The organism is Kutzneria sp. 744 (genome assembly GCF_000568255.1).
Lineage (GTDB): Bacteria > Actinomycetota > Actinomycetes > Mycobacteriales > Pseudonocardiaceae > Kutzneria.
This window is the reverse complement of sequence record NZ_KK037166.1, coordinates 2,580,479-2,623,954: the sequence shown is the minus strand read 5'-3', so window position 1 is coordinate 2,623,954 and position 43,476 is coordinate 2,580,479. Positions and strand designations below refer to the sequence as shown.

Annotated in this window: 44 protein-coding genes, 4 tRNA genes and 7 pseudogenes; 20 read left to right on the top strand and 35 right to left on the bottom strand. The window is 68.4% G+C overall.

Annotated features, from left to right (window positions below; all coding sequences use genetic code 11):
* The 3 genes and pseudogenes from KUTG_RS61070 to KUTG_RS11710 form a co-directional block, all read right to left on the bottom strand.
* Positions 1-1,210 (bottom strand): annotated as a pseudogene (locus KUTG_RS61070) (hypothetical protein); the annotation flags it as partial.
* A gap of 144 nt (positions 1,211-1,354) precedes the next feature.
* Positions 1,355-1,708 (bottom strand): pilin, encoded by a 354-nt coding sequence (locus KUTG_RS11715; protein ID WP_369794450.1) that lies wholly within the window; start codon positions 1,706-1,708, stop codon positions 1,355-1,357.
* A gap of 167 nt (positions 1,709-1,875) precedes the next feature.
* Positions 1,876-2,916: a hypothetical protein gene (locus KUTG_RS11710; RefSeq protein ID WP_043716775.1), complete on the bottom strand. Its 1,041-nt coding sequence runs from the start codon at positions 2,914-2,916 to the stop codon at positions 1,876-1,878.
* 563 nt (positions 2,917-3,479) lie between these two features.
* Here KUTG_RS11710 and KUTG_RS11705 point away from each other — a divergent pair.
* From KUTG_RS11705 to KUTG_RS11685, 6 genes are all read left to right on the top strand, one after another.
* A complete protein-coding gene (locus KUTG_RS11705; protein WP_232240759.1) occupies positions 3,480-4,532 on the top strand; it encodes a hypothetical protein in 1,053 nt (350 codons plus the stop codon).
* Positions 4,529-5,722, top strand: a complete 1,194-nt coding sequence (locus KUTG_RS11700) for a TRM11 family SAM-dependent methyltransferase (RefSeq protein ID WP_052394354.1) — start codon at positions 4,529-4,531, stop codon at positions 5,720-5,722. The genes KUTG_RS11705 and KUTG_RS11700 overlap by 4 nt, the downstream gene beginning before the upstream one ends.
* Positions 5,688-6,266 (top strand): DNA cytosine methyltransferase, encoded by a 579-nt coding sequence (locus KUTG_RS66115; protein WP_369794449.1) that lies wholly within the window; start codon positions 5,688-5,690, stop codon positions 6,264-6,266. The genes KUTG_RS11700 and KUTG_RS66115 overlap by 35 nt, the downstream gene beginning before the upstream one ends.
* Positions 6,263-7,009 carry a recombinase family protein gene (locus KUTG_RS11690; protein ID WP_043716773.1) on the top strand — a complete coding sequence of 249 codons (747 nt, stop codon included), beginning with the start codon at positions 6,263-6,265 and terminating at the stop codon, positions 7,007-7,009. The genes KUTG_RS66115 and KUTG_RS11690 overlap by 4 nt, the downstream gene beginning before the upstream one ends.
* Positions 7,009-7,656: a helix-turn-helix domain-containing protein gene (locus KUTG_RS66110; RefSeq protein ID WP_369794448.1), complete on the top strand. Its 648-nt coding sequence runs from the start codon at positions 7,009-7,011 to the stop codon at positions 7,654-7,656. The genes KUTG_RS11690 and KUTG_RS66110 overlap by 1 nt, the downstream gene beginning before the upstream one ends.
* A gap of 100 nt (positions 7,657-7,756) precedes the next feature.
* Complete coding sequence (locus KUTG_RS11685) at positions 7,757-8,902, top strand: tyrosine-type recombinase/integrase (RefSeq protein WP_052394353.1); 1,146 nt, start codon at positions 7,757-7,759, stop codon at positions 8,900-8,902.
* 117 nt (positions 8,903-9,019) lie between these two features.
* Here the strand turns inward: KUTG_RS11685 and KUTG_RS11680 are convergent.
* From KUTG_RS11680 to KUTG_RS11660, 5 genes are all read right to left on the bottom strand, one after another.
* Positions 9,020-9,091: transfer RNA gene (locus KUTG_RS11680), tRNA-Val, on the bottom strand.
* 49 nt (positions 9,092-9,140) lie between these two features.
* Positions 9,141-9,365 carry a hypothetical protein gene (locus KUTG_RS11675; RefSeq protein WP_157494469.1) on the bottom strand — a complete coding sequence of 75 codons (225 nt, stop codon included), beginning with the start codon at positions 9,363-9,365 and terminating at the stop codon, positions 9,141-9,143.
* 361 nt (positions 9,366-9,726) lie between these two features.
* On the bottom strand, positions 9,727-9,873 hold the full coding sequence (locus KUTG_RS61065; RefSeq protein WP_369794636.1) for a PGPGW domain-containing protein: 147 nt from the start codon (positions 9,871-9,873) through the stop codon (positions 9,727-9,729).
* Between the two features lie 29 nt (positions 9,874-9,902).
* Positions 9,903-10,694, bottom strand: coding sequence for an anti-sigma factor (locus KUTG_RS11665; protein WP_043716772.1), 792 nt, complete (start codon positions 10,692-10,694; stop codon positions 9,903-9,905).
* Positions 10,691-11,323: a sigma-70 family RNA polymerase sigma factor gene (locus KUTG_RS11660; RefSeq protein WP_043729018.1), complete on the bottom strand. Its 633-nt coding sequence runs from the start codon at positions 11,321-11,323 to the stop codon at positions 10,691-10,693. Before KUTG_RS11660 ends, KUTG_RS11665 begins: the two co-directional genes overlap by 4 nt.
* Before the next feature lie 243 nt (positions 11,324-11,566).
* Here KUTG_RS11660 and KUTG_RS11655 point away from each other — a divergent pair, with 243 nt between their 5' ends.
* The 5 genes and pseudogenes from KUTG_RS11655 to KUTG_RS58320 all read left to right on the top strand — a co-directional run bounded on the left by KUTG_RS11655 (position 11,567) and on the right by KUTG_RS58320 (position 14,019).
* On the top strand, positions 11,567-11,992 hold the full coding sequence (locus KUTG_RS11655; protein ID WP_043716771.1) for an SsgA family sporulation/cell division regulator: 426 nt from the start codon (positions 11,567-11,569) through the stop codon (positions 11,990-11,992).
* A gap of 163 nt (positions 11,993-12,155) precedes the next feature.
* Positions 12,156-12,228 (top strand) — tRNA-Gly (locus KUTG_RS11650).
* A 59-nt stretch (positions 12,229-12,287) separates the two neighbouring features.
* Positions 12,288-12,359, top strand: a tRNA-Cys gene (locus KUTG_RS11645).
* A 1-nt stretch (position 12,360) separates the two neighbouring features.
* Positions 12,361-12,435, top strand: a tRNA-Val gene (locus KUTG_RS11640).
* A gap of 413 nt (positions 12,436-12,848) precedes the next feature.
* A pseudogene (locus KUTG_RS58320) lies at positions 12,849-14,019 on the top strand (IS3 family transposase).
* 119 nt (positions 14,020-14,138) lie between these two features.
* Here the strand turns inward: KUTG_RS58320 and KUTG_RS11625 are convergent.
* From KUTG_RS11625 to KUTG_RS11610, 4 genes are all read right to left on the bottom strand, one after another.
* Complete coding sequence (locus KUTG_RS11625; RefSeq protein ID WP_043716769.1) at positions 14,139-14,738, bottom strand: cation diffusion facilitator family transporter; 600 nt, start codon at positions 14,736-14,738, stop codon at positions 14,139-14,141.
* A gap of 271 nt (positions 14,739-15,009) precedes the next feature.
* Positions 15,010-15,894: an N-acetylglucosamine-6-phosphate deacetylase gene (locus KUTG_RS11620; protein WP_052394350.1), complete on the bottom strand. Its 885-nt coding sequence runs from the start codon at positions 15,892-15,894 to the stop codon at positions 15,010-15,012.
* A gap of 197 nt (positions 15,895-16,091) precedes the next feature.
* Positions 16,092-16,322 (bottom strand): carboxymuconolactone decarboxylase family protein, encoded by a 231-nt coding sequence (locus KUTG_RS66105; protein WP_369794447.1) that lies wholly within the window; start codon positions 16,320-16,322, stop codon positions 16,092-16,094.
* A gap of 163 nt (positions 16,323-16,485) precedes the next feature.
* The gene (locus KUTG_RS11610; RefSeq protein ID WP_043729015.1) at positions 16,486-17,829 is read right to left on the bottom strand and encodes an MBL fold metallo-hydrolase; all 1,344 of its coding nucleotides are present in this window, start codon (positions 17,827-17,829) and stop codon (positions 16,486-16,488) included.
* A 220-nt stretch (positions 17,830-18,049) separates the two neighbouring features.
* On the opposite strand from KUTG_RS11610, the gene KUTG_RS11605 reads away from it, so the two are divergent.
* The gene (locus KUTG_RS11605; protein WP_232240757.1) at positions 18,050-19,744 is read left to right on the top strand and encodes an aminotransferase class V-fold PLP-dependent enzyme; all 1,695 of its coding nucleotides are present in this window, start codon (positions 18,050-18,052) and stop codon (positions 19,742-19,744) included.
* Here KUTG_RS11605 and KUTG_RS11600 read toward each other — a convergent pair.
* The 3 genes from KUTG_RS11600 to KUTG_RS58315 are packed head-to-tail and all read right to left on the bottom strand — an operon-like array spanning position 19,741 to position 20,415.
* Entirely contained in the window at positions 19,741-20,004 is a 264-nt protein-coding gene (locus tag KUTG_RS11600; protein WP_043716768.1) for a metal-sensitive transcriptional regulator, read from the bottom strand. The two genes, KUTG_RS11605 and KUTG_RS11600, sit on opposite strands and share 4 nt — an antisense overlap.
* Positions 20,005-20,017: 13 nt before the next feature.
* A complete protein-coding gene (locus KUTG_RS11595) occupies positions 20,018-20,203 on the bottom strand; it encodes a hypothetical protein (RefSeq protein ID WP_157494468.1) in 186 nt (61 codons plus the stop codon).
* A gap of 41 nt (positions 20,204-20,244) precedes the next feature.
* Positions 20,245-20,415, bottom strand: coding sequence for a hypothetical protein (locus tag KUTG_RS58315; RefSeq protein ID WP_157494467.1), 171 nt, complete (start codon positions 20,413-20,415; stop codon positions 20,245-20,247).
* 572 nt (positions 20,416-20,987) lie between these two features.
* On the opposite strand from KUTG_RS58315, the pseudogene KUTG_RS11590 reads away from it, so the two are divergent.
* The 3 genes and pseudogenes from KUTG_RS11590 (at position 20,988) to KUTG_RS11580 (ending at position 23,106) form a co-directional block, all read left to right on the top strand.
* Positions 20,988-21,712, top strand: a pseudogene (locus KUTG_RS11590) (VIT family protein).
* Positions 21,713-21,864: 152 nt separating this feature from the next.
* Entirely contained in the window at positions 21,865-22,764 is a 900-nt protein-coding gene (locus KUTG_RS11585) for a universal stress protein (RefSeq protein ID WP_043729010.1), read from the top strand.
* Positions 22,765-22,824: 60 nt separating this feature from the next.
* Positions 22,825-23,106 carry a hypothetical protein gene (locus tag KUTG_RS11580; protein WP_043716766.1) on the top strand — a complete coding sequence of 94 codons (282 nt, stop codon included), beginning with the start codon at positions 22,825-22,827 and terminating at the stop codon, positions 23,104-23,106.
* Here KUTG_RS11580 and KUTG_RS53270 read toward each other — a convergent pair.
* Both KUTG_RS53270 and KUTG_RS11570 read right to left on the bottom strand, forming a co-directional pair.
* The gene (locus KUTG_RS53270) at positions 23,103-23,729 is read right to left on the bottom strand and encodes a TetR/AcrR family transcriptional regulator (RefSeq protein WP_052394349.1); all 627 of its coding nucleotides are present in this window, start codon (positions 23,727-23,729) and stop codon (positions 23,103-23,105) included. The two genes, KUTG_RS11580 and KUTG_RS53270, sit on opposite strands and share 4 nt — an antisense overlap.
* 46 nt (positions 23,730-23,775) lie before the next feature.
* Complete coding sequence (locus KUTG_RS11570; RefSeq protein WP_052394348.1) at positions 23,776-24,612, bottom strand: tetratricopeptide repeat protein; 837 nt, start codon at positions 24,610-24,612, stop codon at positions 23,776-23,778.
* 124 nt (positions 24,613-24,736) lie between these two features.
* Between KUTG_RS11570 and KUTG_RS11565 the strand changes: the two genes are divergently transcribed.
* Positions 24,737-24,964, top strand: a complete 228-nt coding sequence (locus tag KUTG_RS11565) for a hypothetical protein (RefSeq protein WP_157494465.1) — start codon at positions 24,737-24,739, stop codon at positions 24,962-24,964.
* Between the two features lie 376 nt (positions 24,965-25,340).
* Here KUTG_RS11565 and KUTG_RS11560 read toward each other — a convergent pair whose 3' ends face one another.
* The 3 genes from KUTG_RS11560 to KUTG_RS11550 all read right to left on the bottom strand — a co-directional run bounded on the left by KUTG_RS11560 (position 25,341) and on the right by KUTG_RS11550 (position 27,791).
* Positions 25,341-26,240 (bottom strand): NADP-dependent oxidoreductase, encoded by a 900-nt coding sequence (locus KUTG_RS11560; protein ID WP_043729006.1) that lies wholly within the window; start codon positions 26,238-26,240, stop codon positions 25,341-25,343.
* Positions 26,241-26,294: 54 nt separating this feature from the next.
* Entirely contained in the window at positions 26,295-26,855 is a 561-nt protein-coding gene (locus KUTG_RS11555) for a TetR/AcrR family transcriptional regulator (RefSeq protein WP_255360867.1), read from the bottom strand.
* Positions 26,856-27,194: 339 nt separating this feature from the next.
* Entirely contained in the window at positions 27,195-27,791 is a 597-nt protein-coding gene (locus KUTG_RS11550) for a TetR/AcrR family transcriptional regulator (RefSeq protein ID WP_232240756.1), read from the bottom strand.
* A 26-nt stretch (positions 27,792-27,817) separates the two neighbouring features.
* Here KUTG_RS11550 and KUTG_RS11545 point away from each other — a divergent pair, with 26 nt between their 5' ends.
* Positions 27,818-28,558 (top strand): SDR family oxidoreductase, encoded by a 741-nt coding sequence (locus KUTG_RS11545; protein WP_043716760.1) that lies wholly within the window; start codon positions 27,818-27,820, stop codon positions 28,556-28,558.
* Positions 28,559-28,641: 83 nt separating this feature from the next.
* Here the strand turns inward: KUTG_RS11545 and KUTG_RS11540 are convergent, their stop codons facing one another.
* The 4 genes from KUTG_RS11540 to KUTG_RS11525 form a co-directional block, all read right to left on the bottom strand.
* Positions 28,642-29,088 carry a hypothetical protein gene (locus KUTG_RS11540; protein WP_232240755.1) on the bottom strand — a complete coding sequence of 149 codons (447 nt, stop codon included), beginning with the start codon at positions 29,086-29,088 and terminating at the stop codon, positions 28,642-28,644.
* 301 nt (positions 29,089-29,389) lie between these two features.
* Positions 29,390-29,881 (bottom strand): condensation domain-containing protein, encoded by a 492-nt coding sequence (locus KUTG_RS11535; protein WP_369794635.1) that lies wholly within the window; start codon positions 29,879-29,881, stop codon positions 29,390-29,392.
* 628 nt (positions 29,882-30,509) lie between these two features.
* Positions 30,510-30,911: a GntR family transcriptional regulator gene (locus tag KUTG_RS11530; protein ID WP_043716755.1), complete on the bottom strand. Its 402-nt coding sequence runs from the start codon at positions 30,909-30,911 to the stop codon at positions 30,510-30,512.
* The gene (locus KUTG_RS11525; RefSeq protein WP_043716754.1) at positions 30,904-31,665 is read right to left on the bottom strand and encodes a hypothetical protein; all 762 of its coding nucleotides are present in this window, start codon (positions 31,663-31,665) and stop codon (positions 30,904-30,906) included. The genes KUTG_RS11530 and KUTG_RS11525 overlap by 8 nt, the downstream gene beginning before the upstream one ends.
* 115 nt (positions 31,666-31,780) lie before the next feature.
* Here KUTG_RS11525 and KUTG_RS11520 point away from each other — a divergent pair, with 115 nt between their 5' ends.
* Entirely contained in the window at positions 31,781-33,082 is a 1,302-nt protein-coding gene (locus tag KUTG_RS11520; protein ID WP_043729001.1) for an IS256 family transposase, read from the top strand.
* Between the two features lie 239 nt (positions 33,083-33,321).
* On the opposite strand, the gene KUTG_RS11515 is transcribed toward KUTG_RS11520, so the two are convergent.
* From KUTG_RS11515 to KUTG_RS66100, 5 genes and pseudogenes are all read right to left on the bottom strand, one after another.
* Positions 33,322-33,669 carry a hypothetical protein gene (locus tag KUTG_RS11515; RefSeq protein WP_043716752.1) on the bottom strand — a complete coding sequence of 116 codons (348 nt, stop codon included), beginning with the start codon at positions 33,667-33,669 and terminating at the stop codon, positions 33,322-33,324.
* A gap of 82 nt (positions 33,670-33,751) precedes the next feature.
* Positions 33,752-33,934 (bottom strand): annotated as a pseudogene (locus KUTG_RS63400) (DDE-type integrase/transposase/recombinase); the annotation flags it as partial.
* A 119-nt stretch (positions 33,935-34,053) separates the two neighbouring features.
* Positions 34,054-34,191, bottom strand: a pseudogene (locus KUTG_RS63395) (hypothetical protein); the annotation flags it as partial.
* 2 nt (positions 34,192-34,193) lie between these two features.
* Positions 34,194-34,547 carry an alpha-amylase family protein gene (locus tag KUTG_RS53260; RefSeq protein WP_052394345.1) on the bottom strand — a complete coding sequence of 118 codons (354 nt, stop codon included), beginning with the start codon at positions 34,545-34,547 and terminating at the stop codon, positions 34,194-34,196.
* Positions 34,465-34,968: pseudogene (locus tag KUTG_RS66100) on the bottom strand (hypothetical protein); the annotation flags it as partial. The gene KUTG_RS53260 and the pseudogene KUTG_RS66100, both read right to left, overlap by 83 nt.
* A 1,197-nt stretch (positions 34,969-36,165) precedes the next feature.
* Between KUTG_RS66100 and KUTG_RS11505 the strand changes: the two are divergent.
* Positions 36,166-37,041, top strand: a complete 876-nt coding sequence (locus KUTG_RS11505; RefSeq protein ID WP_043716751.1) for an alkaline phosphatase family protein — start codon at positions 36,166-36,168, stop codon at positions 37,039-37,041.
* On the opposite strand, the gene KUTG_RS66095 is transcribed toward KUTG_RS11505, so the two are convergent.
* Positions 36,966-37,967, bottom strand: coding sequence for a helix-hairpin-helix domain-containing protein (locus KUTG_RS66095; protein ID WP_369794634.1), 1,002 nt, complete (start codon positions 37,965-37,967; stop codon positions 36,966-36,968). The two genes, KUTG_RS11505 and KUTG_RS66095, sit on opposite strands and share 76 nt — an antisense overlap.
* Before the next feature lie 48 nt (positions 37,968-38,015).
* Positions 38,016-38,558, bottom strand: coding sequence for an IS630 family transposase (locus KUTG_RS11500; RefSeq protein WP_369794618.1), 543 nt, complete (start codon positions 38,556-38,558; stop codon positions 38,016-38,018).
* 624 nt (positions 38,559-39,182) lie between these two features.
* On the opposite strand from KUTG_RS11500, the gene ltrA reads away from it, so the two are divergent.
* Complete coding sequence (gene ltrA / locus KUTG_RS11490; RefSeq protein ID WP_043714528.1) at positions 39,183-40,616, top strand: group II intron reverse transcriptase/maturase; 1,434 nt, start codon at positions 39,183-39,185, stop codon at positions 40,614-40,616.
* A gap of 118 nt (positions 40,617-40,734) precedes the next feature.
* On the opposite strand, the pseudogene KUTG_RS11485 reads toward ltrA, so the two are convergent.
* From KUTG_RS11485 to KUTG_RS11470, 4 genes and pseudogenes are all read right to left on the bottom strand, one after another.
* Positions 40,735-41,274: pseudogene (locus KUTG_RS11485) on the bottom strand (IS630 family transposase); the annotation flags it as partial.
* 58 nt (positions 41,275-41,332) lie between these two features.
* On the bottom strand, positions 41,333-41,872 hold the full coding sequence (locus tag KUTG_RS11480; protein WP_232240754.1) for a hypothetical protein: 540 nt from the start codon (positions 41,870-41,872) through the stop codon (positions 41,333-41,335).
* Positions 41,873-42,239: 367 nt separating this feature from the next.
* Positions 42,240-43,145, bottom strand: a complete 906-nt coding sequence (locus KUTG_RS11475; RefSeq protein ID WP_052394344.1) for a GNAT family N-acetyltransferase — start codon at positions 43,143-43,145, stop codon at positions 42,240-42,242.
* A gap of 100 nt (positions 43,146-43,245) precedes the next feature.
* Positions 43,246-43,476: TetR-like C-terminal domain-containing protein (locus KUTG_RS11470; RefSeq protein ID WP_198047107.1), on the bottom strand; the 231-nt coding region annotated here is incomplete at its 5' end.

The window sequence follows — 43,476 nt, the reverse complement described above, 5'->3', positions numbered from 1 at the left end:
TCTTGTACGCGAGGAACCCGCGCATCAACGAGCCGACCAGCGACCGGCCGCCGCCGCCGCGGGCGGCGCCCAGGATCCAGAACGGGATCTTGAACAAGATGAACATGACCGCCAGGCCGACCAGCAGGTTGGTCAGCTGTCCGGTGTTCGGCAAGAGCGGGGTGGAGCCCGGCGAGAGCATCAAGCGCACCGCGACGATGAACGCCAGCGACTGTCCGATCTGGATCGCCAGGCATCCGCCGAACAGCTTCCACCACGTGTAGGCGATGCCCTCGGTCTGCGGCAGCCCATGGCCCATCAACATCAGCGGGGCCCCGGCGAGCAACCCGATCGTCAGCGCGACGCGGACCACGTAGGTCACCAGCACGGCGACGACGCCGCCGATGAGCGCGACGTCCAGCACGAGGTCGAAGAAGCCGTCGCTGGCCAGCGACGCGAGGTAGCTGTTCTTCAGCGCGGCGGCGGCGCGGTCCGCGTCGACCCCGCCCCCCATCACCGCCGACGTGAGCGCGTTGGCCAGCGCGATGGCCTGGGTCCCCACGACCATGCTCAGCGCGCCGGCGATCATTCCGACGGCCAGCCGCGGGGCGATCTCTTTGATCGTGTACCGGGTCTGCAGCGTCTCGTAGGCCATCACCAGCACGCCGGCGATCAGCACGATCAGGCTGTAGCAGGCGAGCATGATCTGCCAGGAGGAGTTCCACAGATCGGTCAGGCCGGGGATCGAGTCCGGTGTCGGTGTGGCTAGCAGCGTGTGGGCGAGCAGATCCAACAGCGGGTTGAGCGCGTCGGCGACCACCGGGCGGAAGAAGCCGGTCAGCATGGTGTTGACGCACAGGCCCCACGTGCTCGGGTCCCAGACGCTGCACTGGGATTGTTGGCTGTCCCCGCCCGGTGAGGGCAGCGTCGGTTCAGTCGAGGACGCCGGCAGACATTGCAGCCCGACGCACGATGTCGTCGTGGTGGTCGGCAGTCCGCTGGGCAGCGGCAGCGTGATCGTCGGCGTGACGGTGACGGTGGGCAGGGCGCACACCGGCAGCGCCGACCCGGGCGGGCAGGTGTCCACCGGCGGTCCCGGCACGGGCAGCGGGGGCGTCGAGGCCGGTGCCGCGGCGGCCGTAGTGCTCGCGGTGGCCGCTGCCGTGAGCGTGCCGCCGAGCAGGACGACCAGGCTCACCGCCAGCAGCGCCAGCGCCCGGCCTCGCGTCATGCGCGGCCGACGCCGCGGGCGGCCTGCGGCGCGCCGGGTGGTGCTCGCGGAGGGAGGCGCGAGCTGGTCCCGGTCGGGGTGGAGTTGGCGGACGGTCGGGGTGGCCGATGTCCGGTGGCGGGGGTGCCTGGTCGCGGGCATCGCTCAGGCCCCGACGAAGTTCTTGAGCACCGAGAGGACCACCGGCGCGAGGATGGCCAGGCAGTATCCGATGCCGGCGGCCTTGAAGCTGGTCTTGGCTTTCTCGATCTCCCCGGGGTCGCCCCCGCCCATGAGGTAGCGGGCGCCGCCGATGGTGAGGAAGGCGGTCGCCAGGCTGGCGAGGATGCCGACGATCCAGTTGCGGATGTTGTCCAATACCTGATCCACCGACCCTGCCAGCGCGACGATGTGCGTGGTCTCCGCGTGCGCGGCCGAGGCGGACAGCAGCAACACGAGAACGGCCAGCTCGGTGATCACCGCGAGCCGCCGCCGAACAGTGCGGCGACCGGCCGCCACACGGTGAGAGGTCGGAGGTGTGGCGGTGTGGTCGTCGGTCGAGCGGGAGACGCAGTCGCGGGTGACGCGACCCTCTCGGGGCGAGGAGGTGTGTTGGGCGCCGGGGCCACAGCTGGGCCGAGGCGTGGTCGGGTGACGGTGGGAACGGGACTGTCGGGGTGAACGGGTCAGGCGCATCGGGGCACCTCCGGAGTCGGGTCCGACGGCCCGGCGAGTTGCCGGGGCTGGTCGGGCGGAGTGGTGGTCGCGGGGGTGGCTGGTTTCCTCCCGCACCCCTGAACTCCGGTTTTCAGGCCCTCCGGGGACAGACGACGTCGAACTTTCTTGGCCGCATGAGTGCTCAGTTCGGTAACGGAAGGTGACGATGCGCGGGCGGCGCTGACGGCGTGCGAGGCGCTGGTGATGGTCAGTGCGGTGGCGACCTGGTCGGTCAGATCTCGCTCGGCGGGATCGGTGTCGACGTCGGTCGGGGCCTCGTCAAGCAGGTAGGCCAGCAGGCGGTACTCGGCGCGCAGGCGGATCTTCTTGACCGCCTCGTAGTTCAGGTCGCGGTCTTCACCGGCGGTGGCCAGCGGCAGTCCCTCTAGCCGGGTGGCGCCGATCAGCTCCGCCTCGTCGGCGGTGATCGCGCCCTCGGCGACAGCGCGGGCCAGGACGAAGTCGGGGTGTCCCCAGGGCATCTGCGGTGTGGCCGAGCGGAAGCCGCTGCCGGACGGGACGGGAGCGTCCAGGGCCTCGCGCACCGCGACGTGGCCGGCGCGGTAGGCCGCCCAGCGCAGCCGCAGCACGATCCGCGGCTTGCGCAGATCGATGTGCGCGAGTTCGGCCACGAAGCCGGTCAGAACGGCGGCGTGGATGTCGCTGGGGTCGCCGACGAAGTTCGTGGTGAGCTTCTTGGTGATCTTCTTCAGCGCGGGCAGTGCGAGACCGACGCAGCCGACGGTCCAGGTGTCGCCGTTGGTGCGGGACAGAAGGACCAGATGCGCCCACACGGCGTGGCGCAGAGCCTGGGTGCAGTTGCCGTCCAGCAGCAGCGTGCGCAGCTCGTCCAAGGGCACCCGGCGGGCGGGCAGGCCGGGGAACAACCGGCCGTCGACCGACACCGGATGGGGTCCGGTGATGAGCCACTCATATGCCGCGCGGGCGGCGTCAAGAGGCATGGAATCGCGCCCGAATGCGGGGCTCGGGAAAGCGTAGTTCGCGGCCATGAATGGCTCCCTGTGCGAGTCGGAGGAAAGCGACTCCGTCAGGACGCCACAGGGGGTAGTACCAAACTCTGACCAAACTAGTACCGGACTCTAACCAAACTAGTACCGATGATCTTCGGTGATCATCTCCCCGGTCAATCGAGATCATCGCTTGCCGCCTGTGAGGACGATCTGAAGGTTGGTTGGCGATCACATTATGATCGTCGGTAATACCCGTTGAGCTGCCGCTACAGGGGTGCGGTACTAGTTTGGTACTAGTTTGGTTAGAGCTGTATTCGCGCAAACACGGCGCGTAGCAGGCAGTCCGCGCGAGGCTCGCGCCGATTGTCCAAAAAAATCTCACCGGACTCGTGCCGGTCCCTGTCGCGCGGACGGGAAATGGTTCCCGCGCGCGTGAGCGTGTGAGCCTTTTACCGTCACGTGGGCATGGCCGTGCGAGACCGGAAAAGTCGACAAGAAAAGTTGGGGTCCGACTGTCCCCCAGGGGCCTTTATTTAGGAGTTCAGGGGTGTCATCAGCGTCTCGCATCGACGGGGCGCATCACCTGGCTCTGGAGGACACCCGTGACCCAGCCCGCCCACTCAGCGCCGCGCGGTCCGCGCCGCCGCAGCGATTCCACCCGCCCGCCGGCCACCCGCCGGGGCGGGGATCGCCGCCCCTATCCGACCGCCTCGACCACCACCAGGGTCAGCCCCGCCAAGCCCGGCTCGGCCGGTGCGACGGCGCGCTCGCGGGGCTCGAAGTCCACTCCGACTCCGGCGACGGTGTGGACGGCCGGCCCGGTCCCTATCGACCTCGACGCGGTCTGGCCGACGCCGATCCTGCGCAAGATCGTGACCTCGTTCAGCAGCCCTGGCGGACACGTCGTGCTGTTGCCGTGGCCGACCACCGGCACCCGCCCGCATCTTGCTGCGGTCGGCGCGGACGGGGTGATCGACCACGCTCCCGGCGCCGAGCCAGACGCGGCGTTGGCTGACGCGCTCGCCGTCGTGGAAGAGCTGGATCGGGCCGGCAGCGTCGTCGGTGTCACGGTGGACCCCACGATGACCGGTCCGGCGTCGCCGCCGTTCTGGGCGGACCTCGTCGGCGGCCCCAGCCATCCGCCGGTGACCGTCCGCCAGCCGAGTCCACCCAGCGATGATGCCGGTGTTCTCGGTGCCGTCCCGGTCGAGGCCACCCAGGCGGACCTGATCATCACCAGCCTGCGACCCGAGCACTCCGGTGACCGCGCCAGCGACCTCGTGGCGTTGCTCGCGGCCCGCCTGCTGCGGGTCGGCGGGATCCTCGTCGTGCTCACCCACTGTGACTGGACGCGGGACGAGTTGGTGGACCCGAGCGGTCCGGTGGTGGCCTCGGCGCAGAACGCCGACCTGCTCTACCTCCAGCACGTCGTCGCTCTGCACGCCCCGGTGCGCGACGGCGAGTTCACGGGCGTCCTCGACGGCAGCGCGGCCGACGAGGACGCCCGCACGCGGCACCGCGCTGAGGTGCGCGGCCTGCCCGCGCCGCACCGGCGGATCCATTCCGACGTACTCGTCTTCGCCAACCCGCAGGACCACGAACCGCCTCGGCCGGCTCCGGCCGACGCGGCGTTCGAGACCGGAGTCATCCGATGACAAGCGCCCCGGTCCCGAACCCCGCCCACCCCGGACACCACCGCCAGGAAGGCACTCCCGTGGCTGACAACCGCACACCGCACACCCCGACCACCGGCATCTCCGCCACCGCACGCGCTGGTGCCGAGACCTCTGGCGACAACCCGGTCGACGAGGCCACCCAGCGCATCGCGCGCGCGATCGTCGACGACCTCGACCCGCAGGCCGGGAGCGCTCACGGAGACGACGAGAACGTGCCGGTCTCGGTGTGGACGACCGCGCAGACCTCCCCGTCCGCCCAGCGCAAGAACCGCTACACGCCCGAGTCCACGGCGCACCCGGCGAAGATGCTCCCGGCCGTGGCCGCGCACGCGATCGACCACTACACCAAGCCCGGCGATCTCGTGCTGGACCCGATGTGCGGGATCGGCACCACCCTGGTGGAGGCCGTGCACGCCGGGCGCCGGGCGGTCGGCATCGAGTACGAGCCGCACTGGGTCGACGTCGCCCGCGCCAACCTCGACCTCGCGCGGGAGGCCGGGGTTGAGCACGACGGCACGGTGTTCCACGGCGATGCCCGGCAACTCGCCTCGCTGTTGCCGCCGGAGTACGTCGGGCAGGCCGCGCTCGTGGTCACGAGCCCGCCCTACGGGCCGTCGACGCACGGCCAGGTGTCGGTGGCGCCGGGCGCGGGGGTGCAGAAGTACCACCACCTCTACGGCAACACTTTGGACCGGGGGAACCTCGCCAACATCGGTCATCACCGATTGCTGGCCGGGTTCACCCGCATCCTCGCCGGACTGGCCGGCTACCTGCGTCCCGGTGGGCACATCGCCATCACCATCCGGCCGTGGCGCGAGCACGCCGAGCTGATCGACCTGCCCTCGCAAATCCTCGCGTGCGGCCGGCAGGCCGGGCTGATCCCGGTCGAACGGTGCGTGGCTTTGCTGGCACGCGCGGCTGAGCAGGACCTGGTCGCCCGCGGCAGCTTCTTCCAGCGCGACTTCATCCGCAAACAGCGCGAGGCCGGACTGCCGCTGCACCTGATCGCGCACGAGGACGTGCTGGTGTTCAGGACCTCGTTGCGCAGGAGCGCGGGTTCAGGAATCTCGACGGAACTTCAGGAATCCCGAAGCAGCTTCACCGTACCGAGTCGACACGCCGGGAACCCGAGGGGTGGCTCGGGCGTGTCGGAGAGCTGGGCGGCATGAGCACCCGACCGCGCCCCACTCCGCATCGGCCGGGGCACCACCACGCCCCCGCCCCCGTCGCCGTCTCCATGGCGGCGGCGGGGGCGGTGCGGGCGGCCACGCCGCTTGCATTGGCGGCCCCGTCGGCCCCGGCGGCCCCGGCGGCTCCGGGTCCGGTCGTTGGTCGGTCTGCACCGGCTACGGCGGACTGGACCTCGGGGTGCTCGCCGCACTCGGCGGCGGTCGGACCGTGTGGTGCGCCGGCCCCGATCCGCACATCGCGGTGATCCTCGCCGCGCGGATGCCCGGCGTCCCGAACCTCGGCGACGTGCGCGCCATTGACTGGGCGCGCGTGGAGCCGGTCGAGGTGCTCACCGCCGGGTTCCCCTGCCAGGGCATCTCCGCCGCCGGGCGGCGCGCGGGCATCGGTCGCGGGCCACGCCCGCAGCGGGCGAGCGCGCCTGTCCGACCTGCCACCCGTGCCCGACGCGAGCGTTCGCCTATGAGCGACTCGCCGCTGGCCGCTGCCGCCTCGCGGCCTCACCCAACAAGGAGTCAGCCATGACCACGAACACCAACCAGGACGACGTTGCACGCTGGGCCGCGACCGCCGGCCGCCGCTCGCTCGCCCAGCGCGTCGCCGCGCACGGCGCCCGTCTGTTCTGCTCGTCGAAGCGACGGTCGGCCAACGATGCGAGCGGCCCGACGACCGACAGCTCGGCCGTGCCTTGGGCGGTCCGCCAGCGCGTCCTGCGCGAGTACCACGACGCAACCCTCGCGCAGGCACGTCGCGGGTCCGAGGAACTGGTGCGTGCCGGGTTCAACACCGGCAGGGTTCCCTATGGCTACCGGCCCCGGCGAGTCCGGGTCAGCCCGTCGGGCCGGCGCCTCAGGTGGCGCACACGGCTGATGATCGAGCCAGGCGAGGCCATCGCCGTGAAACTGATCTTCCGGTGGCGCGCCGAGGCGGGACTCAACACCGCCGCGATCCGGCGGCGCCTCATCGACGCGAGCTGCCCCGCTCCCCGCGACCCGGAGACCGGCCTGGAAGGTGTGTGGACACAAGCGGCGGTGCGGGCCGTCCTGCGCAACCCGAAGTACACCGGCCGCCAGGTCTGGGGCCGTCGCCACCATGGTCGGCGGGTTCCCCGAGCGCAGTGGGTCTGGTCGGACACGTGGGTGCATCCGCCGCTGATCACCGTCGCCGAGTTCACAGCGGCCAATCACCACCAGTGGCGTGCGGACACCCCGCCGACCGACAACGGCACCATGCCCTCGGCCGAGTTGCCGGATCGGAGGGCGGCCTGATGACCCACCACCGCTTCTCCACCGACCATGACTTCGACGACTTCGGCCCGGACGGGTTCACCAGCGAGGCCACCACCGCGCCGCGACGTGAGGTGGATCGCGAGGGGCGACGCGAGGGCGATCCCGTCCGAGACGGCCACCGACCGATGACTCGACGGTCCTCTCGTGCTCCGGTCGAATCGGGGGCTGACTGGCCCGCCGAGCCTGGTGGCAGGCCAGCATCGGTGACAACCAGGACGGCACCGGGATCTTGTGCGTCGCTGCTGCCGGGCGAGCAGGGGCAGCCGGGCGGGACCGGTGCGCCGGACGGCGTGGGGCCGTCTACGGGCGAACCAGCGGGTGATCCCGTCCCGACGTTGTTCACCCCGGCCCAGGCGGCGGACCTGTTGCAGGTGCCGGAGTCGTGGCTACGCCGTCGGGCGGCCCGCCGCTTGGTGCCGTGCACGTTCCTGGGCAAGCACCTGCGCTTCTCCCGCGCCAACCTCGACCAGATCCTCACCGACGCCGCCCGCCCCGCGACAACCAGCCCGCGCCCACCGTCCGGCGTCAGTGCGGCGCCCCGGCGCAGGGGCCGTCCGCCTGCCCGAGCCCGAGTTGAGGTCCGTCGACCCGATTCGGGGAAACGCACCCGTTCTTCTGGCGCGTGAACACAGTTGGGTTGCGTTTTTCCGTCCACAGAGCGTCCATATGGCCGTGCCGTATTTCCGGCACGGCCATATCCACTCTTTTCTTGAAAGTGAGCCGACCATGGCTTGGGTAGAGAAACACCGAGGCAGTTTCCGTGTCCGCTATCGACTTGACGACGAAACAATCTTCACCGAGAACGGGTTCGTCGACCAGGACGAGGCGGACAACCGCGCGGCTGACGTGGAGTCTGACCAGCGGCGACGCCGCTTTGTCGACCCCCGGCTGGCGCAGACCACGATCGACGAGTGGATTCGCCAGTGGTCGGAGGCGCACCGCGTCGCCGACATCACCTGGGCGACCTACGACTCCCACATCCGCAACCACATCCTGCCCCGCTGGTCCGGCACCGCGCTGGGAGACTTTCAGCGGATCGCGGTGAAGGGGTGGGTGAACAAGACACTCCGGCCGAACATGGCAGACAAGAGCGCCCAGGACATCCTCGTGCTGTTCTCGATGATTCTCGGGGAAGCCGTCGACGAGGGACTGATCGGCTCGAACCCGTGCCGGAAGCTACGGATCAATTTCGACGACCGCCCGGAGCGGCCCCACGCGGCCACCGACGAGGTCGACGCGCTGGCCGGGCGGATGGCCCCGGACAACGGGCTGATGACGATCACCGACGCCTACACCGGGCTGCGGTGGGGCGAGATCGCCGGGTTGCAGTGGATCCGCACCTACCTCGACGACGACACGCCGCATATCGACGTCGACCCGAAGTTCGGCGCGCTGCACGAGGTCCGGGGCAGGCTGGAACTCGGCCCGCCGAAGACCCCGGCCAGTGCCCGGACGGTGTACCTGCCGCCGTTCCTGGTCGAGGAGCTGCGGGCGCACCGGGACCGCAATCCCGACTCCCAGTTCGTGTTCACCGGGGTCAACGGCGGGCTGCACCGGCGGTCGAACTTCCGTCGCCGGGTGTGGCTGCCCGCGCTGGCGGGGGATGAGCAGAAGGGGTGGTCACCGCTGAACGAGGAGATGCACTTCCACGATCTGCGTCACACGCACGAGACGTGGTTGATCGAGGATCACGTGCCGCGCATCATGCGGCTGGTGCGGCTTGGGCACAAGCGCAAGGACGTCGACGACATCTACTCGCACATCACCGAGCAGATGATCGAGGAGACGCTTGAGGCCCTCCAGCAGCGGTGGGAGCAGGATGGCGGGTGGACCTGGGCCGAAAGTCCCGCTGTGGAGCCAGAAGCGGCATGACCTCTTCGGATTGGGGCTTGTGGTCAGCAGGCCGTGCTCCCCATTTGCTCCCCAAAATCAGAAACGGCCTGCCGATGAAGATCATCGACAGGCCGTCTGACCAGGCAAAACACAGTGTGGGCGATACTGGGATCGAACCAGTGACCTCTTCGGTGTGAACGAAGCGCTCTCCCCCTGAGCTAATCGCCCTCTGGAGTTGTGATCTCCGCTCTCGCGGTGATGTCAGTACCTTACAACATCACCCCGGCAGACGCGAAAACGGGGGGTCCAGCAGGGGGTTGTGGAGGCCGAACCAGTCGGCTACCAGGGAGAACACGCCGAGTAGCCAGAGCGTGGCGAGGATGACGAGTCCGGTGGCGGCGAGGATGAGCAGGCGCAGGGGGAGGGGCTGGCGGCGCAGCCAGGCGGTCCACTGGTCGTAGCGGGCGCGGGCGTATTTTGGGGAGCCGTCCAATGGGGCCATGCCTTCAATGTAGTCTAGCGGCATAACCTGGGGTGGCCAGTTTGTGGCATCGAAGGAGTAAGTTGACGCATCAATCCGACTATCTTTACAAATGGTGAGAAGCGGCATGTCCCTCGCGTCACCTTCAGTAGCTTCGGCCACCTGCTGACGTACTGCCATGAGTACAACTTATTATCCAAAATCTCGCTTAGACGTTAAATTATGGGACTCGACTCGGCAGGTACCGTAATTCCACATGGGTGGGAACTGACCCGCACTATCGTACGCAGTTAGGAACCCAGTTAAGTCCCTACAGATCCCCATCATGAGGCCGAAGACCAATCAAAGCAACTAATTATTCTAATTGAACGGTGACGAGTATCTATTTGTGAAACGTCGCCTCCAATGTGGACCAGGTGAATTCGGTGGCGAGGATGGCGAGGCCGGCGAAGAAGACGAGCCAGCCCGGGCCGGGGTAGGGGATGAGCACGATGCCGAGGGCGAGCACGGCGAAGCCGGCGATGGCGATGCCGACGCGGCGGATGGTGCGGAGCGGGCTCAGCTGGTCACCTCGCCACTGGCGATGACGTCGGTGGGTTTGGCGGGCAGGGCCCGGCCGGGTTCGAGGGAGATGGCGAACTTCTGGTGCTGGGCGGCGGCGGTGTTCCAGGCCAGCAGTTGTGCGGCGGCGCCGTTGACGTCGAAGGAGCTCAGCGCGATGGGCGTGCCGGTGGACATGCCCCACACGACGTAGGTCTGGTCGGAGGCGTTGTTGGTGTGCAGCCCGAGCGGCATGACGGCGGCGGAGGTGGGGCTGGACAGCAGCACGGCGGCCTCGTGCCCGTCGGTCTCCCGCAGCACGGTCCGGTGCATGGCGGGATCGCTGAGCACGGTCAGCAGCTGCGTCTGGGCCTGCTGCTGCCCGCCGAGGCGGCTCACCTGCCAGCCGAGCGCGCCGACGGCGACGGCGAGCACGAGGATGACCGCGGCGGCGGCCAGCTGGACGGTTCGGCGGGACCCGGGGCGCTGGGTGATCTCGGCGGGCCGGTCGGGGGCCTCGGCGAGTGAGGAGCCGAGGCGGAACGGCAGCGGCTCGTAGGCCTCCTGGGGCGTGCCGGCGGCGGCGCCGAGGACTTTCTGCCGCAGCCGCGCGGGAGGGTCCTCCTGGGGCACGGAGCCGCCCAGCAGCGCGGTGACCTGCTCGGTGGACCGCACGGTCTCCCGACAGAGGGGGCAGCCGGGCAGGTGAGCCCGCAGCGCGTGCTCGTCGTCGGGCTCCAGCGCGCGCAGCGCCCAGCCGACGGCCAGTTCCTCGTTCGGGCAGCGCCCGTCCTGCCCGGCGGCGTTCACCGCTGCACCCCCGTTCGCATGCCGGTCCCGTCGCCGTCGCTGAGCAGCGACGACAGCAGCCCCCGCAACCGTCTGAATCCGGCGAAGGTGCGCGACTTGACGGTGCCGAGCGGCAGTCCGGTCAGCGCGGACACCTCGCACTGGGTGTAGCCGCCGAAGTAGGCGAGCGCGATGACCTCGCGCTGCTCGTCGGGCAGTCGCCCGAGGGCCTCCCGGACCTGCCCGCCGACGACGCCGATCAGGGCCTGGTGGTCGGCGCCGGGGCCCGGCGGCACGAGCCGTTCGGCGACCTCGTCGTCGGTGCCGGAGACATTGCGCCTGCGCTGCACGGCCTCCCGCCGCACGGCGTCGACGGCGCGGTGGTGCACCAGAGTGAGCAGCCAGGAGGCGAAGCCGCCGCGCTCCGGCTCGTACCGCCCTGGGGTGCGCCAGACGGCCAGGAAGGCCTCCTGCACGACGTCCTCGGCGAATTCCGGGTCCACGCACACCCGTCGGGCCAGGGAGTAGGCCTGCCGGCAGTACCGGTCATACAGCTCGGCGAAGGCCGCCTGGTCCCCACCCGCGACGCGGCGAACCAGGTCGGCGTCGGTCGCGGTGGACCTGGCCGGTGGGACGGGCGCGTCAGCCACCACGGAAATCCTCACGTCCAACATTCGCGCAACATGCGGTACCGGGTTCAGGTTAAACCCAGCAAGATGGGGGTCGCCGAACGGAAGGGTTCACGGAGAGTGTTCGACCGGTCGCCCAGCGACACATGTCTGGCCCGGACGGGTGAAGTAGGTCGTCTCCGCGAGCGGTGTTCCTCACTTCGGCGTCACAACTGAGGAGCTCGGTCGTTTGCTGGCCGGGAAGGGAGCAGAAGGGTAACGACGATGCGCAACGACCACGTGACGCTCCGCTCTACGGCGGTGTTCGACCTCCTCGCCCCGCGCACACCCGCGGTGCCGGTGCAGGTGGAGCTCCGCTACGACACCCGTGACCCCTACGCCGTGGTGGCCGCCTTCCGGACCGGGCGCGCCGGCTGGGTGGAGTGGGTGTACGCCCGTGACCTGCTCGCGGACGGTCTGATCGCCGAGGCCGGCGACGGCGATGTCCGCATCAAGCCCGCCACCGATGATCCCGAGGTCGTCGTGATCGAGCTCAACTCGCCCTCCGGGCACGCCACCTTCGAGGCCGCCTCCGAGGAGCTCGCCGATTTCCTGGACAGAACCTACGACGTGGTCGTGCCTGGCAACGAGCACCTCTGGGTCAACGTCGACCAGGCGCTCACGCACCTGATCTCCAACGACATGAGCTGACCCGTCATACCCCATCTGACCTGTGGGTATGCCATCGTTCGACCCCCGATTTGATCCAGAGTGGGGCCATCGGATAAGGTTTCACCAGCACCACGGAGAACGGATCCCAACCGCAAGATGAACCAGAGGGTTCACTTACGGAGATCCACTCCCGAAGTCGCATGCGGACGTAGCGCAGTTGGTAGCGCATCACCTTGCCAAGGTGAGGGTCGCGAGTTCGAGTCTCGTCGTCCGCTCGGGTAACGGCCCCTCGTCATTCGGGTCGAAGTTCCTGGGCTGTACCATCCAGGAAAACGGCGGAGTGGCCGAGTGGCTTAGGCAAGGGCCTGCAAAGCCCTGTACACGGGTTCGATTCCCGTCTCCGCCTCGGGCGATTAGCTCAGTGGGAGAGCACTACCTTGACACGGTAGGGGTCACTGGTTCAATCCCAGTATCGCCCACCAGTTATATACGCTGGTGAAACGGCTGATCAACGATCTTCGTTGATCAGCCGTTTGTCGTTGTGGGGAGCATTTGGGGAGCAGGCCGTCCTGACCACACCGGCGTTTCGGTAGTGGTCATGCGATCAGCTCGGCGCTCGCGTGGTGGTCGTCCCAGGTCCATGTGCCGTACTGCTCGCTGGATTCGAGCTCGCCGTCGCGGGCGGTGCGGGTGCACGCGTTGGTGCAACGCGCCACCCTCGACAGCGTCACAAGTGGTGGGGTGCTGGTGCGGGTCGCCGCAGACGCGCTCGTCCAAGCGTGGCCCGTCATAGAGCGAGACACGCAGTTGGCGCAGGTGTTGCGGGCGGGTCTGCTGCACGAGTAGGTGACATCTGAGTTGGCTAGCCGCGAGGCTGGCCTGGGAGGATGTCGCTGTGCCGAAGCCCTATCCCCAGGAGTTCCGCGACGATGTCGTGCGAGTCGCTCGGGACCGTGAGCCCGGTGTGACCGTCGAGCAGATCGCGAAGGACTTCGGGGTCCACCCGATGACACTGTTCAAGTGGCTGCGCCAGGCCGACGCCGACGAAGGCGTTCAGCCCGGCGTGAGCCGGGCGGAGTCGGCTGAGCTGCGCGAAGCGCGCAAGCGGATCAAGCTGCTGGAGCAGGAGAACGAGGTCCTGCGTCGCGCGACCGCGTATCTGTCCCAGGTGAACCTGCCGGGAAAAGGCTTTACCCGCTCGTGAGCGAGCTGGCCGCGGACGGTGTCCCGGTCGCGGTGACGTGCCGGGTCTTGAACATCGCTCGACAGCCGTACTACCGGTGGCGGGCCCGGCCGGTCACCGAGACAGAGCTCGAGCACGCTCATCGGGCGAACGCGTTGTTCGACGCGCATCGTGATGATCCGGAGTTCGGCTACCGGTTCCTGGCCGACGAAGCCCGCGGCGCCGGCCTGTCGATGGCGGACCGGACCGCGTGGCGGATCTGCTCGTCCATGGGATGGTGGAGCGCGTTCGGCAAGAAACGCGGCCGCAACGGCAGGAAGACCGGTCCGCCGGTCCACGACGACCTGGTCCGGCGCGACTTCACCGCCGCGGCGCCGAACCAGCTGTGGCTGGCCGACATCACCGAACACCGGAGCACGGAAGGAAAGCTGTATCTGTGCGCGGTCAAGGACGTCTGCTCCAACCGGATCGTGGGCTACTCCATCGACTCCCGGATGACCTCCCGCCTCGCCGTCGCCGCGCTCACCAACGCCGTCGCACGTCGTGATGAGGTCGCCGGCTGTGTGGTGCACACCGACCGCGGATCGCAGGCCAGTTTCGATCCCGGAAGTTCGTTCGCACGCTGGTTCGTCACGGCCTGACCGGCTCGATGGGCCGTGTCGGCGCCGCGGGCGACAACGCCGCCATGGAGAGCTTCTTCGCGTTGCTGCAGAACAACGTCCTCAACCGGCGCACCTGGTCCACCCGAAACGAACTCCGGACCGCGATCGTCACCTGGATTGAACGCACCTACCACCGCCGCAGACGCCAAGCCGGCCTCGGCCGGTTGACCCCCATCGAATACGAAGCAATCATGACCACGTCAGCCAGCCCGGCTGCGTGACTACAACTGTCACCTACTCGTGCAGCAGACCCTTGAATACGCCACGGCGAGCGGCTTGATGTCAGGTAATCGCAAGGTTGGCGAGGCGAATCGGGCGATGCGTGAAGACCGTGTCACGGTCAGTGGTTGCCGCGGAATATGGTGAGTACCTCATGAGCCGCGTAGGCCAGCAGGACGTACCCGGCCAGCGGGTCGACCCACCACCAGCCCAGGGTCGCGTTGAGGACGAGGCCGGCCAGGACGGCCACGGCCAGCAGGCCGTCGACGAGGGTGACCCGGCCTTCGGTGGACAGCACCGCGTTGCCCAGGGCGGCGCCCGTGCGTGCCTTGCCGGCGGCCAGCGCGAACATCACCGCCGCCGTCGCCGCGGTCCAGACGATGCCGCTGGGGCTGGACCGCGGGTGGTATCCGGTGACCAGGACCAGCGTCGACTGGGCGGCGAGGTAGAGCGCGAGCAGTGCGAACGCGCCGCCGATCAACCGCAGGGCCCGCCGCTGTCGCGCGCCGTCGCCGCCCGACAACTCCCAGACCACCACGACCGAGGCGCCGATCTCGATCAGGGAGTCCAGGCCGAAACCGGCCAGCGCGACCGAACGGGCGGCAATCGCACTGATCGCGAGCACCACGATGCCGACCACATTCCAGCTCAGGGTGGCGTACTCCAGAGTGAACCCGCGTCGCCGCAGCCGCTCCGTCTCGGGGTCTTCGATGCTGTGCATGACGACAGTCTCACTCAGCAGGACCGGCGGCCAATCGTCGACCAGGTACCCCTGGGGGTATATTGGGCTGGCATGACGAACAGCTATTGAGAGGACGTCACCATGTGTCAGCGCGTCGCCTGCCGGACTTGCGGCAAAGCCACTTACGCCGGGTGCGGCAGGCACGTCGACCAGGTGCTCGCGGGCGTGCCCGCGGCCCAGCGGTGCAGTTGCAGCGCGGAGGCCAAGCCGGCACGAGGCCTGCGCCGGCTGTTCCGTCGAGGCTGAGCACTCACGGCACGGGCCCACCGCGGCGAAGGACTGCGCGGAGGCCCAGGTCGTCGTCGAGCACGACGACATCGGCGGGATCGCCGGGGCGAAGCAGACCGATACCCGCCTCCGGGTGGAGCCGGGCCGGGACACGAGTGGCGGCGTTGAGCGCCGCTTCGACCGGGACCCCGGCCGCACAGGCGTGACGCACGGCGTCGAGCAGGGTTCCGGTGCTGCCGACAAGAGTGCCGTCCGCCCGGCGCGCGACACCGTCCGCGACGTCGAACTCAACCTCGCCCAGACGGTAGTGGCCGTCCGGGCATCCGGCGGCCGCCAGCGCGTCGGTGACCAGGGCGATTCGCTCGGGCGCCGCCTGGAAGGCCAGGTGAACCGTTTCGGGGGCGAGGTGGCTGGGGTCGGCGATCAGCCCGATCGTCACCTCGCCCCGGGTCAACGCGGCGCCGATGACGCCGGGGTCGCGGTGGGTGAAGGGCCGCATCGCGTCGAACAGGTGCGTGACCAGCCGTGCGCCGCGGTCGAAGGCCGCATGCGCTTGGCCGGCCGTGGCGTTGGTATGGCCGCACGCGACGAGAATGCCGTTGCGAACACACAAATCCACCACGTCCAGCGCACCCGGCAGTTCCGGGGCGAGCGTGATCTGCGTGACTGGTCCGGCGTCGAGCAACCGCTGGGTCAGGGCGATGTCGGGCGCACGCAGCAGGTGAGTCGGGTGGGTGCCGGGTCGATCGGGGGACAGGAACGGCCCCTCCAAGTGGACGCCGAGAATACGGGCACCGGCCGAGTCGGCCTGTGCCTTGCCGGCGGTGGCGAGCGCGGCGATGGTCTGCTCGGGTGGGCTGGTAGGCCAAGACACCCGTGCGGGCCAACGCCAGGCCGGCACGGGCATAGTGCTCGACGTCGGCGGTCAGGAAGTCCACGCCGGCGAATCCGTTGACCTGCAAGTCGATCAGGCCGGGCACGGCCAGCCCGTGTCCGTTGCCGGCGACGCCGATGGCGGCCACCCGACCGGTGTCCTGGTCGATCTCGACATCGCCTGCGCGGTACACCCCGTCGACGAGCGCTCCTGTCACGCCCAACCGCATCTCATGCCTTACGGTCGGCGTAGAACTCCACCACTGCGGCGTATGCCCGTGCGTCGTAGACCGTGGCGGGGCCGCCGTTCATTAGGAACGTCACCCCGATCGCCTCGGCCGCCTCCTCCGGGGTGGCGCCGTGCGCGACCGCGCCGTGCGCGTGCGCGGCGATGCGCCCGTCGCACTCCTTGCTGACGGCGATGGCCAGCGCGATCAGTTCCTTGGTCTTGGCGTCGAGCACACCCGGCGCCAGCGCGGCGTCGTACAGTTCCTTGTAGCCGGCGTAACGGCGGGGATGGCGTGGCGCAGTTCGCGAGTCGGACCGCGGAGCTCCTCGCGGACCGCGGCGTGCCCAGGCTCAGCCCGACCAGCAGGCCGGCGGGTATCGCCAGTAACCACATGGCTCAGCGATTCGCGGTGCCGACCAAGGCCAGGTCGGTGTGGGCGGCCTGGTCGAAGTCGTCGTCCACGGCCACGACCTGACGGCCGGCGGCGGCCAGCACCGACGCCGCGATGGAAGCCCGGTAGCCCGAGCGGCAGTGCACCCACACCTCACCGGCCGCGATCTCGTCGAGGCGGGTCAGCAGCTCGTGCAGCGGGATGTGGACCGCGCCGACGAGGTGAGCCTGCTCCCACTCCAGGTGACGCCGCACGTCGAGCGTCACGACCGGCCGGTGGTGGCGGACGTCGGCCAGGTCGGCCAGGGTGGCGCGGGGGAACGACGCGGTGCCGGTGACGCCGATGCCAGCGGCTTCGATGTGGTCGATGCCGATGCGGACCAGTTCGCGCTGGGCCTCGGCGACCTGCTCGGGGTTCTCGCCCAGCAAGGTCAGCGGGGTGCCCCAGGGGATCAGCCAGCCCAAGTAGGTGGCGAAGGAGCCGTCCAGGCCGAAGTTGAGGCTGCCGGCCACGTGTCCGGCGGCGAACGTGGTGCGGGAGCGCAGGTCGACGACCCACTCGCCGGCGTCGATGCGGCGGCGCAGTTCGTCGGCCTCGGCGTGGGCTGGGGGAGCGAGGTCGGGGGCGCCGGGACCGGCGAGGTTGGCCGGGGCCATGTGCGCGTAGTAGGCCGGGTGGGCGTCCAGGCCGGCCAGCAGCGTGGCGACGTAGTCGTCCTCGTCGTCGGTCAGCACCGGGTTGGCCAGCTTTTCCCGGCCGATGGTGGAGTGCTCGCCTTCGGCCTGGGTGGCCGAGCAGAAGCTGCCGAAGCCGTGGGTGGGGTAGACCCTGGTCTCGTCGGGCAGCGCCGCCAGCCGGTGGGCGGAGGCGTACTGGGCGTGCACGAGTTGGCCGGTGTGGGCGGGGCCGAGCAGGTCTGGGCGGCCGGTGGAGCCGAACAGCAGCGAGCCGCCGGTGAACACCGCCGGGTCGTGGTCCGGGGCGGTCAGCAGGTACGACAGGTGCGTGTGGGTGTGTCCGGGGGTGGCCAGGGCGCGCACGCGCATGGTGGCGCCGACCTCGACCTCGTCGCCGTCAGCGATGGGCACGCGGTCGAAGGCGACCGGATCGGCGGTGTTGACGTGGTAGGCCGCGCCGGTGGCGCGGGCCAGGGCGAGACCGCCGGTGACGTAGTCGTTGTGGATGTGGGTCTCGAACACGTCGGTGATCCGCACGCCGCGCCGCCGGGCCAGGTCCAGCACGCGGTCGATGTCGCGCTGCGGGTCCACCACGAACGCGTCCTGGCCGTCGGTGACCAGATAGCTGCGGTCGCCGAGCGTGGGTGTGTCGATGGCGATGACGTCGATCATGCTGCGCTCCTTGACGATGCCAGGCTTCATATACCCCCTGGGGTACCTGGATGAGGCCAGTGTAGCGCGCCCGCCGCATACCGGTGGGGGTATATCCAGGATGTGTGACAGTGTCGACAGCGACCAGTGCCGGAAGTCCGTGCCCACCGGGACGATCGGCCGCATCCCGACGGTCGGCCCCAGTGCATCCTGGACTGCACCCGGCGAAGGGAGCAGCAGGGTGGCCACCTTGGTGCAGGACAGCGAACTCGACATGCTGGACCGCATCCGGCGTGGTCTGATCGGAGAGGGCGAGGTGCTGGACGGCCCCTACGGTCCGCGGCGCATCACCTATGCCGACTACACCGCCTCGGGCCGTTCGTTGGACTTCGTGGAGGAGTTCATCCGGACGCAGGTGTTGCCGCGCTATGCCAACACGCACACCGAGAGCTCTGGCACCGGGCTGTGGACCACGCGGCTGCGTGAGCAGGCCCGCCGGCTGGTCCGGGACTGTGTCGGCGGCGCCGACGGCCACCTGGTGATCTTCTGCGGCTCGGGGGCCACGGCCGCGGTGAACAAACTGGTGGGAATCCTGGAAATCCGTATCCCCGCCGGGCTCGACGCACGCCACCGGTTGCGCGAGCACATCCCGCCGCAGGAAAGGCCGGTCGTGTTCGTCGGCCCGTACGAGCACCACTCCAACGAGCTGCCCTGGCGTGAGTCGATCGCCGACGTGGTCGTCATCGACGAGGACGCCGACAGCCACATCGACATCGACCAACTGCGCCGCGAACTGGACCGCTACGACGACCGGCCACTGCGCATCGGCAGCTTCTCCGCCGCGTCCAACGTGACTGGGGTGCTGACCGATACCGACCGGATCGCCGCCCTGCTCCACGAGCACGGCGCGCTGTCCTTCTGGGACTACGCGGCCGCCGGGCCGTACGTGCCGATCCGGATGCGGGAGAGCGCCCCCGGCCGCGCCGACCACAAGGACGCGATCTTCCTGTCACCGCACAAGTTCGTCGGCGGACCGCAGACACCCGGCGTGCTGGTGGTCCACCGGAACCTGGTCACCAACGCGGTGCCGACCGCGCCGGGCGGCGGCACGGTCGCCTTCGTCGACCCGGTCGGCCACCGCTACCTGGACGATCCGGTGGCCCGCGAGGAAGGCGGCACGCCGGCGATCGTCGAATCCATCCGGGCCGGACTGGTGTTCGCAGTGAAGGACGCAGTGGGCACCGACGTGATCCGGGCGCGGGAGGACCGGCTGTGGCGGTACGCGCTGGACCGGTGGAACGCCCATCCGGCCGTCCAGATCCTGGGTAGCAGCCGCGCGGACCGGTTGTCGATCGTGTCCTTCCGAATCAGGTTCGGCCCCCGGTTCCTGCACCACAACTTCGTCGTGGCCCTGCTCAACGACCTGTTCGGCATCCAGGCCCGCGGCGGCTGCTCCTGTGCCGGCCCCTACGGGCACCGGCTGCTGGGCATCGACCGGCAGCACTCACACGCCTTCGAGCGCGAGATCGAACGCGGCTGCGACGGCGTCAAGCCGGGCTGGGTTCGGTTGAACTTCAACTACTTCATCACCGACGCCGTTCGGGACTATCTGGTCGACGCGGTCGAACTCGTTGCTGAGTACGGGTATCGGCTGCTCACGGACTATCTGTTCGATCCGCATACCGGCCTGTGGCGGCACCGTGCGGCGGCCCAGTTGCCGCTACGCCTGCCGGATCTGCGTAGCGTGGCCTCGGACACGCACAACGGGCAGACCTCACCGCCATTGGGTGAATCGGCACTCGGCGAGCATCTGTGCGACGCGCGTGCCCTGCTGGCCGCCCGTGCCGACACCGTCGACGACGGTCCGACCGGACTGCCCGAGGACTTCGAAGCCCTGCGCTGGTTTCCGCTGCCGCCGACCTGCCTGGCCGGCTAGGCCAGGGTCAGGAACAGCTTCTCCAACTGCGCCATGTCGGCCTTGGCCTGCTCGGAGTCGTCGGACACGCACTGCTCCAGTCCACTCGCGATCAGCTTGAAGCCGGCCCGGTCCAGGGCCCGAGACACTGCCGCCAGTTGGATGATGACGTCCTTGCAGTCTCGGCCGTCCTCGATCATCTGGACCAGCCCGCCGACCTGTCCCTGGGCCCGTCGCAGCCGCTTGACCACGTCCGACAGGACGTCCTCGTTCAGTTCCACGCTGCCTCCTTGCTTACCCCCTAGGGTACCTGGTGGCGCGGACGATCGTGTCGATCGCCCGCGGGACCTCGCCGCGCTCACGCCACCGGCGCATGAGGTCGACCGCGGCCTCCTGCACGAACTCCTGCGCCTGCCCGTGGTCACGGGGCGTGCGCCGGTAAGCGTAGGCGGAGACCTCCTGCCAGATCTCGCAGAGCATGGCCTGCAATCGGTCTTCGCTGTCGGTGTTGACGGGCGCGTTTACTCGTGCCGCGCCTCCGCGTGAGTGGGGATGGTTCCCCGCACCAGCGTCTCGACCAGGCCCACCAGCCCGGCCGGCCGTACCAAACCCCAGCGCACCCTGTCGTCGAACATGTGCCCGGCCATGTCGTTCTCCTTCCTGCCGGTGAAGCCGGCGGGAAGCGCCGACACCTAGTGACTCCCATCAACGACGACCGACACGAAACTCCGACACAGGATTACTCCGAACGGGCCGCATGCTCCTGTCGGGGCGGCCGAGTGGCTCCTGTCCGACCACTCTTGAGCACGGCAAAAAAGCCGGCTGCGGACTGTCACTGTGGACGGTCGTGCCCAGGAGAGGGGCATTTTCCAGCCGTGGGGCTTCTTCGACTGGTGCCAATGGCGCGAGCCGGTCCGAGGTCAGACAGCTGGGCAAGCAGCCGTGGCGTTCACGGTGCCGCTACTCGGCTGCAGGTGGCGCAGCCCGGGTCTGTTGCCCGACCAGTCGCTGTGGCCTACAGGGCTCTGTCGCTGCTGTTCGTCACCATGGCGTGGCGATGGGCATGCCGCGACAGATGAAATATCCGATTGGATCTCGTGGTCCAGGCTTGGTCCCTGTGCTGGGTCCACTCAGCGAGTTCACGGGCGAGGTGATGTCGACGCCATTGGCAGGGCCGAACGGCGTCGCTGCGGAGCCTTCCGGCCCTGCGCCGGCTTTGGCCCGCACTGCCACAGTCATGGGTAGGAGCTGTGGAGGACGCCCGATGGTTGATGGTGAACAAGGTCGGCCGCACGTCGGCGAGGCGCACCGGGCCGGTCAGACGGGCCGGCTGAACTGGCTGCGTGCAGGGGTGTTGGGCGCCAACGACGGGATCGTGTCGACGGCCGCGCTGGTCGTCGGCGTTGCCGGCGCGTCCGCCTCGATCAGCGCGATCGCCACCGCCGGGGTCGCGGGCGCGGTTGCCGGCGCGGTGTCGATGGCGCTGGGTGAATACGTGTCGGTCAGTAGCCAGCGGGATACCGAACGGTCGTTGCTGGCCAAGGAACGCGCCGAACTCGAGCAGTTCCCCGAGGAGGAGTTCGACGAGCTGGCTGGAATCTATGTGGCGAAAGGGCTGTCCGCCGCGACGGCTCGGCAGGTGGCCCGGAGCTGACCGCGAGCGACGCCTTCGCCGCGCACGCCGACGCGGAGCTGGGCATCAACCCGGCCGAGTTGGCCAACCCGTGGCACGCGGCGGGGGCGTCGGCGGCCGCGTTCACCCTGGGATCGCTGTTGCCGCTGCTGGCCATCTTGCTTTCTCCGGCGGGAGCCAGGGTCGTCGTCACCTTCGTCGTGGTGCTGCTCGCGCTCGCGCTGACCGGTGCGGTGAGCGCGTATCTCGGTGGCGCGAGGAAGGGCCCGGCCATCGCGCGCCTGGTGGCAGGCGGTGCGCTGGGCATGGCGATCACGTTCGGTATCGGCGAACTGGTGGGGGCCGTCGTGGCCTGAGTCCCGAGGTTCGTGATCGCGTTCTCGCCGGGTTGCGATGGTGGACCAGCCGCCGTCGAAGGTCCCTGCCGGACAAGGCTTCGTCCTCTACACCGGGGATCCCGACGGCAGTTGTATGGACGGTGGAGCCTGGCCGAGCAAGGGGAATGATGATGGACGGCAGTCAGGACAGGGCCCGCCCGATCGTCGTCGGCATCGACGGATCCGAGTCGGCGCGGCACGCGGTCGTCTGGGCGGCGCGGGAAGCGGCGCGACGGCAGGCGGCGCTCACGATCGTGCATGTGTGCCTGCCCTTGGAATTCGGGGTGCCGCACGAGGTGCCGCTGCCCCGTTCCTACGGTGAGGCGATGATGATCCAGGGCCGCGCCTGGTTGGACGAGGCCGCGGCCGCAGCTCGAACAGCGCAGCCGGATATCCAGGTGAGTACGGATCTGGTGCGGGCGGACATCGCGTCGACACTGATCGAACGGTCGGCCGGCGCCCAGTTGACGGTGCTCGGATCCCGAGGGCTGGGTGGGTTCACCGGACTGCTCGTGGGCTCCATCGCGATCGCCCTCACCTCGCACGGCCGAGGCCCGGTCGCCATCATCCAGGCCGCGAACCTGAACGCGCCGCCGCCCACGACAGGACCGGTGGTCGTCGGCGTCGACGGCCGCAACAGCGATGCCGCCGTCGACTACGCCTTCGAGGCTGCTTCGTTGCGCGGCGTGCCTCTGGTCGCGGTCCAAGCCTGGACCGAAAGCCTGGACTCCTCGTACTGGGAAGTGATTCCGTTCGTGGCGGACTGGGACGCGATCGAGCAGGCCCACCGGAAGCACCTCTCGGCGCAACTGGCCGGGTGGCGGCAGAAGTACCCGCATGTCGAGCTCCAGGAGCTGACCATCCAAGGCCGTCCCGCGCACAGTCTTATCCGGCAGTCCCGCAAGGCTCAACTGGTCGTGGTCGGCTTCCGGGGCCGTGGCGGCTTCGCCGGCCTGTTGCTGGGTTCGACCAGCCACGCACTGCTGAATCACTCGGCTTGTCCGGTGGTGGTCGCACGCACACCGGATTGAAACCGCGCAGGGCTCGCCTTCGGCGCGGTATGGGCGTGATCGATCGTATGGAGGTGCACCGTGTGGAAGATGATGGGCGATCTGTTGACCAAGGCTCGCGAAGCGCTCGGTATCGAAGTTCCCGAAATCCCTGACGTCACAGCGGTCGGCGACGCGGTCACCACCGCCGTCGACACCGCGAGCAACCAAACCGAGGAGATCGCGACCAATGCCGCGGCCGCGGCCACCGACCTGGCGAGCGGCGTCACCGACGCCGCGACCACCGTTGGCGACGCCGCGACGTGCGCGGCTGACCAAGTTGTGGGTGCGGCGGCAGAGCTGCCTGACCAGGCCCGTGGTTAGTTGCAGTCCTGGATGGCGTCGGGGTCTGCAGAGGGCGCCATGGCCCGCAGCCAGGCCTGCGCGATCTCGTCGATCGGTGCGTCGGGCGGGGCGTCGAAACCGGCCAGGGGCTCCGCGAGGGACTGGGTGAGCAGGTGGACGACGATCGGCCCGGCCAGCAACTGGAAGGCCAGCACCGGGTGCATCGGGCGTAGCCGCCCCGCGCGCATCTGTCCGGTCAGGTAGCCGATCAGGTCGGGCAGGCCCCGCGTCATGCTTCGGCGCATGCCCTCCGCGGTGTCCGGATCGCCGTCGAGCAGTTCGAACACCACGCGCAGCAGCAGGCCGGCGCGTCCGTCCATGGCGGTGGCGATGGCCCTCGCGACGGCGGGCATGACGTCCTCGGGGGCGGCGTGCGGCATCGCGGCAAGGACGTCGGCTACCGGTTCCCACGGTGAAAAGGCCTGGATCTGTGCGCCGAACAGCGCCGGCTTGCCCGGGAACAACCGGTACTGCGTGGCTCGGGACACGCCGGCAGTGGCGGCGAGATCGTCCATGGACAGTGCCGCCAGTCCGCGGCGGCCGACCTGTTCGAATCGGCCGGCCCGATTCTCTTCCGGCCGTGTCTCCAGACGATGGTGCACAGACCGGCGGCCCCGCTTCGAAGAACGGGGCCACCAGCGTGCACGCTCAGGCGGGATCAGTCACCAACTCGAACTCACTGTCCAGCAACCCCCGCGCGTCCAGATCGCCCCAGTAGGCGGCAAGTTCGAGAATCTGGGCAGCCTCGTCGTCCTCGCCGTGCTCCAGTAGAAACGCGCCCAGGTGATAGCCCCACGATGGCTCGTGCAGCTGTCCGGCCAGCCGATACTCGCGCTCCGCGGCGGTCACGTCGGACCGGTGGTGGAGCAGGAAACCCGCGTAGTCGATATGCGCCTGTGGGGCACCCAGTTCGACCGCGGTACACAGCAACTGCTCCGCCTCATCGAGGCGGCCCACTTCGGCGTAGACCTCGGCCAACACACAGTAGGTCGTCGGCGCGTCCGCGCCGAGGTGACGTTCGGCCACCGCCTGCGCGGCAGCGATGTCATGCAGATCGTGCAAGTAGGTGCGGGCCAGGTTGGCCGGGGCGGCCATGTCGCCGGCCGCGACGGCGCGCTCGAACATCGCCACCGCCTCCGGTTGCCGGCCCTGGTCGGCCAGAAACAGTGCGAAGTTGTTCATCGCCTCGCCGTCGTCCCCGCTGGTGGCGACTCGGTAGGCGTGCTCGGCGTCGTCGGTCAGACCGAGGTCGGCCAGCACATCGGCCAACACGCCGGCCAGCTCGATGCGTCCCGCGGCGACCAGTGGGGCAAGCAGTTCGTGCGCCTCGACCAATCGGCCGCGTTCAAGGTAGCCGCGGGCCAGCAGCCGTGCCGCCTCGGGTTCGCCCGCGGCGACGGCCTGTTCGAGGATCTCGATCGCCCGCTGGTGCGGGCGCCAATCGGTGGTGTCGTCGTCAAGCAGTTCGGCACCGCGACGACTCAATGGGCCTAGGTCAGGCTCGCTCATACATTCACCCGCAATCTACCCCGAAGCCTAGACCCGCAGACGGCTGTGTCCCGACCAGTCACGGTGGCGCCGCCTTCCCGGTGTGGCGGATCACCCGGATGTGGCGGGACCCGAGTACTACAAGAAGGTTCTCGCCCAGACGGAGTCCTACCCGGTCAGCCGCGAAGTCGCCCGTGGCCTCGCCCGGGGCACCGCGGGGCTGGCCGTCGCGATGGTGTTCATGGCCGTGGTGCTGCCAGTGGCCGTTTACACCTACGGTGACAAGACGCTTCTGCGGACCCAGCCGACACTCGAGTACACCCCGGGCGCCTACTCGTGCTGCTCCTGATCGCGGTGGCGGCGCACCTATTCATCGCCTGGTTCAACCAGCCGAAATTTCTCGTGCCGCCCTACCTCCGGCACGAACCCGGCGCATGGCGGGAACGAACAGACCGCAAGAGCGGAACGTGACAACGGCGAACGGCCTGCGGCTCGGCTCAGGCCGTTCGTCCGCGCAGGGAGACGGAGGTGTGCCCTCGCCAATACGACCAGCAGCAAACCAAGTCGAAGTCGCGATCGCCTACCCATGACGGTGACCGGGTGATCCGCAGGAACATGCCGGCTCCCAGTCCACGACGTTTGCTGGCTCAGTCCGTTGCATATCGGCAGCGGCAGACGTCGACACGCATGACCTGTGGCATGAGCGGATGTGGGACGAGGGTGGTTCAGGCGAGGTCTTGGGGGTGCAACACGATGCGCCCGTGGGTCTTGCGGTCGGCCAAGGCCTGATAGGCGTCGCGTACAGCGGTGAGTGGGTACGTTGCGGCGATCGGAATGTGCAGGTCGCCGGCGGCGGCGAGGGCGGCCAGTTCGGCCAGTGCCGGGGGGCCGCCGGCGTCGATCGTTCCGAGGGATTTGACCCCCTTCTCTTTCGCTCCGCGGTAGTCGACCACGGTGTCGATGCGGTCTCTCGGAACGTCGAGGTTGATGGCGAGGTCGATGTAGCCTCCTCCGACGGCGTCGATGAAGGCATAAGCTCGGTCGGTCGTGGCGAGGATCCGTTCCCGTTCGCCGTCGCCGTACTGAACAGGCTCGATGCCATGGTGTCGGAGCAGGTCGAAATGCGCGGCGCTGGTCAGACCGATCACCGTCGCTCCGGCACGGACTGTGAGCTGGGCGGCGGTGAACCCGACGCCGCCCGATGCGCCCGAGATCACGATGGTCTCGCCCGGCCGGGGTTCGACCGCCCGGATCGCACCAAGACCCGCCATCGGTGTGGTGTAGAGCGAGCCCGCCACGTCCCAGGAGAGGCATTGCGGCTTGCTCACCAACTGGACTGCGGGGATGGCGACGAACTGGGCGTGGGCATCCCAGCTCCGGAGCCAGCCCAATACCGCGTCACCGACAGCGAAGCCGAGCACGTCGGCACCGACCGCGACGACTTCGCCGGCGAGATCGCGGCCCGGCGTGTACGAACTGCCCCGTAGCGCCGGAAGCGCCCCGGGGTTGAGCGCACCGGCCTCGGCCCGGACGACCACTTCGCCCGGGCCGGCCACGGGCTCGGGGACGTCCGCGAGGTAGATCCCGTCGATGCCCGAAAACCGGTCGTAGCGCACTGCTTTCATCGTGGCCCCCAGGTTGTGGGTGATTCGACTCGGCCGGATCGCGTGCGAGGACACTCAGGCACGACGCAGGAGTGGCAGGAGGATGTCGTCGACGAGATGCGCGACGAAGGCGGCGTCGCACGGCTCGCCCACGACCACGACGCGATGCACGATCACTGCGGAAGCGACCTCGGCGAACAACGGTGCTGCCCCGGGCGCCAATCGCTTGGCCGCTTGGCGGACAAGTCCATCCGTCATCGCGGTCTCGTCCCGCCGCAGGATCCGCCGCATCGCCTGGGCGAGCCGCGCGTCGTTGCGCATGCCGGCGAACAACGCCCCCAGCAGGCCAACGTCCTGTTCGGAGATGCTCTGCGCGAGCCATGCCGTCAGAGAATGCACATTCTCCCGGAGGCTCTCCCCTGTCGGCTCTGGAGGCTTCGCGGGTGCGCGGTGCTCGACCGCCGCGGCGACCAGTTCCGCCTTGTCGCGATATCGGCGGTAGATCGTCGTTTTTGCTGCCCCGGAACGACCGGCCACCGCCTCCATCGAGAGCTGCTCGTATCCCACCTCGGTCAACAGTGCCAGCGTCGCGTCGAGGATGGCCAGGTCACGGCCGGAATCCCGCGGCCGTCCCATCGCCGAGGGACGAGTCATGCCGCTGGGTTCCGGAGCACTGATGGTGCCACCCCATTCCGCTACGCTACCGTCTCGTATCGAAAGTACCGCGGTTCGGTCCAACCTGCAAGCCGCGACTTTCCCCGCCAGCCCGAGGCCAGCTGTCCGCTCGTCGGCAGGACAGGACGCGGCTGACCGTGAGTCCAGCACAGGTTGGCGACCCCCACGCCACGCCATCACGACACCCACCGAACAGCGAATGCCCCCTATCGACCGCCGACCTCGGCAACGGCGGACACTTCGCGGCATGTGGGTGCCCCGCACAGGCCGCGTCACGAGAGCGCCTACGGCACATTCGCCTCAGGGACGGTGTGGACGGAGACCGTCAACGAGGATCGACAACAATCGAGGCCCTCGTGTGCCCAGTTCGTCGTCGTCTAGCCGGGACAACCAGCTGATCAGCACGATCACGTCACGAGCTTCGACGTCGGGACGGATGCTGCCGGCCGAGCGACCGGCGGCCAGCAACAGTTCGATCGCCTCACCGATCGGGCCGAGGCTATGGGCAGCGAGGTCACTCCACGTCGCCGCCTCGACCGCGGCGAACACATCACGCTTGACCCGGGCGTAGGCGGCCACCCGGTCGAACCACGCCGCCAACGCATCGAGCGGCTCGTGGGTCACCAGTAGAGGCGCAGCCATGGCGACCAGCTCCCCCACCTCGCGGCGGTACACCTCAGCGAGGAGGTCCTCGCGTGTCGGGAAGTGTCGGTACAGCGTGCCCTGCCCGATGCCGCAGGCCTTCGCGACCGCGTTGAGCTTCAGCTCTCCCGGCTCGTGTACGAGATCGCGCGCCGCCTGCAGGATCCGTTCGCGGTTGCGCTGGGCGTCTGCACGCAGCGGGCCGCTGGCAGAACCGGACATGTGTCCGTTAAGGTCGTCGGGGTAACCGGACATGTGTCCATTCTAGGCGGAGGATCGTCATGACCATCCACGGCAAGGTCGTCGCCATCACCGGCGCCAGCAGCGGCATCGGCGAGGCGACAGCCCGCCACCTGGCCTCACTCGGCGCGGCCGTCGTCCTCGGCGCCCGCCGCACCGAACGACTGGACCGGCTGGTCACCGACATCGACGCCGCAGGCGGCAAGGCGGCCGCCACACGCGTGGACGTCACCCGTCCCGAAGACCTCCAGTCGCTGATCGCCCTCGCACTCGAGCGCTTCGGCCGACTGGACGTCCTGGTGGGCAACGCCGGGATCACCAGGATCGGCCGCGTTGCCGACCTGGACGTGCAGGGCTGGTCAGCGATGGTCGACGTCAACGTCAAGGGGATTCTGCACGGGATCGCCGCCGCTCTGCCGGTGTTCCGCCGTCAGGGCAGCGGTCACCTCGTCACCGTCGTCTCGACCTCCGGCCTGAAGATCGTCCCCACTCAGGCGGTGTACGCCGGGACGAAGAACGCGGTACGCACCCTTCTGGAGGGACTGCGGCAGGAAAGCACTGACGGGGTCCTGCGGACGACCTCGATCTCGCCCGGCTACGTCCGGACCGAGCTCATCGACCACGCCGTCGACGATCCGGCCGTGCGCGAGCAGGCCAGGCAGAACATGGCCGACCTCGGTATCGACCCCACAGCGGTGGCCCGGGCGATCGCGTTCGTGATCGACCAACCCGACGACGTCGAAATCGGGGACCTGACCATTCGGCCAACTCGCCAGGGCTGAGCGACCGCTCACCGGCCAGCGGACTTGCCGGGCGCGCTCGGCGGCACGAGCGGATGTTCGCTGTTGTCGAGCGTTCGGCGACCTCAGGACGCTGGTGGCTGGTCGAGTGCTTCGAGCGCATGCGCCGCCGCCTGGCTCGCTCGCTGCCGCTGGCGCCGTGCCTGCGCCGGCAGCACGGCCGCCATCGTGCCGAACACGACTGCCTGGACAAGTCCCAACCAGCTGCCCTCCAACACCACCTGTGCCAGCCCGAGCATCGCCGCCAGAGCCATCACGCAGGAGAAGGCCTTGGGTGCGAACGGGATGCTCAGTGTTCGATGAGCCATGTGCAAAACCGTGGCCGCGAGCCGGCGTTCGCGCACCTGTCCACCCGTGCGCACGATGCGCCTGATCGCCTCGAAGTCCACCGGGTCAGCGCCTACAGGGTAGGCCGACGCGGTCTGGTGGGCGCTCAAGCGCGCGACAGCCCCGACGAACACTCCGAACGCGCAGGCGAGCACCCAGCCCACCATCGCGGAACCGGACAACACAGTGAGGACCGGACCGCCGCTCCCGTCAACGCGGCGGCGACGCTGGTTCGCCACGGCCAGTTGATCTGCGCGCGAGCCACTTGTGAGGACATAGGCATCCCGGGCATCAGCACCACCCCCATCCGTCATTCTGCCCGCCACGCGCCGACAGCAAACGCGACTTCGTCTTCGCGGCATGAGCGGATGTGGTCAGAGGCCGAACATCGGCCCGCACACGCCAGCGCCAGGGTCGCGGCCGGCGACACCAGCTCCGCCCGTACCACGTCGGCCCCGGGTTTGCCGTGGCTCACCGGCAAAGCCGTCACAGGGAACTCCCGCAACGCGGAGTTCCAGTGCCGCAGGCCGGATCGGCCCGGGGCCGGCCGCCTGCCCGCTCGTGGCAGGCCCGGTCGACCGGCTGCGGCACGTCCGCGCCCAGGCGTGCGTCTCGCCGCTGGGCCCGGGCGGCCAGCAACTCGGTGAGTTCGTCGACGAGGATCCAGGCCCCCGTGCCGTCGGCCGCGATGTGCGAGACGACGAAGATCAGGTCTCCGGCCGACGTGCGTCCGAACCGGATCGGGGATTCGGACGTGACGTCGAACGGAGTCTCGACGAAGAGGTGCCGGGACTGCTCGTCCTCGATGTGCGGCAACGCCGCGACGAGGACGTCCTCGTGCACGCTCTGCCGCGGCCGGCCGTCACCGTCGGCGTCGAAGGTGGTGCGCAGCACCTCGTGCCGCAACACGAGGCTGCGCACCACCTCACGCACCTGGTCGTCCGGCAGTCTCTCCGGCACGGCCACGACCCAGGACAGATTCGGCAGCGCCCCGTGGCCGCCGGACTGGTAGGACAGCGCCTGAGCGAATACCAGCAGAACACCGCCGCTTCATCGCCGAACGGCCCGCCGACCGGAACGACCTCTTCGAATACGAGCACTCCTCGCCGACCGTGTTCAACGGCTCGATGGTCAACATGTGCCCGGCCGCCGGACCCAATGGCGCCATCAAGAACCTCGCCGACCTCAGCCCTGTGAAGCTGAACATGACTCGAGGCTAACCAAGTGGGGAGCGCACCGCCTACGCGATTCACGCGAACAGGCGTCCCGGGCTGCCACGAGGCCCGAATGTGAGCGATTGGCGGCAACGTCCCAGTACCTGCTCGCAGTTCAAAGCCGTGGGCATCGATGTCGTTGCGGAGCTCGGTGACCAGTTGGTGTCGTCTGTCACCGCCAAGGGACCACTCGACTGCCAGTCGATGGACCATCGGTCAGTGTGCCGTACTCGAGTGGGTCTCCACGAAGGAGCGGGCGAGTAGCCGCAGGGCAGCAGTTTCGTGGTGAAACCATCGTGCCGCCCGCTACCGCGGGTCGGACTTCGCTTGGTACACAAAGCTTCCTAGCGCAGCAACGCCGCCATCCCCAATGGGAGTACGAACAAGGGGCCTCAGGGCGGAGGCATCCCCTGCGTCGAGGGATCTCTGAACTGGTCCCGCACGGCGGCGATCACCGCTTCCTCGCCGAAACCCAATGCCCGGACGCTGGTCACGTAGCCAGCGGCCGCCACCCGCAGCTGCTGCGCCGCCTCGTCCGGCACGACGCGGCGCGCCACCACGGTTCCATGCCGGCGGGCGGTCTGCAGCACGCCGGCCGCCTCCAGTTCCCGGTAGGCCCGGGCGACGGTGCCAGCGGCCAGGCCCAGATCGCGGGCGAGCTGCCGGATCGTCGGCAGTCTTGCGCCGACGGGCAGCGTGCCCGAGCCGATCCGGGCCGCGATCTGGTCCCGCACCTGCCGCCACGGGGCGACGCCGTTGTCCGGCTCCACCGCGATCATGACCAGGTCAGCCATTGCGGGCCGGCACCTGGCCGCGGAATCCGCTCCAGAAGGCGAACGCGCTGGTCATCACGCCCCACATCACCAGGCCGAACACCAGCACGATCACGCCGATGGAGGCGGCCGTCACCTGGTCGGGGCCGGTCACCAGGTACAGCTCATCAGTGAGCATGGTGGCCGCGAACATCGTGCCGAGGCCGATCGTCACCCGGACACTGCGCAGCCGCAGCGCCCGATCGACCACGGCGTCGCCGATGGCCGGGCGGGCCACCGTCAGCCACGCGAGGGCGTAGACGGCCACCGCGCTGACGACGACCACCACTACCTGTGCCCAGACCGGCATGAGGCCCGGCACATCCACGTTGACCAGCAGAATGCCGACCACCGCGGCCACCACCGTCACCACGTGCGCCACGATCATCCACGCCGGCAGCACGTCGCGGATGGTGCGGCGTTGGAGCGTGGCCACCCGGACCTTGCCGTTCACCGGCCGCAGCATCGCGATCAGCTCGCCCAGCAGCAGCGCCGCCAAAAACCACCCGAGGTAGGGGAAGAACGGGCGCGGGAACATCTGTTCCTGCTCCTGGAGCCCGCCGATCAGGCTGGTCACGATGATGAGCACCACGTAGAGCACGCGGCGGTAGAGCAGGTAGAGCCGGGCGATGCGGCCCTGTTGCGAGGTTGGCTCGGCCACCCCCCAGTTGCGCAGCAGCCGCGGACCGCTGCGGACCGTCGGCCACAGCACCAGGAGCACAATGCCGGCGAACACCAGAGGTTGTCCCAGGTCTCGTGGAAGTTCTGAGGTGGCGGTCCCCCGCCTGAGACCTGCCATGAGGTAGGTGTTGGGCGTCTGCCAGGACAACCCGACAAGCAAGGGGACCGCCGTGGATAAGCAGTACCAGACACCGGAGATCGACTCGACCCGGATCGCCGTGCCCGAGCGGATCAGTATCGCGCTGGACGAGATCGCCGCCGACCTGCGCGAGGGCCTGCTCGCGCTCGCGGTGGGCGCTGGCATGCAGGTGTTGACCGCGATGATGGACGCGGACGTGACCGCGATGTGCGGGCCGCGGGGCCAGCACGATCCGGACCGGGCCGCAGTGCGCCACGGCCACGAGCGAGGGTCGGTGCCCCTGGGCGGACGGCGCGTGCCGGTTACCCGACCCCGGATGCGCGCGGCTGATGGCTCCGGTGAGCTGCCGGTGGCCAGCTACGAGGCGGTCAACGACACCGAGGTGCTGGGCCGGATGGCGCTGGAGAGGATGCTGGCCGGGCTGTCGACCCGCCGCTACACCGCCGGCCTGGAACCGGTGGGTGCCCAGGTCACCGACGCCGCTACGGCGGTCAGTAAGTCGGCGGTGTCGCGGAAGTTCGTGGCCGCGACCGAGACCGCGTTGGCCGATCTGCTGTCGGCTGATCTGTCCACACTGGATCTGGTGGCGTTCATGGTCGACGGGGTGCATTTCGCCGAGCACTGCTGCGTCGTGGCGTTGGGGATCGGCATCGACGGCACCAAGTACCCGCTGGCGCTGGTGGAGGGCTCGACCGAGAACGCCACCTTGGTGACCGAGTTGATCGTGAGTCTGCGGGAGCGGGGTCTAGATGTCACCCGCCCGGTCCTGGCGGTGGTCGACGGCTCGAAGGCGCTGCACCGCGCGATCAAGGACGTTTTTGATCATCCGGTGATCCAGAGGTGTCAACTACACAAGGTCAGGAATGTGGTCGACAAGCTGCCTGAGAAGCTGAAGTCGGTGGTACAGCGTCGAATGCGTGATGCCTACCACGCTGAGGGTGCCCTGGCCGCTCAGGCTCAGTTGGAGGCGCTGGCCGCGGAGTTGGACCGCACACATTCTGGTGCGGCCGCTTCGGTGCGCGAAGGGCTAGATGAGACGCTGACGGTGCTACGGCTAGAGGTGTCCCCGACGTTGGCGCGAACCTTGCGCTCTACCAACGCCATCGAGTCGATGATCTCTATCTGCCGCGAGCATGCCCGCAACGTGAAACGCTGGCGTGACGGGAAGATGGCGTTGCGTTGGTGTGCTGCGGGCATGGTCGAGGCTGGCAAGCAGTTCCGCCGTGTCAACGGGCATCTGCACCTGCCCGCGCTACGGGTCGCGCTCGAACGGCATGTCGCGACCGAAACCGCCGGTGTTGTGAGGCATGATGGGCGTGTGACCGCAGCCTGACGATCATGGGCCGCCACCGAAGTTCCACGAACCTCGGGACAATCTCGAACACCACGGTAATGCCGCCGAGCAGGAGGATGTGGGTCATGTCCGCCCCAAATTTGTATCAAACGGTCGATACAACGTTGGCACAGTCTCCGCTCGTGCGCAATCCGCGTTGACCCTCCACCTGCGTCAGGTAGATGAACTTGTTCGCGATCTTCCGTGCGGGGGGTGCAGGACTGGGCAGCTGGGGTCGGTCAGTCCATGATCGGGCGGAAGCCGCTGGCCGGTGATGAAGGTGGCGGCGATGACCAGGTTGGCGGAGCCACCTCCTCGCTGCCGAACTGCACGTCCAGCACCGAGTGCAGCTCGATGCCGTTGGGGGCGACGCCGGTCTGGCCGTGCAGGAAGTCGAAGAAGCCGACGCCGGTGATCGTCACCGGCACGTTGGCCGTCTTGAACGAGCTGGTCGTGTACTTGGTGGTGAACTCGGAGCGGGGCTTCTTGTGCCCGATCGGGCGGCCGAGCAGCTGCGCGTGCCCGCCATGAGCTACGTGACCAGCGCGCGGGACGCTAGGCTTTGACGCCGAGGCCGCGATCGCCACTGTGCGCGATCAACTCCACGACTGGCTTTCGACGTGCTGTGGCCATGAACAATCAGCGTGAGGGTCGACTTCCGGTTGAAGCGCGGTTCGCGATGGCCATTCCGAGCGCGTTGGTCGTCAGCGCGGCGGTCTGGCTGGAGTCGATCGACCAGCCGACGACGCGTCGGGAGTGCACGTCGAGCACGACCGCGCAGTACACCTTTCCTTCACGGGTGGGGTGTTCGGTGATGTCGGTGACCCACGGCTGATTCGGTGCGCTGCGGTGCCACTGACATCCGGGACGATCGCGACCGACGGCGGTAGCCACGATGCCTTCGAGCGGTCCACGCGGTAGAGCGCGACGCCGTGCGCCGGCACGTCTGCGGAGACCATGCCGGTGGTCTCGGTCGCCTGGTGCGACCACAGGTCGGTCAGCCGGTAGTCGCCGGGATTGCCCGCACTGGTCGAGATGTTCCGCGCGGTCGCGGACTTGTTGAACAACGCGATCGTGATGTCGCCATTGGCCAGCGGCTTGGCCAACACGTTCACGTCGGCGTCGCTGTGCACGATCCATCCCTGTGCCCCCGCGGGTCCTGGCCCACGGCGATCACGTCCTGGTTGGACAGCATCGCGATCGCCTGCGGCGACAGCGAGCCGAGATCCGCGGACAGCAGCAGCGGCGACGCCAACTCGGCCCAGAGCGAGCACTGGCTCTGCTGCTCGATCGGTGAGGCGCCGGCGGTGCCGGCCAGCAGCATGTCCGCGTCGTTCCAGCGACCGGGCCCGGCGTGGGCGGCCGGGTCGAGTGCGTTGTCCTCACGGTAGTTGGCCAGGACGCTGGACCAGCCGGGCTGGATATCGTCGCCGAACCGCCAAGGTTCCCGGTCTCGCCGACCCACGACATGATGTCGGTGAAGTTCGGCCCGCTTCAACAGAAGTACGCCGGCGCGGACTCGGAGAACACGATCGGCCGGCGGTGCTCAGCAGCGCCCGGCTCACATCGGTGTAGACGATCTTCGCCACCTGTGCAGGGCTGTCCCCGGCGTACTGGTCGGTCGGCTGGTTGCAGTAGTCAAGCTTGAGGAAGTCCACACCCCACGAGGCGAACGTGTCGGCGTCCTGCCGGATGTGGCCGTACATACCGGGGAATCCGCCGCAGGTGCGGTAGCCGCCGTCCTGGTAGATGCCGAACTTCAGGCCCAGCCTGTGCACCTGGCCGGCCAACCACGTGATGCCGTGCGGGAACGCGGTCGAGTTCGCTTGCAGGACACCGTCGGCGTCGCGCTGCGACGCCATCCAGCAGTCGTCGGCATTGACGTAGTTGTAGCCGTGCCGGGCCGGTGGTGACTAGCGCCGTCGCGTTGGACAGGATCGTCCGCTCGGTGATGTCGCAGCGATAGTGCTGCCAGCCGTTGAAACCCATCGGCGGCGCGAGCGCCAACCCGTTGTAGGACGGCGTCTGTTGCCGGCGCCTGGGGGCTCGGCATGACCGCGGGCGGCCGGATTAACCCGCCGCCGAGGCCCCGGCCGGCGTGAGCACCGACAGCGCGATCGCCACGGCCGGCGCCAGGCACCATCGAATGCCGGCCGGCATGCTGCCACTGGCCACTGCTTCCTCCCAGGTCGACCGGCGGAACCCGTCGAACGCTAGGGAGTCTCGTCTTCGCGGGCAAGACATCAACTGCTCGGTCTTGCAATTTTAAGCCGTAAAACAAGCATTAGCAGGCAAGTTAATCGGACTTTACCTGATGTAGCAGACATATCGCTCCCGCATCTAGCCGCGATGGCGCGCCGGTCATAGCGTCGAGCCGCCACGCGATGCTCGCCTGTGTCGAGAGCCGTGACTCCGGGCCGGGCACTGGCTCCATCCTCGCGACCGTGCCATCGGGTGTCCGCGTCATCGAGTCGCCCTGGCCGCTGTCAAGAGACCGTAACGACGGAGGTTCCCATCCCTGAAGAGCTTTACGGCACTCGCGCGACAACCGGTTGCGCCGTCAATCACGCCGATGTTCTCAGAACGGGCGGGCGAGGTGGATGACTTGATCGTTCCATCCGAACTTGACGCTTGCTCGGCGGGTGGACACGTCGATATAGTGCGCTATTAGGAAACTTTCCTAACTATCTCACGAAGACTCGGTGCCGGACCCGAAGGAGTGCGACGCGCGCCGACCCGTCCACACCGTCCTGATCCGTCCGCCGTTCGGCAGTCGTCGGTGCCGCGGATATGTCTGTGTGCCAACGGAATTGTGTTGCCGCTACAGTCGTCGCGCCGAGGTGCGTCGACGGCGACGGCAAGGGCTCCGGGTGAATGTCGCACACGCCGACATCTTGTCGCCCGTGGACCGATCCGTTTTTTTACCACGGAAATGTGAGCACTCGGCCTTGTGATCCGCCGAACGGGCCGACCGTCGATCGCTGCCGCTGTCGGCGGTGGCGATCAGATCTCAACGCAGGCACTGGCGTCGCGAAGGCGCGCCGCGGGTGTCCAACGGACCAACTGTCGAGATGTGGAGAATCATGATCACGAACGGAAAACGATGGGCCACGAGGATCGCGGCGGCGAGCGCCGCGCTGCTCGGCCTGACCATCGCCGCGGCTCCGGCGAGCACTGCTCAGGCCCGCGGCGCGACGCCGAAGCCGGACCACGTGGTCATCATCATGATGGAGAACCGCGGGTACAACAGCATCATCGGCAGTTCCAAGGCGCCGTACCTGAACTCCCTCGCCAAGCAGGGGGCCTTGTTCACCAAGTCGACCGCGATCACGCATCCCAGTGAGCCCAACTATCTCGCGCTACTGTCCGGTTCGACCCAAGGCGTCCGAGACGACTCCTGCCCGCACACCTTCGCCGCGGACAACCTCGCGCACCAGCTGGCGGCGAGCGGCGCGAGCTTCGTCGGCTACTCAGAGGGCCTGCCGAAGGTCGGCTACACCGGTTGCGACACCGGCGATTACGCCCGCAAGCACAACCCCTGGGTGAACTTCAGCGATGTTCCGACGTCGGCCAACCAGCCCTACACCTCGTTCCCCAAGGACTACACGAAGCTGCCAACGGTGGCGTGGGTGACCCCGAACCTCCAGGACGACATGCATGACGGCTCGATCCAGAAGGGCGACGCCTGGCTGAAGAAGAACGTCGACGGCTACGTCCAGTGGGCCAAGGCCCACAACAGCCTGCTGGTCATCACCTGGGACGAGGACGAGGACAACGGCGGGAACAACTCGATCCCCACGATCTTCGCCGGCGCGAACGTGAAGTCCGGCCAGTACAGCGAGAAGATCAACCACTACTCGGTGCTGCGCACCCTGGAGTCCGCCTATGGGTTGGCCCCGCTGGGCGCGGCCGCGAACGCGACCCCGATCACCGATGTCTGGTCAGGTGGCGCATCCTGACCGTGCCTCGTGACGAGGTGACTGGCCGCTCTCACCCGTACTGCGCGCACTGACCGGTATCGACCGCGGCCGCGGTCGATACCGGTCGTATGAGCTGTGAGCGCCGGGCTGGTCGAGCAGTCCCCGGTGCTACCGGCCCACGCAGGTAGAAAGCGCGAGTCTAGTGTCCCGAGTTCGAAGTTCGTTGAAGAATTGTACGATCGGTGGATAGCAGGTCGAGGTCGTCCGGCAGCCGCGGTGGTATTGACCGACGAGGAGCGCGACACGCTCACGCGTTGGTCCCAGCGTGCGAAATCGTCGCAGATATTGGTACTGCGGTGCCGCATCGTGCTGGGCTGCGCCGAGGGCAAATCCAACACCGAGGTCGCCACCGAGTTGGGCATTTGGCCGCAGACGGTAGGCAAATGGCGACGTCTGTCGGTGGGTGACCGCGCCGGCCACCACCGCCCGTTGGCCATGCTCCTTTGTGGACAGGCGTGTGATCGGGATGACTCCGAGCTTGTCCAGGCGTGGCCGGAGGAACTGGATCGGGTGGCTGTCGGGAGATTCCCGTTGCCCACACGTCGGCGACGGCGGTCTCGATCTTGTCCATGCCGGGCAGCATCGGTGCGTCCGTGCCCATTGTGGTCCCTGGCAACCGGTCCGGCCGATCCCGGGCCACGGCGCCCGCTGCCCACAATGCCTGCCGCCGGTCCATGCCGAATCCGGCGGATGCCCCCGGCGGTGGCCAACGCCTCCAGTTGGGGCGTGGTCATCCGCGTGCGTCGGGCGAGGTCGACCATGCTCGTGTACTGCCCGTTCGTGTCGCGTTCGGCGACGACGCGGTCGGCGAGGTCGGTGCCGATGGCGCGGATCGCGCCGATCCCGAGGCGCACCGCCCTCACGGCGCTGGTGGCGCCGCATGGTTCGAGGGTGGCATGAGCCAGGCTCAGGTTGATGTCGACGCGGCGGGCACGGCGGATGTCACCTGAGAACTAGTGTCCTGCGCCAGGAATTCGGTCAAGATATGAGGCGAGGCGGTCGAGGATCTCGTCAGCGTCCTTGGTCCACACGAACGGCCTGGGATCGGCGTTCCACGTCGTGATCCAGTCGCGGATGTCGTTTTCCAGTGCACGTAAGGACTTGTGCGCAGCTCGACGCAGGCGTTTGTCGGTCAGCAAGCCGAACCATCGCTCCACCTGGTTGAGCCAGGAGGAGTAGGTCGGGGTGAAGTGCATGTGGAAGCGGGGGTGCGCGGCCAGCCACTTGTTGATCGTGGGGTGTTTGTGGGTGGTGTAGTTGTCGCAGATTAGGTGCACGTCAAGGTCGGCGGGCACCTGCTTGTCCAGTGTGGTGAGGAACTTCTTGAACTCCACCGCGCGGTGACGGCGGTGGATGGAGCCGATCACCTCGCCGCTGGCCACGTCGAGCGCGGCGAACAGGGTGGTGATGCCGTGCCGGATGTAGTCATGGGTACGGCGCTGCGGCAGGCCGGGCATCATCGGCAGCATCGGCGCGGACCGGTCCAGCGCCTGGATCTGCGACTTCGTGCGCCACGAGGCGCTGCACTATCGGGTGGAGGTGAGAGACCTCCGCCGTCGTCCTGTCGCAGCAGGTCGATGAAGCTGAGGGCAGCCTGATCCGGGAGGCGCCGGGGAGGGTGGGAGCAGCCCTGACAACGAGGAGACGGGCCGGCACTGCCAGACGGCTCGGGCTCACCTAGCGAGACGGAAAGGTGTACGTGAGGAACCAGCGGTTAAAGCCTCTCAAGAGATACACCGGCTCCAACCTGGCGGATGCGGGCCGGAGCGCGACGCACACCTGTCTTGACCGGATGTCCGGGACAGGGCGGGTGACTTTCGGGCCGGGTGAAGACGCCGGCAGGGAGGCCGCGAGGAAAGGCTGCGGCGTACTCGTGGCGATGTCGCAGGGGCAAAGCTGGGCACCGACCCCGTCGACCGGTGTGTGGTGAACGTGGGAAGCGTCCCGGGCTGGTCCCGCGTGCTGGCCGTCCAGGTCGGGTGCGGGCAGGCTCGTCGTCGGCTGAGCGGGCCGGGGCGTGGCGGAGCCGTCGTAGTAGTCCGAGGTCGGGAAAGCCGGCCACATGGCGAAGGGCGGCAGCGAGTCCGCGGCGATGGGAACGGAAGGGCAGGAGATCACCGGTGAATACGGGTGTGCTGTGGCCGACGGTCGAGGAGGCCGAGGCGCGGGTACTGCGGATCCAGACCAAGCTGCATCAGTGGGCGATCGATGGTCCTGGTCGCCGGTTCGACGACGTGTTCAATTTGGTGTGTGACCCGGCTGTTCTCGTTGTGGCGTGGACGCGGGTCAGGGGCAACAAGGGTAAGCGGTCGGCGGGGGTGGATGGTGTCCGTCCGGACGCCGTGTTCGCCGCCGAGGAGTGGTTCCTGCCCACCTTGAGGCGAGATCTCAGGGAGCGGCGGTTCGACCCGATGCCCGTGCGGGAGCGGATGATCCCCAAGCCGGGCAGCGCGAATCTGCGTCGCTTGGGTATCCCGACCGCGCGGGACCGCACCGTGCAGGCGGCTCTGAAGCTGGTACTGGAGCCGATCTTCGAGGCGGACTTCCAACCGTGTTCCTACGGTTTCCGTCCTCGGCGCCGGGCCCAGGATGCGATCGCGGAGATCCACCAGTTCACGTCCCGCTCGTATGAGTGGGTCCTGGAAGGGGACATCGAGGCGTGCTTCGACATGATCGACCACCCGGCCCTGATGGACCGGGTGCGTGGTCGGGTCGGGGACAAACGTGTTCTGGCTCTGGTGAAGGCGTTCCTGCATGCGGGCGTCCTCAGCGAGGACGGCGTGGTCAGGAACACCAGTACCGGCACACCCCAAGGCGGGATCCTGTCTCCGTTGCTGGCCAACATCGCCCTGTCAGTCCTGGACGAGCATTTCGCCCGGGCATGGGCGGCCAGCGGCACCTCGTATCGGCGGTTCGTGGCGCGCCGCAAGGGGTCGGCCACCTATCGGATCGTTCGCTACGCGGACGATTTCGTGGTTCTGGTGTCCGGGTCGAAGCGGCATGCCGAAGACCTCCGGGAGGTGGTGGCCGGACTGTTGGCCCCGATGGGCCTGCGGTTGTCGGCAGCCAAGACGAGGGTCTGTCACATCGATGAGGGCTTCGACTTCCTCGGGTTCCGCATCCAGCGGAAACGGAAGCGGGGCACGGACAAGCGCGTGGTCTACACCTACCCGTCGAAGAAGGCGCTGGCCTCGATCGTCGGGCGGGTCCGCGCGCTGACCCGCAGGTCGTCGCATCCAACACTTGCCGCCCTGCTGCGCCAACTCAACTTGGTGCTGCGGGGTTGGTGCGTCTACTTCCGTCATGGTGTGTCGAAGGCGACCTTCCACTACCTCGATGATTACGCCTGGCATCGGGTAGTGCGGTGGATTCGTAAGCGGCACAACAAAACGAAGTGGGCCGTCCTCATGCGCCGTTACCTTCCGGGGTGGCGACCGACGGAGGACGAGGTGACGTTGTTCCAGCCCCAGACGGTGACGGTCAGCCGTTACCGATACCGGGCGGCCAACATCCCTACACCCTGGGCAGTCATAACGCCAGAACCAGCAAAGTGATCCGCTGACACGGGCTCGTGGAGAGCCGGATGCTCAGGAATGGGCACGTCCGGTTCGGCGGGCGGGCCGGGGAAACGTAACGTTCGTAAGGACGTCAACGCGCCCCGGTCCGACCCAACTCGTCGACGCAGAGGACCAGCGCCTTGTCGGGCGGATTCAGGTAGAGCCCGACGACGTCGCGGACCTTGTCGACGAACTGCGGATCGTTGCTGAGTTTGAAGGTGTCGACCTGGTGGGGCTTGAGGTTGAACGCCTTCCAGATCCGTCCGACCGTCGACTTGGACAATCCGCTCTCGGCCGCCATCGAGGTCCGCGACCAGTGCGTGGCATCGGCCGGGGTCCGTTCCAGCGTGGCCACCACCAGTTCCTCGACCTGCTCGTCGGTGATCTTGCGCGGGGCGCCCGGACGTGGCTCGTCCACCAAGCCCTCCAGGCGCCTGTCCAGGAACCGTCGTCGCCACTTGCCCACCGTCTGCGGCCAGATCCCCAACTCGGCGGCGACGTCCTGATTGGATCCGCCGGCCGCGCACCCGAGCACGATTCGGCATCGCTGTGCCAATGCCTGCGACGACTTCGCCCGCCGCGCCCACCGTTGAAGCGTCTCGCGTTCCTCGTCGGTTAACACCACAGCGGCCACCGGCCGGCCTCTACCTGCCATCCGTCAATCCTACAATTAATCAACGAACTTTAGGCGCAGGACACTAGCGTATGCCCGACTATTCGCCGTCGCCGGTACCCTTGCCGTTGGCGCATTTGGCGGGATTGTCGCGCAGACAGACCTTGCCGCCCGACACCCGCAGCCCAGCCTGATCGAAGGCCGTCACCCAGTTCGACGCGATCGCAGTCTGCGCGACCGACAACGGGATCAGACTCGAGCACACCGCCTCGGACAACTTGTTCTCCACCGAGTCCTTCGGGTTCGGGATCGACCCGGGCTCCACCCACAGATTGCGCGGATCATCCGGCGCACCGCCGAGTTCCAGCGACACCAGGTGGTCGTACTCGCCCTTCTGGCCCGCCGCGACGCTGTAGGACCTGGCCGACTCGGCCTTCATCCGGTCCGTGAGCGAGGTCGGCGGCCGCACCGTCTTCGTCCACCCGCTTCGACAGATCGTGTCCTTGATCGTGTCCTGCGTGACTTGCGGGTTGATCGCACCGGGCGTGCAGTGCGGGTCGGGCAGCGGCTGCCCGTCCCGCTGGCCGATGTGGCATGCGCCGGGCGCGGGCATCGGCGCGTTCTTGTCATCCGCCGCCAACGGACCCGACACGGCGCCGGTGCTCGTCGCGCCCGTTGGTGACGGGCCGTCGGCGACCGGAACACGGCAGGCGGCAGCTCCGATGAGCAGCGCGGACAGTGTGAGGGCAAGGGATAACGCGCGATGGCGGCAGGGAGCCATGGAGAAGATCGTAACCGTGGAGTTCGCCTTCCGCCGCGCGATCGATCCGCAGCCCTACCGCCGCTTGGACTCGGGGAGCTGCCACCGCTGTGGACGCGCGTCATGATCATGCTGTTGATGGCGTAGTCAGCCGTCCGCTCATGTCGAGTTGAGGGTGGTCCTGTCGCGACGACCGGGTCCCGTGGGTCTTCACTCTGCGTGCCGACAGCCCGTCCCGGTTGCCGTGTCAGGGGTGGCTGGCGCGCCATTGGTCGGCTGTGCCGATGGGTCGCATTCCGGCGTGGTCGTAGACGGCGATGGCGTGGGTGTTGTTGTGGGTGTCCACGTCGACGCCGGCTGTGGTGTGTCCGCGGTCGCGCAATCTGGTGAAGGCGGAGCTGAGCAGGGTGGTGGCGATGCCGCGGCCGCGTGCCTCGGGCAGCACTCCCAGCCAGGCGATCCAGGCGCGGTCGGCTGGTGCTCGGGCGATGACGGCGCCGACGGGGTTGCCGGCTGATTCGGCCAGTAGCCACAACGATGTGTCGTGGCCGTCGCGTTGTTGTTGATCGGTCAGGAAGTCTTGGAAATCGCGTCGGTGATGGTTCCAGTGGCCGGCGATGGCGGTTTCGAGGACGTGGTGGATGGTCGCCATGTCGGCGCGAGAGGTCGCGGGGCGCACGCGTACGTCGGCCGGCGTTGGTGGGGCGGTGTGGTCGATCAGGTCGGCGATCATCCTGGTGTAGCTGTGGATCTTGGTCCAGCCCGCGGAGCGCAACGCTGGGATGGCGGGGGAGCGGGGCAGTTGGAACAGCGTCACGGGGCTGTTCGGTGCGGCGCGGTCGGTGAGGGTCCAGTGGTGGACTGCGTCCAGGAGTGTGCGGGCGAGGGCGGTGGCCGTGTCGCCGGGCGCTACGCGCAGTTGGGCGCGTAGTTGTCCTGGTTGCGGCGCTGGGTGGCACAGGACCACGCCGGTGATCCCGGTGTCGTCGACGCTGACGAGGCTTCGTGTGCCTAGGGTCAAGCCGGGGGCGTGCAGCAGGTCGGTGATGTCGGCGGCCGAGGTTTCCGGTCGGCCGACCTCGGCCGTGTCGGCGGCGCGGTAGAGGGCGAGCAGTGCGTGGGCGTCGTCGTTGGTCGCAGGCCGCAGGATCACCCCGGCACACTGGCATCCGGCGGGAGCGTCGAACAACCGTGAATGCGCTCTGCTGCCGCGAGTTCTGCGCACGAACATTCAGTGCCGGCGCCTTGGGGGGTCACGCAGGGCTGGGCCGTGCCCCTCTGAGAGCCGCGTCGATCACCGCGTGCACGTGGTCGACGCTCAGCGGAGCGGTGCGCAGCAGCAACCGGTAGTACAGCGGCGCGTAGAGGGCCTCCACCGCGGCGGCGATGTCGACATCGGCGCGGATCTGTCCGTCCCGCTGGGCCTTTTCCAGGCGCTGACGCCGCGGTCCCTCAGCGCGGTCAACGAGCTGTTCGGCCAGACC

Excerpts from the sequence above, each read along its gene's own strand:
- KUTG_RS11560 (WP_043729006.1), bottom strand. The coding sequence starts at position 26,240 with ATGAAAGCAGTGCGCTACGACCGGTTTTCGGGCATCGACGGGATCTAC.
- KUTG_RS11585 (WP_043729010.1), top strand. The coding sequence starts at position 21,865 with ATGGACGGCAGTCAGGACAGGGCCCGCCCGATCGTCGTCGGCATCGAC.
- KUTG_RS11505 (WP_043716751.1), top strand. The coding sequence starts at position 36,166 with ATGATCACGAACGGAAAACGATGGGCCACGAGGATCGCGGCGGCGAGC.
- KUTG_RS11685 (WP_052394353.1), top strand. The coding sequence starts at position 7,757 with ATGGCTTGGGTAGAGAAACACCGAGGCAGTTTCCGTGTCCGCTATCGA.
- KUTG_RS66110 (WP_369794448.1), top strand. The coding sequence starts at position 7,009 with ATGACCCACCACCGCTTCTCCACCGACCATGACTTCGACGACTTCGGC.
- KUTG_RS11710 (WP_043716775.1), bottom strand. The coding sequence starts at position 2,916 with ATGGCCGCGAACTACGCTTTCCCGAGCCCCGCATTCGGGCGCGATTCC.
- KUTG_RS11675 (WP_157494469.1), bottom strand. The coding sequence starts at position 9,365 with ATGGCCCCATTGGACGGCTCCCCAAAATACGCCCGCGCCCGCTACGAC.
- KUTG_RS11610 (WP_043729015.1), bottom strand. The coding sequence starts at position 17,829 with ATGATCGACGTCATCGCCATCGACACACCCACGCTCGGCGACCGCAGC.
- KUTG_RS11700 (WP_052394354.1), top strand. The coding sequence starts at position 4,529 with ATGACAAGCGCCCCGGTCCCGAACCCCGCCCACCCCGGACACCACCGC.
- KUTG_RS11530 (WP_043716755.1), bottom strand. The coding sequence starts at position 30,911 with ATGGCTGACCTGGTCATGATCGCGGTGGAGCCGGACAACGGCGTCGCC.
- KUTG_RS11555 (WP_255360867.1), bottom strand. The coding sequence starts at position 26,855 with ATGGGACGGCCGCGGGATTCCGGCCGTGACCTGGCCATCCTCGACGCG.
- KUTG_RS11595 (WP_157494468.1), bottom strand. The coding sequence starts at position 20,203 with ATGCTCTGCGAGATCTGGCAGGAGGTCTCCGCCTACGCTTACCGGCGC.
- KUTG_RS11690 (WP_043716773.1), top strand. The coding sequence starts at position 6,263 with ATGACCACGAACACCAACCAGGACGACGTTGCACGCTGGGCCGCGACC.
- KUTG_RS11550 (WP_232240756.1), bottom strand. The coding sequence starts at position 27,791 with ATGTCCGGTTACCCCGACGACCTTAACGGACACATGTCCGGTTCTGCC.
- KUTG_RS11620 (WP_052394350.1), bottom strand. The coding sequence starts at position 15,894 with ATGCCCGTGCCGGCCTGGCGTTGGCCCGCACGGGTGTCTTGGCCTACC.
- KUTG_RS11655 (WP_043716771.1), top strand. The coding sequence starts at position 11,567 with ATGCGCAACGACCACGTGACGCTCCGCTCTACGGCGGTGTTCGACCTC.
- KUTG_RS11625 (WP_043716769.1), bottom strand. The coding sequence starts at position 14,738 with ATGCACAGCATCGAAGACCCCGAGACGGAGCGGCTGCGGCGACGCGGG.
- KUTG_RS11545 (WP_043716760.1), top strand. The coding sequence starts at position 27,818 with ATGACCATCCACGGCAAGGTCGTCGCCATCACCGGCGCCAGCAGCGGC.